This is a genomic window from Pseudomonas nunensis (assembly GCF_024296925.1).
Taxonomy (GTDB): domain Bacteria; phylum Pseudomonadota; class Gammaproteobacteria; order Pseudomonadales; family Pseudomonadaceae; genus Aquipseudomonas; species Aquipseudomonas nunensis.
The window spans coordinates 6321187-6378572 of the sequence record NZ_CP101125.1; the positions used below are offsets into that span (position 1 = coordinate 6321187).

At 59.8% G+C, this 57386-nt stretch carries 51 protein-coding genes (1 of these 51 running past the window's edge); 30 read left to right on the top strand and 21 right to left on the bottom strand.

Going from position 1 to position 57386, the window contains the following annotated elements:
* The 3 genes from NK667_RS27790 to NK667_RS27800 all read left to right on the top strand — a co-directional run.
* Positions 1 to 144 carry the 3' portion of an EAL domain-containing protein gene (locus tag NK667_RS27790; RefSeq protein WP_054617084.1) on the top strand. It extends 2730 nt beyond the left edge of the window, so 144 of the gene's 2874 nt are visible here — the last part of the coding sequence; its start codon lies beyond the left edge, outside the window; it ends in the stop codon at positions 142 to 144.
* A 273-nt stretch (positions 145 to 417) separates the two neighbouring features.
* The gene (hexR, locus tag NK667_RS27795; protein ID WP_008027445.1) at positions 418 to 1284 is read left to right on the top strand and encodes a transcriptional regulator HexR; all 867 of its coding nucleotides are present in this window, start codon (positions 418 to 420) and stop codon (positions 1282 to 1284) included.
* 230 nt (positions 1285 to 1514) lie between these two features.
* Positions 1515 to 1727 (top strand): PA3496 family putative envelope integrity protein, encoded by a 213-nt coding sequence (locus tag NK667_RS27800; protein WP_082356652.1) that lies wholly within the window; start codon positions 1515 to 1517, stop codon positions 1725 to 1727.
* Here the strand turns inward: NK667_RS27800 and NK667_RS27805 are convergent.
* Positions 1669 to 2631: a LysR family transcriptional regulator gene (locus tag NK667_RS27805; protein ID WP_054048279.1), complete on the bottom strand. Its 963-nt coding sequence runs from the start codon at positions 2629 to 2631 to the stop codon at positions 1669 to 1671. The two genes, NK667_RS27800 and NK667_RS27805, sit on opposite strands and share 59 nt — an antisense overlap.
* A 190-nt stretch (positions 2632 to 2821) precedes the next feature.
* On the opposite strand from NK667_RS27805, the gene NK667_RS27810 reads away from it, so the two are divergent.
* Positions 2822 to 4237 (top strand): acetyl-CoA carboxylase biotin carboxylase subunit, encoded by a 1416-nt coding sequence (locus tag NK667_RS27810; RefSeq protein WP_008030739.1) that lies wholly within the window; start codon positions 2822 to 2824, stop codon positions 4235 to 4237.
* Between the two features lie 11 nt (positions 4238 to 4248).
* Positions 4249 to 6057 (top strand): sodium-extruding oxaloacetate decarboxylase subunit alpha, encoded by a 1809-nt coding sequence (gene oadA / locus NK667_RS27815; RefSeq protein WP_054048281.1) that lies wholly within the window; start codon positions 4249 to 4251, stop codon positions 6055 to 6057.
* 202 nt (positions 6058 to 6259) lie between these two features.
* Here oadA and NK667_RS27820 read toward each other — a convergent pair whose 3' ends face one another.
* Together NK667_RS27820 and NK667_RS27825 are read right to left on the bottom strand one after the other, a co-directional pair.
* On the bottom strand, positions 6260 to 8482 hold the full coding sequence (locus NK667_RS27820; RefSeq protein ID WP_054048283.1) for an autotransporter outer membrane beta-barrel domain-containing protein: 2223 nt from the start codon (positions 8480 to 8482) through the stop codon (positions 6260 to 6262).
* Positions 8483 to 8680: 198 nt separating this feature from the next.
* Complete coding sequence (locus tag NK667_RS27825) at positions 8681 to 11638, bottom strand: autotransporter outer membrane beta-barrel domain-containing protein (RefSeq protein ID WP_054617083.1); 2958 nt, start codon at positions 11636 to 11638, stop codon at positions 8681 to 8683.
* A 232-nt stretch (positions 11639 to 11870) separates the two neighbouring features.
* Between NK667_RS27825 and NK667_RS27830 the strand changes: the two genes are divergently transcribed.
* Together NK667_RS27830 and NK667_RS27835 are read left to right on the top strand one after the other, a co-directional pair.
* Positions 11871 to 13196: a HipA domain-containing protein gene (locus NK667_RS27830; protein ID WP_054617082.1), complete on the top strand. Its 1326-nt coding sequence runs from the start codon at positions 11871 to 11873 to the stop codon at positions 13194 to 13196.
* Complete coding sequence (locus NK667_RS27835) at positions 13193 to 13471, top strand: helix-turn-helix domain-containing protein (RefSeq protein ID WP_054048289.1); 279 nt, start codon at positions 13193 to 13195, stop codon at positions 13469 to 13471. The genes NK667_RS27830 and NK667_RS27835 overlap by 4 nt, the downstream gene beginning before the upstream one ends.
* An 86-nt stretch (positions 13472 to 13557) precedes the next feature.
* On the opposite strand, the gene NK667_RS27840 is transcribed toward NK667_RS27835, so the two are convergent.
* Complete coding sequence (locus NK667_RS27840) at positions 13558 to 14394, bottom strand: amino acid ABC transporter permease (RefSeq protein ID WP_054048291.1); 837 nt, start codon at positions 14392 to 14394, stop codon at positions 13558 to 13560.
* The gene (locus NK667_RS27845) at positions 14391 to 15212 is read right to left on the bottom strand and encodes an ABC transporter substrate-binding protein (protein ID WP_054048293.1); all 822 of its coding nucleotides are present in this window, start codon (positions 15210 to 15212) and stop codon (positions 14391 to 14393) included. Before NK667_RS27845 ends, NK667_RS27840 begins: the two co-directional genes overlap by 4 nt.
* A gap of 112 nt (positions 15213 to 15324) precedes the next feature.
* Between NK667_RS27845 and NK667_RS27850 the strand changes: the two genes are divergently transcribed.
* The gene (locus tag NK667_RS27850) at positions 15325 to 16224 is read left to right on the top strand and encodes a homocysteine S-methyltransferase family protein (RefSeq protein ID WP_054617081.1); all 900 of its coding nucleotides are present in this window, start codon (positions 15325 to 15327) and stop codon (positions 16222 to 16224) included.
* A 120-nt stretch (positions 16225 to 16344) separates the two neighbouring features.
* Here the strand turns inward: NK667_RS27850 and NK667_RS27855 are convergent, their stop codons facing one another.
* The 3 genes from NK667_RS27855 to NK667_RS27865 are packed head-to-tail and all read right to left on the bottom strand — an operon-like array spanning position 16345 to position 18114.
* Positions 16345 to 17016 (bottom strand): GNAT family N-acetyltransferase, encoded by a 672-nt coding sequence (locus tag NK667_RS27855; RefSeq protein ID WP_054617080.1) that lies wholly within the window; start codon positions 17014 to 17016, stop codon positions 16345 to 16347.
* Positions 17017 to 17034: 18 nt separating this feature from the next.
* The gene (locus NK667_RS27860) at positions 17035 to 17481 is read right to left on the bottom strand and encodes a GNAT family N-acetyltransferase (protein ID WP_054617079.1); all 447 of its coding nucleotides are present in this window, start codon (positions 17479 to 17481) and stop codon (positions 17035 to 17037) included.
* Positions 17482 to 17490: 9 nt separating this feature from the next.
* Positions 17491 to 18114 (bottom strand): FMN-binding negative transcriptional regulator, encoded by a 624-nt coding sequence (locus tag NK667_RS27865; RefSeq protein ID WP_054617078.1) that lies wholly within the window; start codon positions 18112 to 18114, stop codon positions 17491 to 17493.
* Positions 18115 to 18204: 90 nt separating this feature from the next.
* Between NK667_RS27865 and pdxR the strand changes: the two genes are divergently transcribed.
* Positions 18205 to 19761 carry a MocR-like pyridoxine biosynthesis transcription factor PdxR gene (gene pdxR, locus NK667_RS27870; RefSeq protein ID WP_054617077.1) on the top strand — a complete coding sequence of 519 codons (1557 nt, stop codon included), beginning with the start codon at positions 18205 to 18207 and terminating at the stop codon, positions 19759 to 19761.
* A gap of 133 nt (positions 19762 to 19894) precedes the next feature.
* On the opposite strand, the gene NK667_RS27875 is transcribed toward pdxR, so the two are convergent.
* The 3 genes from NK667_RS27875 to NK667_RS27885 all read right to left on the bottom strand — a co-directional run bounded on the left by NK667_RS27875 (position 19895) and on the right by NK667_RS27885 (position 23316).
* Positions 19895 to 20995 carry a polyamine ABC transporter substrate-binding protein gene (locus NK667_RS27875; RefSeq protein WP_054617076.1) on the bottom strand — a complete coding sequence of 367 codons (1101 nt, stop codon included), beginning with the start codon at positions 20993 to 20995 and terminating at the stop codon, positions 19895 to 19897.
* Positions 20996 to 21007: 12 nt separating this feature from the next.
* Positions 21008 to 22039, bottom strand: coding sequence for a histone deacetylase family protein (locus NK667_RS27880; protein ID WP_054617075.1), 1032 nt, complete (start codon positions 22037 to 22039; stop codon positions 21008 to 21010).
* Between the two features lie 281 nt (positions 22040 to 22320).
* Positions 22321 to 23316: an AraC family transcriptional regulator gene (locus tag NK667_RS27885; protein ID WP_054617074.1), complete on the bottom strand. Its 996-nt coding sequence runs from the start codon at positions 23314 to 23316 to the stop codon at positions 22321 to 22323.
* Between the two features lie 147 nt (positions 23317 to 23463).
* Between NK667_RS27885 and NK667_RS27890 the strand changes: the two genes are divergently transcribed.
* Positions 23464 to 24009, top strand: a complete 546-nt coding sequence (locus tag NK667_RS27890; protein WP_054617073.1) for a hypothetical protein — start codon at positions 23464 to 23466, stop codon at positions 24007 to 24009.
* Between the two features lie 55 nt (positions 24010 to 24064).
* Here NK667_RS27890 and NK667_RS27895 read toward each other — a convergent pair whose 3' ends face one another.
* The 3 genes from NK667_RS27895 to aspA form a co-directional block, all read right to left on the bottom strand.
* Complete coding sequence (locus NK667_RS27895; RefSeq protein WP_054617072.1) at positions 24065 to 25069, bottom strand: asparaginase; 1005 nt, start codon at positions 25067 to 25069, stop codon at positions 24065 to 24067.
* Between the two features lie 144 nt (positions 25070 to 25213).
* Complete coding sequence (locus NK667_RS27900; protein ID WP_054048313.1) at positions 25214 to 26665, bottom strand: alanine/glycine:cation symporter family protein; 1452 nt, start codon at positions 26663 to 26665, stop codon at positions 25214 to 25216.
* Between the two features lie 520 nt (positions 26666 to 27185).
* On the bottom strand, positions 27186 to 28610 hold the full coding sequence (aspA, locus tag NK667_RS27905; RefSeq protein WP_008150027.1) for an aspartate ammonia-lyase: 1425 nt from the start codon (positions 28608 to 28610) through the stop codon (positions 27186 to 27188).
* A gap of 180 nt (positions 28611 to 28790) precedes the next feature.
* Between aspA and NK667_RS27910 the strand changes: the two genes are divergently transcribed.
* The 5 genes from NK667_RS27910 (at position 28791) to NK667_RS27930 (ending at position 32605) form a co-directional block, all read left to right on the top strand.
* On the top strand, positions 28791 to 29699 hold the full coding sequence (locus tag NK667_RS27910; protein ID WP_054048314.1) for a LysR substrate-binding domain-containing protein: 909 nt from the start codon (positions 28791 to 28793) through the stop codon (positions 29697 to 29699).
* Positions 29700 to 30030: 331 nt separating this feature from the next.
* On the top strand, positions 30031 to 30522 hold the full coding sequence (gene purE / locus NK667_RS27915) for a 5-(carboxyamino)imidazole ribonucleotide mutase (protein ID WP_019694319.1): 492 nt from the start codon (positions 30031 to 30033) through the stop codon (positions 30520 to 30522).
* Positions 30523 to 30533: 11 nt separating this feature from the next.
* Complete coding sequence (locus NK667_RS27920) at positions 30534 to 31616, top strand: 5-(carboxyamino)imidazole ribonucleotide synthase (protein ID WP_054048317.1); 1083 nt, start codon at positions 30534 to 30536, stop codon at positions 31614 to 31616.
* 118 nt (positions 31617 to 31734) lie between these two features.
* Complete coding sequence (locus NK667_RS27925; protein ID WP_054048319.1) at positions 31735 to 31980, top strand: GlsB/YeaQ/YmgE family stress response membrane protein; 246 nt, start codon at positions 31735 to 31737, stop codon at positions 31978 to 31980.
* Between the two features lie 88 nt (positions 31981 to 32068).
* Complete coding sequence (locus tag NK667_RS27930) at positions 32069 to 32605, top strand: DUF3299 domain-containing protein (protein ID WP_054048741.1); 537 nt, start codon at positions 32069 to 32071, stop codon at positions 32603 to 32605.
* A gap of 135 nt (positions 32606 to 32740) precedes the next feature.
* On the opposite strand, the gene NK667_RS27935 is transcribed toward NK667_RS27930, so the two are convergent.
* Together NK667_RS27935 and NK667_RS27940 are read right to left on the bottom strand one after the other, a co-directional pair.
* On the bottom strand, positions 32741 to 33640 hold the full coding sequence (locus NK667_RS27935; protein ID WP_054617071.1) for a D-hexose-6-phosphate mutarotase: 900 nt from the start codon (positions 33638 to 33640) through the stop codon (positions 32741 to 32743).
* 57 nt (positions 33641 to 33697) lie between these two features.
* Positions 33698 to 34102: an acyl-CoA thioesterase gene (locus NK667_RS27940; RefSeq protein ID WP_054048323.1), complete on the bottom strand. Its 405-nt coding sequence runs from the start codon at positions 34100 to 34102 to the stop codon at positions 33698 to 33700.
* A gap of 363 nt (positions 34103 to 34465) precedes the next feature.
* Between NK667_RS27940 and NK667_RS27945 the strand changes: the two genes are divergently transcribed.
* The 8 genes from NK667_RS27945 (at position 34466) to NK667_RS27980 (ending at position 45281) form a co-directional block, all read left to right on the top strand.
* A complete protein-coding gene (locus tag NK667_RS27945; protein ID WP_054617070.1) occupies positions 34466 to 35764 on the top strand; it encodes an MFS transporter in 1299 nt (432 codons plus the stop codon).
* A 258-nt stretch (positions 35765 to 36022) separates the two neighbouring features.
* Positions 36023 to 37024 (top strand): phosphate ABC transporter substrate-binding protein PstS, encoded by a 1002-nt coding sequence (locus tag NK667_RS27950; protein ID WP_054048327.1) that lies wholly within the window; start codon positions 36023 to 36025, stop codon positions 37022 to 37024.
* 482 nt (positions 37025 to 37506) lie between these two features.
* A complete protein-coding gene (locus NK667_RS27955; RefSeq protein WP_177331488.1) occupies positions 37507 to 39540 on the top strand; it encodes an ABC transporter permease subunit in 2034 nt (677 codons plus the stop codon).
* A 15-nt stretch (positions 39541 to 39555) separates the two neighbouring features.
* Positions 39556 to 41226, top strand: a complete 1671-nt coding sequence (pstA, locus tag NK667_RS27960; protein ID WP_054048331.1) for a phosphate ABC transporter permease PstA — start codon at positions 39556 to 39558, stop codon at positions 41224 to 41226.
* 171 nt (positions 41227 to 41397) lie between these two features.
* A complete protein-coding gene (pstB, locus tag NK667_RS27965; protein WP_007934504.1) occupies positions 41398 to 42231 on the top strand; it encodes a phosphate ABC transporter ATP-binding protein PstB in 834 nt (277 codons plus the stop codon).
* A gap of 71 nt (positions 42232 to 42302) precedes the next feature.
* A complete protein-coding gene (gene phoU, locus NK667_RS27970; RefSeq protein WP_008150055.1) occupies positions 42303 to 43064 on the top strand; it encodes a phosphate signaling complex protein PhoU in 762 nt (253 codons plus the stop codon).
* A gap of 167 nt (positions 43065 to 43231) precedes the next feature.
* A complete protein-coding gene (locus tag NK667_RS27975) occupies positions 43232 to 44176 on the top strand; it encodes a response regulator (protein ID WP_054617068.1) in 945 nt (314 codons plus the stop codon).
* Between the two features lie 208 nt (positions 44177 to 44384).
* Positions 44385 to 45281: a peptidoglycan DD-metalloendopeptidase family protein gene (locus tag NK667_RS27980; protein WP_054048334.1), complete on the top strand. Its 897-nt coding sequence runs from the start codon at positions 44385 to 44387 to the stop codon at positions 45279 to 45281.
* A gap of 164 nt (positions 45282 to 45445) precedes the next feature.
* Here NK667_RS27980 and NK667_RS27985 read toward each other — a convergent pair whose 3' ends face one another.
* The 3 genes from NK667_RS27985 to phoB all read right to left on the bottom strand — a co-directional run bounded on the left by NK667_RS27985 (position 45446) and on the right by phoB (position 49023).
* The gene (locus NK667_RS27985; RefSeq protein ID WP_054048336.1) at positions 45446 to 46786 is read right to left on the bottom strand and encodes a hemolysin family protein; all 1341 of its coding nucleotides are present in this window, start codon (positions 46784 to 46786) and stop codon (positions 45446 to 45448) included.
* A gap of 123 nt (positions 46787 to 46909) precedes the next feature.
* Complete coding sequence (gene phoR / locus NK667_RS27990; RefSeq protein ID WP_236708664.1) at positions 46910 to 48196, bottom strand: phosphate regulon sensor histidine kinase PhoR; 1287 nt, start codon at positions 48194 to 48196, stop codon at positions 46910 to 46912.
* 137 nt (positions 48197 to 48333) lie between these two features.
* Positions 48334 to 49023 carry a phosphate regulon transcriptional regulator PhoB gene (gene phoB, locus NK667_RS27995; RefSeq protein ID WP_008150066.1) on the bottom strand — a complete coding sequence of 230 codons (690 nt, stop codon included), beginning with the start codon at positions 49021 to 49023 and terminating at the stop codon, positions 48334 to 48336.
* 152 nt (positions 49024 to 49175) lie between these two features.
* Here phoB and NK667_RS28000 point away from each other — a divergent pair, with 152 nt between their 5' ends.
* Positions 49176 to 49568 (top strand): COG4315 family predicted lipoprotein, encoded by a 393-nt coding sequence (locus NK667_RS28000; protein WP_054048340.1) that lies wholly within the window; start codon positions 49176 to 49178, stop codon positions 49566 to 49568.
* A gap of 122 nt (positions 49569 to 49690) precedes the next feature.
* Here NK667_RS28000 and ubiA read toward each other — a convergent pair whose 3' ends face one another.
* Positions 49691 to 50581 carry a 4-hydroxybenzoate octaprenyltransferase gene (ubiA, locus tag NK667_RS28005; protein WP_054048342.1) on the bottom strand — a complete coding sequence of 297 codons (891 nt, stop codon included), beginning with the start codon at positions 50579 to 50581 and terminating at the stop codon, positions 49691 to 49693.
* On the bottom strand, positions 50581 to 51132 hold the full coding sequence (locus NK667_RS28010; protein ID WP_054617066.1) for a chorismate--pyruvate lyase family protein: 552 nt from the start codon (positions 51130 to 51132) through the stop codon (positions 50581 to 50583). Before NK667_RS28010 ends, ubiA begins: the two co-directional genes overlap by 1 nt.
* 200 nt (positions 51133 to 51332) lie before the next feature.
* On the opposite strand from NK667_RS28010, the gene NK667_RS28015 reads away from it, so the two are divergent.
* The 6 genes from NK667_RS28015 (at position 51333) to tssC (ending at position 57383) form a co-directional block, all read left to right on the top strand.
* Complete coding sequence (locus tag NK667_RS28015) at positions 51333 to 51500, top strand: rubredoxin (protein WP_007954349.1); 168 nt, start codon at positions 51333 to 51335, stop codon at positions 51498 to 51500.
* 20 nt (positions 51501 to 51520) lie between these two features.
* Complete coding sequence (locus tag NK667_RS28020; protein WP_054617065.1) at positions 51521 to 52669, top strand: NAD(P)/FAD-dependent oxidoreductase; 1149 nt, start codon at positions 51521 to 51523, stop codon at positions 52667 to 52669.
* Between the two features lie 192 nt (positions 52670 to 52861).
* The gene (locus NK667_RS28025) at positions 52862 to 53137 is read left to right on the top strand and encodes an HU family DNA-binding protein (protein ID WP_003213368.1); all 276 of its coding nucleotides are present in this window, start codon (positions 52862 to 52864) and stop codon (positions 53135 to 53137) included.
* Between the two features lie 649 nt (positions 53138 to 53786).
* The gene (gene tssA / locus NK667_RS28030) at positions 53787 to 55343 is read left to right on the top strand and encodes a type VI secretion system protein TssA (RefSeq protein ID WP_054048355.1); all 1557 of its coding nucleotides are present in this window, start codon (positions 53787 to 53789) and stop codon (positions 55341 to 55343) included.
* A 32-nt stretch (positions 55344 to 55375) separates the two neighbouring features.
* Positions 55376 to 55879 (top strand): type VI secretion system contractile sheath small subunit, encoded by a 504-nt coding sequence (tssB, locus tag NK667_RS28035; protein WP_054048357.1) that lies wholly within the window; start codon positions 55376 to 55378, stop codon positions 55877 to 55879.
* Between the two features lie 28 nt (positions 55880 to 55907).
* On the top strand, positions 55908 to 57383 hold the full coding sequence (tssC, locus tag NK667_RS28040) for a type VI secretion system contractile sheath large subunit (protein WP_054048359.1): 1476 nt from the start codon (positions 55908 to 55910) through the stop codon (positions 57381 to 57383).
* Positions 57384 to 57386 lie beyond the last annotated feature (3 nt).

Sequence of the window (57386 nt, forward strand, 5' to 3'; positions counted from 1 at the left end):
GTGGCCGAAGGTGTGGAGCGGGAAGAGCAGCTGGCGTTTTTGAAAGGCGAGCGCTGTGATGAAGTGCAGGGATATTTGATCAGTCGTCCGATAGAAGCGGTGGATCTGGCCGAACTGCTGCGAAAGGACGCCAACCCTCTGTAGCAGCTGCCGAAGGCTGCGTTCGGATGCGCAGCAGTCGTGAATAGGCGTTATGCGGTTTAACAGCAAAATTGGGTATTCAGGTTTCACGACTGCTGCGCAGCCGAACGCAGGCTGCGCCAGCTGCTACAAAGGCCAAAGGTGCTACATGGAGCGCATAACGCGTGGAATGGGGATATCGAGTTACGCATTGAGCAGGCAAAAAGCCGATTCATGTAGTATAACTACAAGCGTGCTACATCCCCGGCAACTGCCAATAACAAAGAGTCGAACCCTTTGAATCTGCTGCAACACATCGCCCAGTCACGCCACCTGTTACGCAAGTCGGAGCTCAAGGTCGCTGACCATGTGCTGCTTGATCCTGCGGCGGTGATGCACAGTTCCATGGCCGACCTGGCCCACAGCGTGGGGATCAGCGAGCCGACCATCGTGCGGTTTTGCCGCGCCATCGGTTGCTCGGGTTTCCAGGATTTGAAGCTGAAGCTGGCGCAAAGCCTGGCGGCCGGTGCGAGTTTCGGGCAGTTCGCGATTCATGAAGACGATTCGGTCGCTGACTACAGCCTGAAAATCTTCGACACCACGTTGCACACGTTGATGGAGGTTCGCGAGAAGCTCGATCCGGTGGAATTGCAGCGGGCGGTGTCGCTGATGTCCCAGGCGCAGCGGGTCGAGTTCTACGGCTTCGGCGCGTCGGGCGCGGTGGCGGCGGATGCGCAGCACAAGTTCTTCCGCTTGCTGCTGACAGCGGCGGCGTATTCCGACCCGCACATGCAGGCGATGTCGGCGGTGACGCTGAAGCCGACCGATGTGGCGATCTGCATTTCCCAGTCCGGGCGTTCCAAGGATTTGTTGATCACCGCGAACCTCGTCCGTGAAAGCGGCGCTTCGCTGATCACCTTGTGCCCGAGCCAGACGCCGTTGGCCGAGTTGTCGACCGTCAATCTGGCGATCGATGTGCACGAAGACACTGAAATCTATACACCGCTGACCTCGCGAATCGCCCACCTGGTGGTGATCGACGTGTTGGCGATGGGCGTGGCCATGGCCCGCGGGCCGAGCCTGGTCAACCACCTCAAGAGCGTCAAGCGCAGCCTGCGCAGCTTGCGGCTGTCGCCTAAATCGGTGAAAGCGCTGGACGACTGACGTCGTCGTAAGGTCGTTCCGACCTTAATCGCGAGCAAGCTCGCTCCCACATTTGGCCGAGTTGTCCTGACGGACGCGGTTCCCCTGTAGGAGCGAGGCTTGCCCGCGAAGGCGTCGTCAAACTCACCACATCATTTGGTGAGTTTCATCTCACTGTCATCCCCCCGCCGCCAAACCGTCATCCCCGGCGTTCATCGTGTAACTCCCGTACTCGCCTTGGGAGACCCGAAATGGCCCAGCCCTACGAAGAACGCAACAGCGCCCTCAGAACCCGTCGCCAGCAAGAAGACCAGCGCCGCATGGAATTCCGCCGCGCTATCGAAGATCGCTGCGAACGCCGCCAGCTTCTGGCTGAGATCGGTGATTTCCCCGAGGATCTGGAACTCAACTACTGGCAGGCAGCACCGGCAACTTCCCGTCGAAACGCTCAACCAGCGCGCTGATCTGCACCCGTTCGCTGCGGATAAACGCAAGGAATGCGTGCGCTACCGGTGACAGGCGTTTTGCCTTGGCCTGCACCAGGCACCAGCTGCGATACAACGGCAGCTCTTCGACCGGCAGCTCAATGAGTGCGCCGGTCGCCAACTCAAGGTTCAGGGCGTGGCGCGTCAACAAGGCCAGGCCCAGACCCGCCAACACACACTCACGCTGGGCTTCCGCCGACGCGACCTCCTGGGTCTGGGTGAAGTGCACACGCTTCTCTTTGAAATACTCTTCGCAGGCCATCCGCGTCCCCGACCCCGGTTCGCGCATCAACAGCGTGTAAGGCTCCAGATCCTGCAAACGCAGCGGCCCCATGTGGCACAGCGGATGATCCGGCGGCGCCACGGCGACGATCGGGTTGTTGAGGAACGGCAGGAATTCCAGGCCCATGTCCTGTGGCACCATCGACATGATCACCAGATCATCGCGGTTGTCCGACAGGCGCCGGATGACCTGGCCACGGTTGACCACGGTCAGGTGCAGGTTCACTTCCGGGTGCTGGCGCTTGAACGCGGCAAACAGGTGCGGCACGAAATACTTGGCGCTGGATTCCACCGCCAGTTTCAGTTGGCCCTGCAACGATCCCTGCATGTCCGACAGCTGCATATCGAGGTTTTCCAGGCGTCCGAAAATGTCCCGGCTGGCGCGCTGAAGCGCTTCCGCTGCCTCCGTCATGTAGAGCTTTTTGCCGACGTAATCGAACAAAGGCTGACCAATCAGCTCCTCAAGTTGACGAATCTGTAGGCTCACGGCAGGTTGTGTGAGGGACATTTCGTCAGCCGCGCGGCTGTAGGACCGCAAATCACAGACTTCATTGAAAATCTGCAATTGACGCAATGTCATACGCATCAATGACTTACGCATTTTTGGCGGGCTCCGGCCACAGGCTGATACGCCAACTATAAGTCTTTACTTATGCCTGACCCAATTATTAATCATTTTTGTTAATCCCTTGTGGGGGCTAGTGTGGGGCTGCGACTAAATCGAAACATTTAGTCACGCGTCGACCTGGTCTAACAGGTCGTGGGTACCACCGGCTCAAGGGAACCTCCAAGTGATAACAAAGATCCTGATCGCCAACCGTGGTGAGATTGCCGTACGAATCGTGCGTGCCTGCGCCGAGATGGGCATTCGCTCGGTCGCGATCTATTCCGACGCCGACCGCCATGCCTTGCATGTGAAGCGTGCGGACGAGGCCCACAGCATTGGTGCCGAGCCACTGGCCGGTTACTTGAATGCGCGCAAACTGGTGAATCTGGCAGTGGAAACCGGTTGTGATGCGTTGCATCCCGGCTACGGATTCCTCTCGGAAAACGCTGAGCTGGCCGACATCTGCGCCGAGCGTGGCATCAAGTTCATTGGCCCGTCGGCTGAAGTCATTCGCCGCATGGGCGACAAGACTGAAGCACGTCGCAGCATGATCAAGGCTGGCGTGCCGGTCACGCCGGGCACCGAAGGCAACGTCGCGGATATCGCCGAAGCCTTGGTTGAAGGTGACCGTATCGGTTACCCAGTCATGCTCAAGGCAACTTCCGGTGGTGGTGGTCGTGGTATCCGTCGCTGCGACAGCCGCGAAGAACTCGAACAAGCGTTCCCACGGGTGATTTCCGAAGCGACCAAGGCCTTTGGTTCGGCGGAAGTGTTCCTGGAAAAATGCATCGTCAACCCGAAACACATCGAAGCGCAGATCCTCGGCGACAGCTTTGGCAACGTGGTTCACCTGTTTGAACGAGATTGCTCGATCCAGCGCCGCAACCAGAAGCTGATCGAAATCGCACCAAGCCCGCAACTGACCCCGGAACAGCGCGCCTACATCGGCGATCTGTCAGTGCGCGCAGCCAAGGCCGTGGGTTACGAGAACGCCGGCACTGTGGAGTTCCTGCTCGCCGAGGGCGAGGTGTACTTCATGGAGATGAACACCCGGGTGCAGGTGGAACACACCATCACCGAAGAAATCACCGGCATCGACATCGTGCGTGAGCAGATCCGCATCGCGTCCGGCCTGCCGCTTTCGGTGAAACAGGAAGACATCCAGCACCGCGGTTTCGCGCTGCAATTCCGGATCAACGCCGAAGACCCGAAAAACAACTTCCTGCCGAGCTTCGGCAAGATCACCCGTTACTACGCGCCCGGTGGCCCTGGCGTGCGTACCGACACAGCGATCTACACCGGCTACACCATTCCGCCGTTCTACGACTCAATGTGCCTGAAGCTGGTGGTGTGGGCGTTGACTTGGGAAGAGGCGATGGACCGTGGCTTGCGCGCCCTCGACGACATGCGTCTGCAAGGGGTCAAGACCACCGCCGCGTACTACCAGGAAATCCTGCGTAACCCGGAATTCCGTAGCGGCCAGTTCAATACCAGCTTCGTTGAAAGCCACCCTGAACTGACCAACTACTCGATCAAGCGCAAACCCGAAGAGCTGGCCCTGGCCATCGCCGCCGCCATCGCCGCCCACGCAGGCCTGTGAGGAATAAAACAATGTCCAAGAAAATCCACGTAACCGACACAATCCTGCGCGACGCCCACCAATCGCTGCTCGCCACCCGCATGCGCACCGAAGACATGCTGCCGATCTGCGACAAGCTCGACAAAGTCGGCTACTGGTCGCTGGAATGCTGGGGCGGCGCGACCTTTGACGCCTGCGTACGTTTCCTGAAAGAAGACCCGTGGGAGCGTCTGCGCCAACTGCGTGCAGCGCTGCCTAACACGCGTCTGCAAATGCTGCTGCGTGGCCAGAACCTGCTGGGCTATCGGCATTACAGCGACGACGTGGTCAAAGCCTTCGTCGCTAAAGCTGCGGTCAACGGCATCGACGTGTTCCGCATCTTCGACGCCATGAACGACGTGCGTAACCTGCGCGTGGCCATCGAAGCCGTGAAAGCTGCTGGCAAACATGCCCAGGGCACCATCGCCTACACCACGAGCCCGGTGCACACCATCGACGCGTTCGTGGCCCAGGCCAAACAAATGGAAGCCATGGGTTGCGACTCGGTGGCGATCAAGGACATGGCTGGCCTGCTGACCCCGTACGCAACCGGCGAACTGGTTCGGGCGTTGAAAAGCGAGCAGTCGCTGCCCGTGTTCATTCACTCGCACGACACTGCGGGTCTGGCAACGATGTGCCAACTGAAGGCGATCGAAAACGGCGCCGATCACATCGACACCGCAATCTCCAGCTTCGCCTCGGGCACCAGCCATCCGGGCACTGAGTCGATGGTCGCTGCCCTTAAAGGCACCGAGTTCGACACCGGCCTGAACCTGGAATTGCTGCAAGAGATCGGCTTGTACTTCTACGCCGTGCGCAAGAAGTACCACCAGTTCGAAAGCGAATTCACCGCCGTCGACACCCGTGTGCAAGTCAACCAGGTGCCGGGCGGGATGATCTCCAACCTGGCCAACCAGTTGAAAGAGCAGGGCGCCCTGAACCGCATGGCGGAAGTGCTGGCCGAAATCCCGCGGGTGCGTGAAGACCTCGGCTTCCCGCCGCTGGTGACTCCAACCTCGCAAATCGTCGGTACCCAGGCGTTCTTCAACGTGCTGGCCGGCGAGCGCTACAAGACCATCACCAACGAAGTGAAGCTCTATCTGCAGGGTGGCTACGGCAAGGCGCCGGGCACCGTGAACGAAAAACTGCGTCGTCAGGCCATCGGCAGCGAAGACGTGATCGACGTTCGCCCGGCCGACTTGCTCAAGCCGGAAATGACCAAGCTGCGTGCCGAAATCGGCGCCGTAGCCAAGTCCGAAGAAGACGTGCTGACCTACGCCATGTTCCCGGACATCGGCCGCAAGTTCCTCGAAGAACGCAACGCTGGCACCCTGACCCCTGAAGTGCTGTTGCCGATTCCTGAAGCCGGTGGCGTGACCTCGGCCAGTGGCGAAGGCGTGCCGACCGAGTTCGTCATCGACGTCCACGGCGAAACCTACCGCGTCGACATCACCGGTGTCGGTGTGAAAGCTGAAGGCAAGCGTCACTTCTACCTGTCCATCGACGGCATGCCGGAAGAAGTGGTGTTCGAACCGCTCAACGAATTCGTCAGCGGCGGCAGCAGCAAACGCAAACAAGCCACGGCGCCGGGCCACGTCAGCACCACCATGCCGGGCAACATCGTTGATGTGCTGGTCAAGGAAGGCGACACCGTGAAAGCCGGCCAAGCCGTGCTGATCACCGAGGCGATGAAGATGGAAACCGAAGTCCAGGCTGCCATCGCCGGCAAAGTCACCGCCATTCACGTAGCCAAGGGCGACCGGGTGAATCCTGGCGAAATCCTGATCGAGATCGAAGGCTGATTTAACAGCCTCGATACACCGCTTTAAACCTCGGGGGGGCATGTGCTCCCCTTTTTTTTGCCCGTCGTTTTGGGGTCACCACATACCTTTGTAGGAGCGAGGCTTGCCCGCGAAGGCTGTGTGTCAGTCGACATCCTTGTTAACTGACACGGCCTCTTCGCGGGCAAGCCTCGCTCCTACAGGTATTTGCGGTGTTCTTTGGTTAGAACGCCATCCGCCACTGGCCCATTACGCCGTGATTGCGGCTGTCACTGCCGATCTCGCCGTTGAGGCCAACGCCCACGGTATGGTTGGCCGAAACCCCAAGGTCCAGGCCGGCATCTACCAGCAGGCTGTTGCGATCCAGTTCCACGCCGTAAACGTTGTAGTTGCTGCCACCCGTGACCAGTCGTTGGCGGGTCTGGGTGTAGACGTCGCCATAAGTGTGCTTCCAGCCAGCACTGAATCGCGGGGTCAGTCGCATCCCGTTATCCAGGGTGTCGACCTTCGCCAGACGCAAGCCCACCGTGCTGTTCATGTTGCTCTGGGCCTGGTCGTGGACCTTTAGCGCCGCAGCTCCACCTTTTTCGGTGTAGCCGTCGCGCTGATAGCGTTGGTAGCCGAGGCTGGCGAACGGTTCGATGCTGACGTTGGCGCGGCCCAGGTTGTAGCCCACTTCGGCGAAGACTTGTTGGGTGCTGGCGTCGTAGTTTCCTTTAGGACGATCACTGAAACCGGTGAACGCTACCCGGCGTGCTGTGTTGCCGTCGTGGCTGCTGTAAGTCGCGCCGAGACGAAGTGACATCGGACCGTTCTGACGCAATGCATAAGCGCCCAAGTGCCAGCTGTCGAGATTGCCGTCGAATTCGCGGCTATCCATCTGAGTCTGGGATTTGCCCCCCATGACCCCCAGGCGCCATTCCTCATCGATGCTCCAGTCGGCGCCCAGCAGCAGACCCTTGGTCGAATGTTGCAGGGGGTCCACGTCGCGATCCAGTTTCCCGCCGTGGCCAAGAGCTTGCAGCCAGACTCTGCCATTGTCCTCGCTACCGGCCGCAACACGTGGCGCATTTTTTCGATCGCGCAGGTTGCCGCTGCCGTGAGTGTTGTCCAGTTGGCGCATGGCCGAGAGCAAGCTGCCACTAACCGGATCGACACTGCTCAAGGTTGCTTTGGCCAGGTTGGCATTACTGGATCCGGCGAGTTGCTCGAGGGCCAGCGAGGCGGTTTGCTTGTTGGAGGCGAGCAGGGCGTCGACGGCGGCGTTTGTCGTGGTGGGTGGTTTTTGAGCGGAGGCGGAAGCGTTTGTGGTGGTCGACGGCTTGGGAGCTGCGCCGGAGATTTCAGCAACGGTGGATGGTTGCGCCGCTGACGCATCGGCGCTAGAGGTTGGCGCCACTTGGGCAACGGCGGTGTTCGTGCTTTCAGAAGCTTCCTGAGCTTGCGGTGCGGTTTGTGGCTCGTCGATGTTTTTGGCGAACTCCCGTCCGTTGTCGGAAGTGGCCAGACTTTCGATGGGTACTTCGTTACGGGCGTAGGTCAGTCCGACGCTCTTTTTGTTGTACCTGACGGCCGGTGTCATGAACGCCAAGTCATTTAGTACTTTGCCGAATTTGCCTTCGACTTCGTTGGCTTCGATGAGGGTGTAGCGACTGCTTTGCGGATACTCGCCCGGCACCGCAACGATTTTCAGCGTGGAGCCACCGAGGCTGGCAGTGCCGGCGACCTTTATCGTTTCGCCACGGCCATCGGGATTGACCTCGTAAGCCAGGACGCCAGTCTCTGTAAGGTTCAAGTCACCTTTGATTCTTGGAGCACCGTGCATTTTATTGACGCTGAGCAGGCCGTGAACCTTCAGGCTGCCGACGGTCCCGGAACCCGCGAACGTACCGCCATCTGCGACATCCACGGCCCCCACTATCTCGCCTTTGTTGAAAAGCTGGCCGACGGCTATGGCGCGACCCAGAATCTTCCCATTGTTGGTCAGGATGCCATCGTTCAGCACTACCACGCCTTCTTTGAAATCGCCCTTACTGGTTAATGTCCACGCACCCTGGGAATTGAATAGGCCTTCGAAGTTTTGTGTGTCTCCCAATACGCCACCAGCGCTGGCATCAAGGTGAATGACGTTGTCGCCTTCACCGCCGTCAGCCAGGCCTTTGAAGCTGCCACCATTCTTTAAAATGAACAGGTCGTCAGCGTCGGTACCCTTTATCACCATGTCGGGTGTGTTGATCTCCAGGGGAACGGTGCTGCCAGCCGCGGTGAACTGCTGAAGAATCTCAAGCGGAGTGCTTTTTAGCTCAGCATTCGTGAGCACCTCGGCGCGGGCAGGTGATTCGGTATGAGTAGACAGATCTTGAGCGTTGGTAAATTCAGCGCAACCCAGCGCCAGCGCAATCGCCAGCGTGAGGTGTTTGGGTCGGAACGTGTGTTGATCGGACATCGGGCTTGGCCTCTTTTGCAGGGAGGCCAACTCTAAAAGCCGAAGCAATTTCAGGATGCCGGGCATTTCCGCGTGTTTTGAAAGGCGTAGATGCATTCTTTGTAGCCGAATCTACTGTGGGCCAGAAACACATCCGATTTCACCGATCATCAACAGTTTTTCCCTACAACAATCCCGGACGCTTCCGTTGGCGAAATGTCAGAAACTCATCTGCCACTGCCCGATCAACCCGTGATTACGGCTATTGCTGCCAATCTCACCGCTGTAGGCAACCCCCATGGAATGCCGCGCCGAAATCCCCAGGTCCAGCCCGGCCTCAAGCACCATGCTGTCGCGATCCAGCGAACTGCCATCGACACTGAACGCCGTGCCGCCGACCACAAAGGCCTGGCGAGTCGAGCTGCTGACATCGCCATACGTGTGCTTCCAGCCAGCGCTCATGCGCGGGGTCAGGCTCATGCCGTTGTCCAGGGTGCTGAGGTGCGCCAGGCGAACGCCGAAGGTGCTGCTGAAGTTATCCTGGGTTTGTTCCTCGACCTGCAACGCAGCGGCGCCACCCTTTTCCTGGTAGCTGTCGCGGTGATAACGCTGGTAGCCGAGGTTGGCGAAGGGTTCGGCGCTGAGGCGACCGCTGCCCATCGCGTAACCCAGTTCAGCGAAGGCTTGCTGGCTGTCGGCGTCGTAATCGCCTTTTGGCCGATCACTGAAACCGTTGAACGCGACGGTGCGTTTGCTTTCACCCTGATGGCCGCTGTAGGCCGCGCCGAGACGCAGCGCGAACGGGCCGCTTTGGCGCAGGGCGTAGACCCCGGCGTGCCAGCTCTCGACATTGCCATCGACGCCAGTGGCATCCAGATCGGTTTTCGAATAACCACCGAGCACCCCCAGGCGCCATTGCGGATTAAGCGCCCAGTCGGCACCCAGCACGCTGCCCTTGGTGCGTTGTTCCAGACCGCTGTTGCCGTGTTCTCCGTCGAGTTTGCCGTAGCCGCCGATGGCCTGCAGCCACAGACGACCTTGGGCGTTCGGATCGTTGAGGTTGCGTGCTTCCGCCGGTACGCCGGTGGACGCGAGGACCGGCGTATCCCGTTGATCGAGGCCTACCAGCAAGCCTGAACCGCCACCCATGTGCTGCATGGCCGAGAGCATGCTGCCACCGATCTGGCTGCTGGCGCTGAGGGTGGCGCTGGTCAGGTTGGCGTTGCTCGCGCCGGCCAGTTGTTCGATGGCTGCACCGGCCGTGGTATTGGTGGTGTTGAGCAACGCGTTGTAGAGCGCGTTGTTTTTGCCGATCAAGGCCAGGCTGTTGGCGGCGTTGCTGCCGTTGCCGGTGGCGGCGAATTCATTGAAGGCGATGTCGTTGCGGGTGTAAGTCAGATCGACCTGGGTCGGGGTGTATGCGAGGGTCGGCGTGAGGAATGCGTAATCGCTGGTGACCTTGCCGAACGTGCCGTTGACGCTCGCGGCTTGCAGCACGGTGTAATGGCTTTGCCACGGATAAGTGCCGCTGCCAGGGTTCACCGCCAGGGTCGCGCCATTCAGGTTGGCGGTGCCGCCGACCATCACTTGCGCGCTGCTGCCATCGGCATTCACGCCATAGGCCAGGGTGCCGCCGCTGCCGAAGGTCAAATCGTGCACTACAGTCGCGGTGCCCAGTTGCGTGTTGGTTTGCAGCGTACCGTTGACCAACAGATTGCCCACCGAACCACCGCCGGCATACACGCCGCCCTGATCGACGGTCAGCGAGCCGGCAATGCCGCCCTGGTTGAGCAGCGTCGCACCATTGCGCACCGCGCCGCCGTCACTGAAATCACCGCTGCCGGTCAGCGTCCAGGCGCCTTGCTTGACCTCCAGCCATTCGAAATTGCGGCTGGCGCCGAAACTGCCGCCCGCCACATCGTCCATCACCACCCGGTCATAACCGCTGCCGCCATCGACTACGCCGACGAAGCGGCTGCCGTTGCGCAAGGTCAGGTTGTCGTTGCCGCCACCGAGGTCGAGCGCCAAGCCATTGCTGCCGCTGATGGTGCCGCCGTTGATCACGCTGTCGGCGAAGTCTCCGACGAATTTCACGCCGAACCCATCAAGGCCCTGAATGGTGCCGAAGTTTTGCAGCGCAGTCGCCGCCACGCCCGAACCGCCGCTGCCGTCGTCGACCAGGATTGCACTGTTGGCGCCGCTGATCAGCGCACCTTTGGCGTTCAAGATTGTGCCGCCGCCCAACGCGATGCCTTCGCTGCCGTTGGCGAAACCACCCTTGTCCACACCGCCCGCACCGACGCCCTGGATGGTGCCGTAGTTTTCGATGTGGGCGATGTTGTCGATGTCCACGCCATCGCCGTCGCCATTGGGTTGCAGACCCGAGTAGGCGCCGGTGATCGTGCCGTGATTGATGACGGTGCCGTCACCATCGGAGCCGAAGCCTGAACCGTTGCGGCCGGTGATCTGCCCGTAGTTGACCAGCGTGGCGCCGAGGTCGGTGGTGATGCCGTGACGGCCGCCCGAGATGGTGCCGTAGTTGGTCACCGTCACGTCGGTCGCGGTGTCAATGTCGATGCCATCGAATTTCTCGTCGACGCTGTGAGAATCGCCCGTCGAAATCTCGCCGTGGTTGGTGATCGTCGCATTCGCGCCGGTCTTCATGCCGTCGCTCGCATCCCCACGAATCAGCCCGCCCGCGCGGTTGATGATCGTGGTTTTGACGCCGTCGCTGCGCAAGGCATCCAGGTCCAGCCCCTGGCCGGTGGTGGAGCGAATGATGCCGCTGTTATCGATCAACAAACTGCCGCTGGCGAAGTTACTGTCGATGCGCAACGCGTCGTTGAACCCGAGAATCTGTCCGCCGCTGCGGTTATAGATGCTGTAGTTGCGCGCCTTGGTCAGATCGCCGCTGCTGTCGATCGCCCGGCCACCGGTGGAAACGATCTTGCCGGAGTTATCGATCACTACACCGGCGCCGCTGGTGCTGTCCTTCAGGCTCACGGTCTTGCCGCTGTTGGTGATGCTGCCCGGCGCCGAGATCGTCAACGTGTCGCTACCACCGAGGGTTTGCGCGGCGGTGGTGGCGGTATCGATCTGCACGTTTTTGGCGTGGGCGGCGGTGGCGCTGATCAGCAGCGCAATGGTCAGGGCGAGACGCTGGGGCGAGAAGGGCATGGGTGGACAGCCTTTTTGTTATAAGCGGGCCGTCTTGTATAGCGGAGGGTTTTTACAGAATGATGTCTGGGCGAGGAGCAAATTCTGCAATTTAATGCGCAAATTTCAATCAGATTACTTAATAAATGCATTTTAATGCGTAAATTAGATCGATGATTTGCTTAAAACTGCACTATATTGCATGAGCTACATTGTTTTTTTGCGATGGTACGCATCAAATTGCAGGTGAGATATGTACACATTGACGCTGCAGGTCTACACCTCTGGTAATTGGCTGGATGCAATGACTCTGGTTTTTACCGAGCCGGAAAAAGGTTTCGAAGGGCCCTGTCGATTTGGTTACAAAAAAGACTATGTGGCTACCAACCTTGAGTACATCGATTCGCAATTTTCCAAAGCTGTCAGCGCCAGGCTGCCGTTGGATTGGGATAACACGTCGCTGAAAAAAGCGCCGGCTTTTTTGCTCGACATCGCTCCAGCCGGTGCCGCAAAACGCTTTCTTATGGCGCGTGTTGGCCAAGATAAACCTGAAGGCATCAGCGCTGATCTATTTTTGCTGGGGCGGAGCACGCCTGCACCTATCGGCCACATGCGTATCAAGGAGTCGGCTGAAGCTGCAGACGACAGGCCCGCCGTAGGTTTTCGCCGAGAAGAAGTAGTCGCGCGCGACAATACCTTTTTGGAGTACGCCTATGAGCAGGGCGCAGCGATTGGTGGTGCCACGGGGGCAGGTGGTGAAGCTCCCAAGCTTTTAATGTCGCAAGGGCGGGACGGGCTTCTTTATCCGGATGCTGTACTAAGTGACGATCAAGTGGTGCAGCATTGGTTTGTGAAATTTGCTCGTAACAGAGCCGCCCAGACTGATCAGATCATTCTCAAAAGCGAATTTCACTACTACAAGGCATTGCACGTTCTGGGCATCGAGACGATAGCCGAAGATGGGCTTGCATTGGAGGAAGCAACCAAACCCAGTCTTTGGATGAAGCGCTTTGATCGAGAGGTAACAGATCAAGGTGTTGAGAGATTAGCGGTTGAATCCATCTATTCGTTGGCCGGTGTGACAGTCCCGGGCAGCTATATGAATCATCTTGAAGTGATCCAGTTGCTCGCTCGGTTATGGAAACAAGCCGGGCAGGTCGATCAGGTGCCTGCTCTGGTGTCTGATTATCTGCGTCGTGATTTGCTCAATAAAATTTTGGGCAACTCCGATAACCATGGCCGCAACACTTCGATTATTCGCGGCACGGACTCTTTTCGCCTTGCTCCGATCTACGATTTGGCTCCTATGGTGATGGATGACGAGGGTGTCACGCGCACCACCAAATGGCCCAAAGATTTGGAGGTGGCGGGCGAGGTTAAATGGCGCGAAGTGTGCGATGCATTGGCGGATATCGAAGATCCTGAAGCGCTATTTGAAGGTCTGCGGACGGATGCTAATCGTTTATTGGCTTTGCCGGACATTCTCACTGCCAGCGGTCTTCCTGAGGCGACTATGAATCACCCAGGGGTTGCGTTGAGGAATCTAGAGCAGCGGTTGAAGACATGGGGGCTGAAATGACCATCAGTATTGATGCTCGCGCTCTGTTGATCGAAAGCATTCAAGAAGGGCTTGCCCAAGGCACTCTGGAAATAGGCGAAGCAGTCCGTCGATTACGGGTAGAGGTCACTGGCCTGCACCAAACCCAATTCGCGAAGATGTGCAAAATTTCTGTGCGGACACTGGTTCATATCGAGCATGGAGAAGGGAATCAGACGCTGAAATCGCTCAACTCTGTGTTCAAACCGTTTGGCTTGAAGATGGGTGTGGTGCGGATTCGACGGGATTTCAGCTGACGTTGCGATCTTTTGATACTGGGGCCGCTTCGCGGCCCAACGGGAGCAAGCTCCCTCGCCACAGATTTCGCGTTTGCTCAGAAGGTTCAGCTACGACTCAAATACGCCTTGCCGTAATGCCGCTCCATCCGCGCCTGAATCAGCTCCAGCCCAATCGACATCACCCAATAAATAATCGCAGCCGTCGTCAGCATCTCGATGTAGCGATAGCTCGATCGTCCATACGACTGTGCCAGAAACATCACTTCCCAAACCCCCATCACCGAGATCAGTGACGAGTCCTTGAGCATGGAGATGAATTGGTTGGTGGTCGGCGGGATGATGGTGCGCATGGCTTGGGGCAGGGTGACGCGCCAGAAGATTACGGTTTCACGCATGCCCAGCGCCAAGGAGGCTTCGCGTTGGCCGTGGGGGACGCCGAGGATGCCGGCGCGGAAGATTTCGCTCAGGTAAGCGCCGTAGTTCAGTGACAGGGCGATGATCCCGGCGGCGATGGCGCCCGGTACAACGCCCAGTTGTGGCAGGCCGAGGTAGATCAACAGGATCTGGATCAGCAGCGGCGTGCCACGAAAGAATGACGCGTAGAAACTCGCAATGCCGAACGCCACGGCGCTTTTCGACAGTCGTCCCAGTGCGGTGATGAAGCCCAGCAGCGATGAGGCGACGATCGAGCAGGCGCAGAGAAACAACGTCAGCGCCGCGCCTTGCAGAAAGCCATTCGGCGCCAGGTGCAGGCCGACGAGGTTGGGCAGTTTGTCGAGGATGATCGAGAACTTCAGGTCGAAGCTCAGGAAGAAACTGGCGAACAAGCCGAACATCGCCGCCCAGGTCAGGTACAGCCGCGTGCGGAATCCAAAGATCCGTTGCAGTCGTGACTCAGCCACCGGTTGCGGTGGCTGGGGAGGTGTCGGGAAAGAAGTCATTGGCTGATGTCGGCGCCGATCCATTTTTGCGAGAGCTTGGTCAACGTGCCGTCCTGTTTAAGCTGGGCGAAAACTTCACGTACTTTGCTGTCCCACTGCGCGTCACCCTTTTCGATGGCCACCGAGTTCGGCTCCGAATACAGCGGGTCGCCAGCGAGTTTGAAGCGTTTGTCCTCGTTCAGGCGCGGTTGCGCGGTCACCAGGTTGGTGAGGATCGCGTCCAGTCGAACACCAGCGCCGAGCCCCAGGTCCTGGAACGCCACGTTATCGGTGTCATACGGAGCGATCTGCACGTCCTCGAACGGGTACTGCAATTGCGTGTCTTCGGCGCCTTCGATCACCAGGTTTTTGTTCAGGTAACTTTCGTAGCTGGACGCGCTGGTGAGGCCGACTTTTTTGCCGCTCAGGTCCTTGGCGTTGTGGATGCGGTCATCCTTGGCATTGACCACGATTACGGCGGGCGAGGCGTAATACTCAACCGGGAAGTCGAAGACTTCAGCGCGGGCCTTGCTCGGGGTCATGGAGCAGATGCAGATGTCGTAACGACCGCTCCAGCGGCCAGCGGCAATCACGTCCCATGACGGGGTTTCGAGACGCAGTTTGACGCCGAGTTTCTCGGCCACGGCTTTGGCCACATCGACGTCGAAACCGTCGAGTTGGTTCTGGTCGTTGAGGAACGAGAACGGTGGATAACTTTCCATCAGCACGCCCACCAGTTCTTTCTTTTGCTCGACGCGATCCAGCGTCGCGCCGCCAAAGGCTTGGGTGGAGGCAGCCAAAATCGTCAGGCCCAGGGCCAGTAGCGGTTGGAATTTCACAGGCGATCCCTGATAAAAAAGAGGTTGTTATTAACCAGATGTTACGTATTAAATAGTTATAAGAACGACTCTGATAGTGAGTTATTTTCATAAGCTTATGAGTGAAAAGCATATGGGCGCAGTAAGCACAGTAATTCTGGACGGCGGCATGGGCCGTGAGCTGCAGCGCAGAGGGGCGCCGTTCAGACAGCCCGAGTGGTCGGCGCTGGCCTTGAGCGAAGCGCCGCAAGCGGTCGAGGCGGTGCACGCGGCTTATATCGAAAGCGGTGCGAACGTCATCACCAGCAACAGTTATGCGGTGGTGCCGTTTCATATTGGCGAGGCGCGTTTTGCCGCCGAGGGCCAGGCCCTGGCCGCACTGGCCGGTGAGCTAGCGCGGCGCGCAGTGGACGCGGCTGGCAAACCGGTACGCGTGGCCGGCTCGTTGCCGCCGCTGTTTGGCTCCTACCGACCGGACCTGTTCGACGCTGCGCGGGTGACAGAATTGCTGACACCACTGGTGAAAGGCCTCTCGCCCCACGTTGACCTGTGGCTGGCGGAAACCCAGAGCTCAATCGTCGAGGCACGGGCGATCCACGCCGGCCTGCCGAAGGATGGAAAACCGTTCTGGCTGTCGTTTACCTTGAAGGATGAAGACACAGACGACGTGCCGCGTTTGCGTTCTGGCGAGCCGGTGGCTGAAGCGGCGGCAGTGGCGGCAGAGTTGGGCGTCGAGACCTTGCTGTTCAACTGCAGCCAGCCGGAAGTGATCGGCGCGGCCATCGATGCGGCGCGGGAAACGTTCGAGCGCCTGGGTGTGAACATTCACATCGGCGCGTACGCGAATGCCTTCCCGCCGCAACCGAAAGAGGCCACGGCCAACGACGGGCTGGACCCGTTGCGCGAAGATCTGGACCCGCCGGGTTACCTGCACTGGGCGGCGGATTGGCAGCAGCGTGGGGCCAGCCATTTGGGCGGGTGCTGCGGGATCGGGCCGGAGCATATTGCGGTTTTAGCCCAGAAATTGGCGTGAAGCCATTCGCGAGCAAGCCCGCTCCCACAGGGTTTCGGGTTAGCCACAATATCTGTGATTAACCCAATCCAATGTGGGAGCGGGCTTGCTCGCGAAGGCGTCCATCCAGGCGCCGCTAATTTACCCGCGGCACTCAACCAGGGTTTTCACCTGCCCCGAATCCGTCTGGTTTTCATCAGAAAGCCACTGCTCAAACCCCGCCCCAATCGCCGGCCATTCGGAATCCAGAATCGAATACCACGCCGTATCGCGGTTCTGCCCCTTCACGACCATGTGCTGGCGGAACACCCCTTCGAAACTGAAACCCAAACGCTCGGCCGCATATTTGGAGCGGGCATTACCGTTGTTGCACTTCCACTCCAGACGCCGGTAGCCCATGGCAAACGACTCTTTGGCCAGCAGATAAACCGCTTCGGTGCTTTTCGGCGAACGCTGCATCGGTGCGCCGAAAGTCACGTGGCCAATTTCGATACGACCCTGGGCCGGGACGATCGACATCAGGCTGAGGATGCCCTGCACATCACCGCTGGCACGATCGATCACCGCGAAGAAATATGGATCACTGTTGGCCGCATGGTTGTTCAGCCAATCGTTGAACACGCTGCGTTCCGGGAACGGGCCGTAAGGCAAGTAATCCCAGAGTTTCGGATCGGCGCCCGGACCTTGCAGGGCTTTGAACAAACCGTCGGCGTGACGCGCCGGGTCGAGTTTTTCCAGGCGAATAAAGCGCCCTTCGATCAGTTGAACGGTGGGGGCCGGTGCGCCTTTCCAGTCCGCGAGTGAAGTCGACATTGTTGTTCTCCTTGAACCTTAAAGGGCTTTGCGAAACTGGATGAAACCGGGGCGTTCGGCGATGCGCTCATAGAGCTGGATCGCGGTGGCGTTGGTTTCGTGGGTCAGCCAGTGAACCTTGCAACAACCGTCCGCTTTGGCGGTGGCGTAGACGAATTCGATCAACTGCCGACCGACGCCAGTGCCACGGGTCTGCGGCTCTACCAGCAAGTCTTGCAGGTAACAGGAGTTTTCGATGCTCCAGTTCGAGCGATGGTAGATGAAGTTGACCATGCCCACCGCTTTGCCATCGGCCCAGGCCAGGGCCGAGTGGGTTGGCTCATTCGGGTCGAGCATGCGCTGCCAGGTACTTTGGCTCACGGCTTCGGGCAATTCGGTGTTGTAGAAGCGCAGGTAGGCTTGCCACAACGGCAACCAAGCGGCGTGGTCGTCGGCGCTGACCTGGCGGATCTCGATCTGACTCATGTTCATTCCTTAAAGCATCAAGTGGGCGAGGGCCTGGTCCTGCGCATCGGGGCTGGCAGCCAGCCCTTCGCGCACACCGGCGATGTCTGCGGCGCTGCGGTTCTGGCTCAACTTGCGTTTGCCTTGCAGGCGCTCGATCGGCAAAGCGAAACCGACGATGGCCCTGAGCATGCCGTCGATGTAGTCAGCCGGGGCGTCAGCGACTTTCCATGGCTGAGTACGATCCGCTTCATGGCGATCGGTGAGGGCGCTGACCAGATTGCGCAGGCGATCAGCGTCGGTGAACACTTCAGCCACGCCATAAGCATGAACGGCGACGTAGTTCCAGGTAGGCACGACTTTGCCGTGCTCGGCTTTGGCCGGGTAAAAGCCAGGGCTCACGTACGCGTCGGCACCGGCAAAAATCACCAGCGCCTCGGCGCCGTTTTGCAGTTCCTTCCATTGCGGATTGGCCTTGGCCAAGTGTCCGTAAAGGGTGCCATTGGGGCCTTGTTCGGCATCCAGTAGCAACGGAATGTGGCTGGCTTGCAGGCCTTGCTCGCCATGGGTGACCAACACGCCGAGGCGGGTAGCGAGTATCTGCTGATGCAAGTCCTGCAAATCGTCGATGGCAAAGCTGCTTGGCGTGTACATGGAAATTTCCCTTGGCGAATGGCTTCATCCTAGGCAGGCTATTGGTCTGTTGTAAGAGCCATTCAAGACCAATTTCATAGGTCCATTGTGATGAAGGATGCGCCGCTTTCCTTGTCCTTCAACCCGGCCGGCATCGAACTCGATCCGCGCCAGGGGTTGAGTCGTCAGCTCTATCAGGCGTTGCGGGTGCGTGTGCTCGACGGCCGACTGGCCAGTGGCACGCGATTGCCGGCCAGTCGCGACCTGGCGGCGGCGCTGTCGATTTCCCGAAACAGCGTGGTCCGCGCCTACGATCAGCTCTACGCTGAAGGCTTTATCGAAGGGCGGGTGGGCGACGGTACTTACGTCGCGCAATTGCCGAAAACCGCGATACCGGCAAAAAAACTATCCACAAAAGTATCCACAGGGTTGTCAACAGGGTTACCCACAGCCTTATCCACAAATTGGCTGGATTTACCTGTGATTCCATCCAGTAAAGTTATCCACAGCGGTGCGTTGGAGCGGGTTGAAAAGAACCATTTGGCCCTGCCGCCAAGTGGTCCGCCGAAGGCTTTTCGGGTGGGTGTGCCGGCTTTCGATCTGTTTCCGTTCGAGGTGTGGGCCAAGCTGAACGCGGCTTTCTGGCGCAAACCGGATTTGCAGCAGTTGTGTTATGGCGACCCGGCGGGCGATGAAAGATTGCGCGGAATGATTGCCGCGTACTTGCGCAGTTCTCGCGGCATGCAGTGCACGGCTGAGCAAATTGTGATCACCAGTGGCGCGCAGCAGGCAATTAGCCTTTGTGCACAGCTGCTGGTGGAGCCGGGCGATGGCGTGGCGATCGAGAATCCGGGGTATCGCGCGGCGGGTCATGCCTTTGCCGTGGCCGGGGGCAAATTGCACGGCGTATCGGTGGACAGCGAGGGCATCAATTGCGCCGAGTTGGAAGGGCTGAAGGATTGCCGACTAGCCTACGTCACCCCGTCTCATCAGTACCCGACCGGAGTAATCATGAGCCTGGCCCGGCGCCTGGAATTATTGGCGTGGGCCGAGCGCACCCAAGGCTGGATCGTCGAAGATGACTATGACGGCGAATACCGTTACAGCGGCGCGCCATTGGCACCGTTGGCGGCACTGGATCGGCAGGGTCGGGTGTTGTATGTCGGGACGTTTGGCAAAGTGGCGTTCCCCGCATTGCGCCTGGGTTATCTGGTGTTGCCGCCGGGTCTGGTGGATGCGTTTTCCCGTCGGCGTGCGGTGGATGTGCGCCATTCGGAAGTCAGCACTCAGGCCGTGATGGCGGAGTTCATCGCCGCCGGGCATTTTCAGCGACATATTCGGCGCATGCGGCGTGCGGCACTGAGTCGGCGCAACACGCTGCTGGCCGGTTGGCCGAAAGACATTCCCGGCGTAGGCAACCTGCCGAGTGTGGCGGCGGGGCTGCATTTGACGGTGTCGGTCGAGAGCGTGGCCCGCGAGTCTGAACTGGTGGCGCAAGCGGAAGCAGTGGGTGTCGAGATCAATGCGTTGAGCGGTTATTGGCTGCCGGACTCGACCCGGCCAGCGGATCAGCGTGCGGGGTTGGTGCTGGGGTTTGCTGCGGTGCCGGAGGCTGAGATCGAGTCGGCGTTGCTAAGGTTGCGTTCTGCCTGGTGTCGCAACAATTAATGTGGGAGCGGGCTTGCTCGCGAAAGCGGTGTGTCAGCCAACGATGACGTCGACTGACACTCCCTCTTCGCGAGCAAGCCCGCTCCCACAGGTCCTGTGTCTCCCACAGGTTCTGTGAGTTAGCTGACGAGCATCAAGTTCCGGATTTGATTTTGGTCCACGCCCGGGTCCGCGCCCGCTCGGCATCTCGCGGCAGCGGTTGCAGGGTGTAGAGCGTGCTCATCGCTGACTCGGTTGGGTACAGGTTCGGGTTGTTGCGGATTGCCGGGTCGACCAGTTCCGTGGCGTCCTTGTTCGGGTTCGGGTAGCCGACGAAGTCGCTGACCGGCGCAATCACCTGAGGTTGCAGCAGGTAGTTGATAAAGGTGTAGGCGTCTTCCGTGTTCTTCGCGCCTTTGGGAATCGCGAGCATGTCGAACCAGATTGGCGCTCCTTCTTTCGGCAGGCGCATATCCACGACCACGCCGTTCTTCGCTTCTTTGGCGCGGTTGGCCGCTTGGGAGAAGCTGCCGGAATAACCGACCGCGACGCAGATGTCACCGTTGGCGATATCGGCCATGTACTTGGACGAGTGGAAGTACGTGACGTATGGCCGAATCTTCATCAGCAGCGCTTCAGCCTTGTCGTAGTCCGCAGGCTTTTTGCTGTTCGGGTCCAGGCCGAGGTGTTGCAGGGCCAGCGGCAAGATCTCCGACGGCGAGTCGAGCAGCGCGACGCCGCACTGCTTGAGCTTGCTGATGTTCTCTTCCTTGAAAATCAGGTCCCAGCTGTCCACCGGCGCGTCGGCACCCAGCGCAGCCTTGACCTTGTCCGGGTTGAAGCCGATCAGGATGGTGCCGTACATGTACGGCACGGCGAATTTGTTGCCGGGATCGTTGGCTTCGATCAACTTCATCAGCTTGGGATCGAGGTGATTCCAGTTCGGCAGCTTGCTGCGGTCCAGTGGTTGGAACACGCCGGCTTCGATCTGCTTGGCGAGGAACACGTTGGACGGCACCACCACGTCGTAGCCGGAGTTGCCGGTCAACAGCTTGGCTTCCAGCGCTTCGTTGGTGTCGAAAATGTCGTAGACCAGTTTGGTCTGGGTGTTCTGGGCCTTGAAGTCTTCGAGAGCTTTGGGGGTGATGTAGTCGAACCAGTTGTAGACGCGCAACGTTCGGTCTTCGGCGTGAACGGCACCGCTAAGTACCGTCGCGCATAGCGCTGGAGCGATAAAACGCTTGAGTCTGTTCATTCTTCTAATTCCTCATTGGGCGCTTTCAAAACCTTCGAGAACGTTCACGGCGTTGATGCCGATTTCTTCTACCGCGTAACCGCCTTCCATCACGAACAGCGTCGGCTTGCCGAGCTTCGCGATGCGCTCGCCCATGGCCAGGTAATCCGGGCTGTCGAGCTTGAATTGCGAGATGGGGTCGTCCTTGAAGGTGTCGACGCCCAGGGACACGACGACGATGTCGGCGCCGTACTTCTCGATCTCTTTACACGCCTGATCCAGCGCTGCGCTCCAGGTGTCCCAGCCCGAGCCGGCGGGCAAAGGGTAGTTGAAGTTGAAGCCTTCACCGGCGCCTTCACCCAGCTCATCTTCGTAGCCGAGGAAGAACGGAAATTCAGCTTCCGGGTGGCCGTGGATCGAAGTGAACAGCACGTCGCTGCGCTCGTAGAAAATCGATTGGGTGCCGTTGCCGTGGTGGTAATCGACGTCGAGGATTGCGACCTTTTTGTGGCCCTGATCGAGGAACGCCTGGGCGGCGATGGCGGCGTTGTTGAGGTAGCAATAACCGCCCATCAAGTCACTGGCGGCGTGGTGTCCCGGCGGACGGCACAGCGCGAAGGCACTGCGGGCGCCGCGCTGGATGGCGGCTTGGGCAGTCAACGCCACTTGCGCCGCGCTGTACGCCGCTTGCCAGGTGCCGGCAGTGATCGGCGCGCCGCCGTCGAAACTGTAATAGCCGAGCTGGCCGTGCAGGCTGGTGGGTTTGATCCGGCGCAGAGTCCGCGCTGGCCAGGTGTAGGGGAGCAAGTCGCCGTCGGTATTGAACTCGGTCCAGCGTGCCCAGGCACCTTTGAAGAAGTCGAGATAGTCGTGGTCGTGAATGCGCTGGATCGGCCCCAGGCCAAAATCCTGAGGCACTTCCACCGGCCCGAGGTCGCGGTCTTTTACGCGCTGTAGAACGTGGTCGGCACGGGAAGGCATTTCGAAGCAGGGCATCAATTGCCCGTCCATCAATTCACAACGGCCGTGGTGCAGGTGGTGATCGTCCGAGTAGATCGTCAGCATTTCTTATTCTCCGCAGGCTGATTCGGTTGAACACAGTCTTGCGGGGCGAGGCGTTTGGGAGAACGGCAGGAAAGGCCAAAAGGGGATCGATATGGCCAAAACATTTGACCGAAATTCGCCCCTTATTGGCGCGAGAGTGCCCCGGACTTGGGCATGGAATACAAACCCCCGTGGGAGCGGGCTTGCTCGCGAAGGCGGTGTGTCAGTCAAATCAATGTCAACTGACACACCGCCTTCGCGAGCAAGTCGAATCGTCGCACCGCCGCTCCCACATTGGGATATCAGTGGGGCCGGAACTGGCTTGGGGCCACGCCGCTCCAGCGTACGAAGGCATGCCGGAAACTTGCGGTTTCGCTGAACCCCAGCGCTTCGGCGATTTGATAGATCGGCAGTTGATCCTCGCAAAGCATCTGCTTGGCCTGCTCGAACCGCAGTTCATCCAGCAGCTCTTGATAGCTGCAGCCCAAATCCTTGAGGTGCCGGCGCAAAGTGCGCGGCGAACACTTCATCTGCTCGGCCAGCCCCTCAAGTCCCGGCGCGGCATGCAACTGCGCGCTGAGCAACTGGCGAATCCGCCCGAGCCAGGCCTGGCGGCCGGTGAACTCGGTGTTCTGCTTGCGGCAGCGTTCGACCATCGCCTGATGGGTGATCACATCCGCCAGTGGCAACGGTTGGTCGAGCCACTGTCGGTCGAAGGCAAACGCGTTGTCCCGCGACTCGAAGCTCAGCGGGCAAGCGAAATGTTCGGCGTAGGTTGCCTGATAGTCCGGTGCCGCATGTTCGAACCGTGCGGCCAGCAGCGGCAACGGGTGGCCGAGCAGGTCGTCGCAGATGACTTTCAGCGAGACCAGGCAGAATTCCGCATTGAACACCGCCAGCGCCGGGTTCTCCCGGTAATCGGCGGCGACGAACCAGATGCGTTCGCCATCGTCTTCCAGGCTCAGTTCGAAAAGTGTTCCCAGCAGCGCCGGATAACGTATCGCCAGGCGCAAAGCGTCACCGAAGGTGGCACTGGTGAGCAGCGCATAACCGAGCATGCCATAGGACGAAACATGCATCCGACGGCCCAGCTCCAGGCCGATATCGCGCTTGAGCGCGACCGCATTGGCGCAGACCTGCATCTCCTGATTGGTGGTGATGCGCGTGTCGGCCCGGCTCAGATCCGCCGCGCTGATGCCGCTGCCGGCCAACAATGCCTCGCTGGAAAGACCTTCAGCCTTGAAGGTGTTGAGCACCAGGGAGACGGCGTTGAGAGTGGTGAGGTGGGAGTGGAGCATGCTCGCGTCCGTTCATGAAGTCTGCTTGAAGGCAGCAAGTTGTATGCCGCTGCTGCTGGTGCTGGCTTGCCGACAATAGCCGATTGGTGCAACCTGCCTGCCATTCACCCTCCGGGTGGTGTCGCAAACAACCATAAAGGATTAGGTATGACATTCACTCCCTCGCGCCACATTATCCTGGCCTCCAGCTTGTTGCTCAGCTCGCTGTGCTTTGCCGAGGGCGAGCCGGCCAACGACAGCAGTATCAAGGACTCGGCTAAGGCAGCGGTCTCTTCGGCGATTTCGGCCGGCAAAAACCTGTTGGGCGGGGTCAGCGAAGGGGTGCTTGACGGGCGCCAGTCGGCCCAAGGTGTTGACGGTGCTTCGATCATTTCCTCGCGCGAGCAAATGAAGGATCGCATCGATGTTCAGGTCTTGAAGACCGAGGCCGTCGGCGACACCTTCAATGTCACGCTGGGCTTCAAGAACAGCAGCGACAGCCAGCTGCGCCTGATCAACCTCAAGCAGGCCGGCGCTTTGCTGGCGATCGATCAGGACGGGTATGCCAACGGGCTGACAGCCAGCCTGGAAAACCCGGATGACGTTACCGTGCCGCCGAAAGCCGCGGTACGGCAGAAATTCGTTTTTGAAGGGCCGATCGAGACCTCCACCACGGTACGGGTGTGGGGCCAGGATTATCAGGTCAAGAAGTAATCTTCGCGGCCAGCCGGCTCCTGCGACATCTCAGGAGCCGGCGGCACACGATGGATCAGCTCAATTCACCACACAGATCAAGCTCGACCAGGCGCCGCACTTCGGCGTTTTCCAGGCCTGCGCCCAGCAGCGCATGCAACTTGCCGAACGCCGCTTCACGGGTCATGCCGCCACCCGAAAGCACGCCAACACCGCGCAAGCGACTGCCAGCCTCGTACACATCCAGCTCGACGCCACCTTCATGGCATTGCGTCACAGCGACAACCACAACTCCCTTGTCCCGCGCGCGCTCAAGGCTGGCGAGAAACTCAGGATTGTCGCTCGGCCCGGTGCCGCTGCCGTAGCACTCCAGCACCAAACCCTGAATGCCGCTATCTAGCAGGCCGTTCAGGACTTCGGCGCTAATGCCGGGGAACAGCGGCAGTACCGCAACATTCGCCAACTGCTTGGGCTGGTTATAGGTCAACGGCGCTGGCAGCGAAGTCGCCTTCACACCGCCGCCCTGACGCTCAAGTCGCTTGAATGGATGACGACCGAAGCTGCGCACTTTCGCGCAACGGGTCGGGTCCAGCAGTTCGCCGTGGAAGTACAGATGCACGCCCGGCGCCAGGCCATGGCCGAGGGCGACCAGCGCGCCGCTGAGGTTTTCCCAGGCATCGCTGTCGGTCACGCCGGCCGGCAGCATCGAGCCGGTGAAGCAGACGCGGGCATGCAAGCCGAGCAACTGGAAGCTCATGGCCGCCGCGCTGTACGCCAGGGTGTCGGTGCCGTGCAGGATCAGCACGCTGTCGCAGCCCTGGACATCCACGGCATCGACCACCGCTTCACGCAGTTGCTGCCAATAGGTCGGGGTCATGTTGGCGCTGTCGATCAGCGGGCTCATCTCGCGAAAGCGCCACTGCGGCACCACGAGTTCAGGTTGGCTGTGCAGGTAGTCGCGCATCCGCGCTTCAAAACCGGACGCCGGGGCCAGGCCATGGGCACTGGCTTGCATGCCGATGGTGCCGCCGGTGTAGAGCACCATGACGTGCTGGGCGGCAGGATAGGTCGAGGAATTCATGGAGACTCTCCGAAGAACGATGACATTCCTAATGTGGGAGCGGGCTTGCTCGCGAAAGCGGGGTATCAGTCAACGATGATGTTGAATGTTACGCCCTCTTCGCGAGCAAGCCCGCTCCCACAGGGTATGCCGAACTTTAACCGATCAGCGTTGCGCTGCGGGTACGCCTTTGAGCTCAGCCTCGGCCTTGGTGGCGGCGGCTGGCGGGTTGGCAGGCCAGGCTTGCAGGTCCAGGTCCAGATCCGGGAACTTGCTCGAATCGAACACCGGAGTCTTGATGCCGGCAGAGCGCTGGTCATCGTAGTCACGCAGGATGCGCATGCCGACCTTGAACAGCAGGAACAGCGCGATCAGGTTCACGAACGCCAGCATGGTCATGGTGATGTCGGCAAAAGCGAACACCGTGCCGAGGTTTTCGATGGCACCCCAGAAGATCAGCACCAGTACCAGCGCGCGGTAACCGATCAGCGCTGCGCGGTTCTCACCGATCATGAAGCGCAGGTTGCTCTCGCCCAGGTAGTAGTTGTAGAGGATCGAGGTGAACACGAACAACGACAGGGCTACGGAGATGAAACTGCGACCCCAGTCACCGACCACGGCGGCCAGGGAGTTCTGGGTCAGGGCAATGCCGTCGCCTTCGAAGCCCGGGGTGTAGAAACCCGAGAGCAAAATCAGCAATGCGGTGCAGGTGCAGATCACGAAGGTGTCGAGGAACACGCTGAACGCCTGAACCACGCCTTGTGCCACCGGGTGCTCGACCGACGCGACCGCAGCCACGTTTGGCGCACTGCCCAGGCCGGCTTCGTTGGCGAACACGCCACGTTTCACGCCCATGACAATGGCGCTGCCGATCAGGCCGCCAAAGGCTTGGTCGAGACCGAAAGCACTTTTGACGATGGTCATCAGCATCGCTGGAACGTGGTCGAATTGCAGCACGATCACGTAGATGGTCACGCCGATGTACACCAGGGTTTTCACCGGTACCAGCAGGTCAGCGACCTTGGCGATACGCTTGATGCCACCGATGAACACCAGGCCCAGCAACACGGCCAGCGCCGCGCCAGTGTACGTTGGGTCAAGGTCGAAGGCGTTCTTCAGCGAGTGAGTTACGGCGTGGGATTGCAGGCCGTTGAAGGCGAAGCCGAAGGTGATCAGCAGCAGGAACGCCATGATCATCCCCAACCAGCGTTTCTGCAGGCCGTGCTGGATGTAATAGGACGGGCCGCCACGGTAGGTGCCGTCGGAGTCGCAGCGCTTGTAGAGCTGGCCGAGGGAACATTCGAAGAAGCTGCTGGACATGCCGACCAGCGCGGTCACCCACATCCAGAACACCGCACCTGGCCCGCCGAGGGTCACGGCGATGCCGACACCGGCGATGTTACCTGCACCGACGCGGCCGGCGAGGCTGAGCATCAGGGCCTGGAACGAGCTGAGTTGACCGGCGCTGCTTTTGAGGCTGTCGCGGAATACCGCGAACATGTGGAAGAAGTGGCGCAATTGAACGAAACGCGAGCGGATCGTGAAGTAGCTACCGAGCCCGACAATGAGCACGATCAGTACTTTCCCTGAGAGGAAGTCGTTAATGACTTCGAGCATGGATTATTCCTCGCTGTTTTTTGTTTAAGCAAATGCTGGAGGGGTAGAAACATCGCGTTACACCGGCTTGCGCGTGGCATGACAGGTGAGGCGAAGTTCGTCCCGGTCCATATCGCGGGTTGTTATTAGGTCGGGTTTCGCATGGGTTTGGGCCTCGTTACCGACGACCGCTCACGCGAAGAGGGGCGGCACTATACCTATCAGTGCGTTGCCCGTCTGCACGATTGTGGTGCAAGCGACGGTACGAAGCTTTGAAACACCCGACGTTACCGGCGTCGGGCTTATGTGAAAGCTGTTTCATGTGGGAGCGGGCTTGCTCGCGAATACGTATTTGGATTCACCATTTCTGGTGACTGACACACCGTCTTCGCGAGCAAGCCCGCTCCCACCTTTCTCAGCGTTCAAACATTCTGTAGTTGCCGCAAAAGAGTTAAAAAAAAGGGCTTGGAGAACGAATCCCCAAGCCCTCAAAAGGTGAGAGGTGTCTAGTCCCTCGACCTGGTGAGCGTGCAGCGTTCGATCAAGCCTTGAGCGGGACCAGACGCGGAGCAATCATGTTTTCCGGGCGCAGGATGTCGGCGAGCATTTCGTCGTCGAGCAAGCCTTCTTCGCGCACCAGTTCCAGCACGCCGCGGCCGCTTTCGAGGGCGATACGGGCGATGCGGGTGGCGTTTTCATAGCCGATGTACGGGTTCAGCGCGGTGACCAGGCCGATCGAGTGCTCGACCAGTTCGCGGCAGCGCTCTTCGTTGGCGGTGATGCCAACGATGCAATGCTCGCGCAGCATATCCATGGCGCGTTGCAGCAGGCGGATCGAGTCGAAGATCTTGAACGCGATCAGCGGCTCCATCACGTTCAGTTGCAGTTGGCCGCCTTCGGCTGCGATGGTCAGGGCCAGGTCGTTGCCGATGATCTGGAACGCTACCTGGTTCACCGCTTCCGGAATTACCGGGTTGACCTTGCCGGGCATGATCGAACTGCCTGGCTGACGCGCCGGCAGGTTGATTTCGTTGATGCCGGTGCGTGGGCCGCTGGACAGCAGGCGCAAGTCGTTGCAGATCTTCGACAGCTTGACCGCGGTGCGCTTGAGCATGCCGGAGAACAGCACGAAGGCGCCCATATCGGAGGTGGCTTCGATCAGGTCGGCAGCTGGAACCAGCGGTTGACCGCTGATCAGGGCCAGGCGCTCAACGGCCAGGTGCTGGTAACGCGGGTCGGCGTTGATGCCGGTACCAATCGCGGTGCCGCCCAGGTTTACTTCAGTCAACAGTTCCGGGGCCAGCGTCTTCAGACGGGCCAAGTCTTCGCCCAATGTGGTGGCGAAAGCACGGAATTCCTGGCCGAGGGTCATCGGCACGGCGTCTTGCAGTTGCGTGCGGCCCATTTTCAGGACGTGAGCAAATTCCTGACCTTTGGCAGCAAACGCCTGGATCAGGCTGTCGAGGCTGGCCAGCAGCGCGTCGTGACCCAACAGCAGACCCAGACGGATCGCGGTCGGGTAGGCGTCGTTGGTCGACTGCGCCATGTTCACGTCGTTGTTCGGGTGCAGGTATTGGTATTCGCCTTTCTGGTGACCCATGGCCTCCAGCGCGATGTTGGCGATGACTTCGTTGGCATTCATGTTGGTCGAAGTGCCAGCGCCGCCTTGAATCATGTCGACCACGAACTCTTCGTGGAAATCGCCGCGGATCAGTCGTGCACAGGCTTCGCTGATGGCAGCGTGCTTGGCTTCGCTCAGATGACCCAGCTCGCGGTTGGCGTCAGCAGCGGCTTGTTTAACCATGGCCAGGCCGACAACCAGCTTCGGGTAATGCGAAATCGGAACGCCGGAGAGACGGAAGTTGTTCACCGCTCGCAGGGTCTGGATGCCGTAATACGCTTGAGCGGGTACTTCGAGTACGCCAAGCAGGTCTTTTTCTGTGCGGAAAGATGCAGCGGAGGACATGATAGAAATCATCTCGATATGGACCCGGTCTGTGCCGGAACGCTGCAAATGCTAGGCTTGTGAAGAATTTTGGGCCAATGCTGTTAAGCGCTGGCCTATGCACATTCGGCATAATGCCCATGTGACGCCGCGTCTGCGGCGAGCGTGTGACCTAATTTGGTGCGTGTCCGGGAGGACGTGATGAATCTGGAAAGCAAATGGCTGGAGGACTTTAGTGCCCTGGCCGCCACCCGCAGCTTCTCCCAGGCTGCGGAACGCCGCTTCGTGACCCAGCCTGCATTTAGCCGGCGGATCCGCAGCCTTGAAGCCGCGCTGGGGCTGCAATTGGTCAACCGCTCGCGCACGCCGGTCGAGCTGACAGCGGCGGGGCAGTTGTTTCTGGTGACGGCGCGGACAGTGGTCGAGCAGTTGGGCGAAGTATTGCGCCATCTCCATCACCTGGAAGGCGGGCAGGGCGAAGTGATGCAGGTGGCGGCGGCTCACTCGCTGGCACTGGGCTTCTTCCCGCGCTGGATCGCGCAGTTGCGTAATGAAGGCCTGAACATTGCCACCCGGCTGGTGGCGACCAACGTCGGCGACGCCGTGCACGCGCTGCGTGAGGGCGGTTGCGACTTGATGCTGGCGTTCTATGACCCGGACGCAGCGATGCAGATGGACCCGGAAATCTTCCCGTCGCTGCATTTGGGCCAGACGGAAATGCTGCCGGTCTGCGCGGCGGATGCCGAGGGCAAGCCTCTGTTTGATCTGGAAGGCGAGGGAAGTGTGCCGTTGCTCGCTTACAGCGCCGGTGCGTTTCTGGGTCGTTCGGTGAACCTGCTGCTGCGCCAACGTGCCCTGCGCTTTACCACCATTTATGAGACCGCCATGGCCGACAGCCTGAAAAGCATGGCGCTGGAAGGGCTGGGGATTGCCTGGGTGCCGCAACTGAGCGTGCGCGCCGAACTGGCTCGCGGTGAACTGGTGGTGTGCGGCGGCCCGCAATGGCATGTGCCGCTGGAGATTCGTTTGTATCGCTGCGCGCTGGTGCGCAAGGCGAACGTGCGGTTGTTGTGGCGCAAGCTGGAAGGAGGTGCGGCGCAGGGTTCTTGAAGCCGACGAAGAACCAATGTGGGAGCGGGCTTGCTCGCGAATGCGGTGGGTCAGTCGGCATTGATGTTGCCTGACACGGCCCTTTCGCGAGCAAGCCCGCTCCCACAGGGAAATGCTGGAGTAGCTGACTGACTCGCAGGTCAATAAAACCGGTACTTTACGCCGTATGACAGATGGTCGTTTCGGGGGCTGTTTATCTGCTTCATTGAGGTATACTGCGCGGCCTTCGGCCGGTTCGTCCGGCCATTTTTCGTACAATCAAGCCACGCAAATTGCGTGGCTTGTTGTTTTTTGACGCGCCTGCGGGCGCCCAGAGAGAAGAGGCACGACGATGAGTGCACTGGTTGGCGTGATCATGGGCTCCAAGTCCGATTGGTCCACCCTTAGCCACACCGCCGATATGCTGGAAAAGCTCGGCATCCCTTACGAGGTGAAAGTGGTCTCTGCCCACCGCACCCCGGACCTGCTGTTCCAGTATGCCGAAGAGGCTGAGGCGCGTGGCATCGAGGTGATTATCGCCGGTGCCGGTGGCGCGGCTCACCTGCCTGGCATGTGTGCGGCCAAGACCCACCTGCCGGTGCTCGGCGTACCGGTGCAGTCGTCGATGCTCTCGGGCGTCGATTCGCTGCTCTCGATCGTGCAGATGCCTGCGGGCATCCCGGTTGCCACCCTGGCCATCGGCAAGGCTGGCGCGATCAACGCGGCGTTGTTGTCGGCGAGTATCCTGGGCGCCAAGCACCCGCAGTTCCACGCCGTGCTGAAAACTTTCCGTGCTGAGCAGACAGACAGCGTCCTGGACAATCCAGACCCACGCATCGCCTGAGGTTGTTGACGATGAAGATCGGTGTAATCGGTGGCGGCCAGTTGGGTCGCATGTTGGCGCTGGCGGGCACTCCGCTGGGCATGAACTTCGCTTTCCTTGACCCGGCGCCGGACGCCTGTGCCGCCGCGTTGGGCGAGCACCTGCGGGCCGATTACGGCGATCAGGATCACCTGCGCCAACTGGCCGAAGAAGTCGATCTGGTGACTTTCGAGTTCGAAAGCGTCCCGGCTGAAACCGTGGCTTTCCTGTCGCAGTTCGTCCCGGTCTACCCGAGCGCCGAAGCCCTGCGCATCGCCCGCGATCGCTGGTTCGAGAAGAGCATGTTCAAGGACCTGGGGATTCCCACCCCGGCGTTCGCCGACATCCAGTCGCAAGCCGATCTGGATGCTGCTGTCGCTTCGATCGGTCTGCCGGCCGTGTTGAAAACCCGCACCCTGGGTTACGACGGCAAGGGCCAGAAAGTCCTGCGCAAACCGGAAGACGTGGTCGGCACCTTCGCCGAACTGGGCAGCGTGGCCTGCCTGCTGGAAGGCTTTGTGCCGTTCACCGGTGAAGTCTCGCTGATCGCCGTACGTGCCCGCGATGGCGAAACACGCTTCTATCCACTGGTTCACAACACCCACGACAGCGGCATCCTCAAGCTGTCCGTGGCCAGCACCGATCACCCGCTGCAAGCCCTGGCTGAAGACTACTCCAGCCGAGTGCTCAAGCAGCTGGAATATGTCGGCGTGATGGCGTTCGAATTCTTTGAAGTCGACGGTGGCCTCAAGGCCAACGAAATCGCCCCGCGCGTGCACAACTCCGGGCACTGGACCACCGAAGGCGCCGAGTGCAGCCAATTCGAAAACCACCTGCGGGCCGTTGCCGGTCTGCCGTTGGGTTCGACGGCCAAGATCGGCGAGAGCGCGATGCTCAACTTCATCGGTGTGGTACCGCCGGTAGAGAAAGTCATCGCCATCGACGATTGCCATTTGCACCACTACGGCAAGGCGTTCAAGGTCGGCCGCAAGGTCGGTCACGCCAATCTGCGTTGTGCAGATCGCGAGACGCTGGCGGCGCAGATCCTCAAGGTCGAAGCGCTCATCGCCGAATAGTTTCATGTGGCAGCGGCGGAACCTTCAGTGTCCGCCGTTCTCTGATGGCAGGATGCCAAAGTCTGACTAGGCTTGGGCTAGGTGTCCTGCTTCACCCAATCAATCAGAGGGAAATGCCATGGGAATTATCGGAACCATCTTTATCGGCTTGATCGTCGGCCTGCTGGCACGGTTCCTGAAACCGGGCGATGACAGCATGGGTTGGATCATGACCATCCTGCTCGGTATCGGCGGTTCGCTGGCGGCCACTTATGGCGGCCAGGCGCTGGGCATTTACCAGGCTGGCCAAGGCGCGGGCTTCATCGGTGCACTGGTCGGTGCGATCGTGTTGCTGGTGGTCTACGGCCTGATCAAAAGAAACTGATTCAAGCGACAAAGTCCTCTCGGCTGCGCAGGCCGAGAGGGCTAGAATGCTCGCCATTCCATCGACTCTCCCTTTGCCGAGCATCTCCATGCGCCGTCTTCTGTTGACCCTCTTATTCCTGGGCTCGGGCCTTGCCCATGCCGGCGAACTGCCGGAAACCGACTGGCTGGAACTGATGCCCAAGTCGGACCAGAAAGCCCTCGAAGCCATGCCCGAAATCGACCACAACACCCCTGAAGGCGATGGCACCTTTACGTCAAAGGGTGGCATGAAGCAGGGCAAGGGTTTGCCGGCGGTGATGTACTCGACTAAAACCGTGCCGTCGATGAACGACAAGAACATCCGCATCGGTGGTTACCCGGTGCCGCTGGAGTCCGACGCCAAGGGCCGCAGCACGCTGTTCTTCCTCGTGCCCTACCCGGGCGCCTGCATTCACGTGCCGCCACCGCCGCCCAACCAGTTGGTGCTGGTGCGCTATCCGAAAGGCTTGAAGCTGGACGATATCTACACACCGCTGTGGGTGACCGGCACGCTGAAGATCGAGAAGGTCAACAACGACCTGGCCGACGCGGCGTATGCGCTGGATGCGGCGAAGGTTCGTGTGGTGAAAGAATCGGATTTGTAAGCGCCAGTCAGCCTGGCAAAGATCAAATGTGGGAGCGGGCTTGCTCGCGAAAGCGGTGTTTCAGTCAACGATGATGTTGAATGTTACGCCCTCTTCGCGAGCAAGCCCGCTCCCACATTGGTTTTGCGGTGTTGCTTACAGGGGTTTGCTACCGATGCTCACGCCCAGTGTATGACTGGCACCCGCCGCCAGGTTCACCACATCGTCCATCACGTTCGCCGTTTCGATGCATAGCATGCGCTGCCAGCCATCGTCGGCCATGTCGCTGAACGCCGCTGCGCGATCAATCCACGGATTCCAGATCACCGCCGTGCGCGAACCGCTGCTGGTCAGCTCGATGCGCCGTTCCCAGGCCGGGTCGACAATGCTCAGCTTCGCCGGAACATTCAGGTAGATGCGGTCGGTCTCGCCGGTAAAAGCCAGATCGCCGGTCTGCGTGGCCGTGGCCCAGTCCTTGGTCGTATCGATGTAACTCAAGCCATCCAGCCCTTCGACCTGCACGTTGCGCACATCGCTGACGGCGAAATAACTGTGCAACGCCTGGCTGATCGTCACGGTTTCTGTGCCGCGGTTGTGGCTGGTCAGGCTGATGTGCAGTTGTTCATCCAGACGAATGCTCAGCTTCAAGTCCACCTGATGCGGCCAGCCCGGAAAACCGCCTTCGGGGTAGGGCAGGATGAACTCCACCTTCAGGCTTTCACCCTCGGCTTCGATGCCACCCAGTTCCCAATCTGTCGCCCGGACAAAGCCGTGAGCGGCAGCGGGTTCACTGCTGACGCGCATCGCCTGCACGCTCTGCGGGTTGCGCGGGAAGTTACCAAACCACGGCCAGCACACCGGCACGCCGGCGCGGATGCTCTTGCCGGTCTTGAACACAGCTTCGTCGTTGAGCCAGATCAACGGCGGTTGCCCGGCCAATTGATAACTGAGGATGTGCGCGCCTTGCTGGGCCACCAGCAGTTCGGCCTGACCGTGGCGAATGCGCCAGCAGTTCAGTTCATCCAGTTTGACGGCTTCAACGTTGGGCGTGCTCATGGGGACAACTCTCAATTTGGAACAGGACTGCAATGGACCGCGAAAAGCGCGCCGTGTTTAACGCGCTCTTGGCGGGCACGAACGGGTGCGACCGCTGCCGTCGATGGCGACGAACACAAATACCGCTTCAGTCACTTTACGCCACTCACTGGACAGCGGATCGTCGCTCCAGACCTCGACCATCATCTGGATCGAGCTGCGGCCGATTTCCAGGGCCTGGGTATAGAAGGAGAGCTGAGCGCCCACCGCCACCGGAACCAGGAACGCCATGCGGTCGATCGCAACGGTCGCGACGCGGCCACCAGCGACTTTGCTGGCCATTGCGGTGCCGGCCAAATCCATCTGCGCCACCAGCCAGCCGCCGAAAATATCGCCAAAGCCGTTGGTTTCGCGTGGAAGTGCAGTGATTTGCAGGGCCAGGTCGCCTTGCGGGATTGGATCTTCTTGTTCGAGCTCTATCATGCCGGGGGTGCCTCTGACCCGTGACTCTACGTTGGTCTTTCAGGTGAATAGCCGTCTTCAAGAAAAACGATTCAGCCCGAACATACTACGTTCGTCACGTTTTTCGTAAGGCGCCTAAAGGGAAACTCTGCGAAATCGCCTGTGGAGCCCGGCAGGCGTTTTCGCACAGCAACCCTTACAAACTGTTGCAAGATTGCGAGTATATCGGTCGGTAGACTCCGAGACGACCGTCCGGTTCTCATTTCGACCGTCAAATACGCACCTCTATGTGCTTTTTCGAACAATTTGCTATCGTGCGGACCTGCCCAAGCCTCCGCCAGCGTTGTTGGGGTTGCAGATCCGACTATAAGAGAAGCCCTTGCCATGACCACAGCGCCCTCGAGCACTGCGCAGCCAACGCAATCCGCACGTCCGTTGACCCGCAATGATTACAAGACCTTGTCGCTGTCCGCCCTGGGCGGCGCGCTGGAGTTCTACGACTTCATCATCTTCGTGTTCTTCGCCACCGTGGTCGGCAAGCTGTTCTTCCCGGCCGACATGCCCGAGTGGCTGCGTCTGATGCAGACCTTCGGTATCTTCGCCGCCGGCTACCTGGCGCGTCCGTTGGGCGGCATCGTCATGGCGCACTTCGGCGACCTGCTGGGGCGCAAGAAGATGTTCACCCTGAGCATTTTCATGATGGCTGTGCCGACCCTGATCATGGGCCTGCTGCCAACCTATGCGCAGATCGGCATGTGGGCGCCGATCCTGTTGCTGCTGATGCGCGTGATTCAGGGCGCAGCGATTGGCGGTGAAGTGCCCGGCGCCTGGGTCTTCGTTTCCGAACACGTGCCACAGCGGCACATCGGCTACGCCTGCGGCACCCTGACCAGCGGTCTGACGGCCGGCATTCTCCTGGGTTCGCTGGTCGCCACGGCGATCAACAGCATCTATACCCCGGTGGAAGTGTCGGATTACGCCTGGCGGATCCCGTTCCTGCTCGGCGGCGTGTTTGGCCTGTTCTCGGTCTACCTGCGCCGCTGGCTCCACGAAACCCCGGTGTTCGCCGAACTGCAACTGCGCAAGGCCCTGGCCGAAGAAGTGCCGCTGCGCGCGGTGCTGCGCGACCATCGCGGGGCGATCGTGATTTCCATGCTGCTGACCTGGCTGCTGTCCGCCGGCATCATCGTGGTCATCCTGATGACCCCGACCGTGCTGCAGACCGTTTACCACTTCACCCCGACCACCGCGTTGCAGGCCAATAGCCTGGCAATCGTGTTCCTGAGCCTGGGTTGCGTGGCCTCCGGTGCGCTGGCTGATCGTTTCGGCGCCGGTCGGGTGTTCGTGTTCGGCAGTGCGTTGCTGCTGTTGAGTTCATGGACTTTCTATCACAGCCTGTTTGATCACCCGGATTGGCTGTTCCCGATGTACGCAGTCACCGGTCTGCTGGTCGGCACCATCGGCGCCGTGCCGTACGTGATGGTCAAAGCTTTCCCGGCAGTGGTGCGTTTCAGCGGCCTGTCGTTCTCCTACAACCTGGCCTACGCGATCTTCGGCGGCTTGACCCCGATGATCGTGACGTTGCTGCTCAAGGAAAGCCCGATGGGGCCTGCCTATTATGTGGCGATCATTTGCGGGGTCGGGATTCTGGTGGGGGCTTATCTTTGGAAGAAGGGGCGTTAAGGCGACTTCTTGTATCGTCTGTGCCGACGTCTTCGCGGGCAAGCCTCGCTCCTACAGAATTGAAGTCGTTCGCATGATGCGTGTACGACTCGGACCTGTAGGAGCGAGGCTTGCCCGCGAAGAACGATTACACGGAATTACTTCGAAACACTGAATGCTGGCCTTTCATCCAATTGTCATATTTCAGCCATAGAGTGTTCATACGGCCTGCTGATACTTGGCCCCGACTTAACACACCCTATCTGCTAGGAGTAAGGCATGAAACTGAAGCGTTTGATGGCGGCAATGACTTTTGTCGCTGCTGGCGTTGCGACTGCCAACGCGTTCGCCGCTGTTGACCCTGCTATCCCGAGCTACACCAAAACCACTGGTGTGTCGGGCAACCTGTCCAGCGTCGGCTCCGATACCCTGGCCAACCTCATGACCCTGTGGGCTGAGAACTACAAAAAAGAATACCCGAACGTAAACATCCAGATTCAGGCCGCTGGCTCCGCCACTGCGCCACCTGCGTTGACTGAAGGCACCTCTAACCTGGGCCCGATGAGCCGCAAAATGAAGGACACCGAACTGGCTGCCTTCGAGCAGAAGTACGGCTACAAGCCAACCGCAATCCCGGTTGCCGTGGACGCCCTGGCGGTGTTCGTGCACAAAGACAACCCGATCCAGCACCTGACCATGGAACAAGTCGACGCGATCTTCTCCTCGACTCGTCTGTGCGGCGCTAAAACCGACGTTAAAACCTGGGGCGACCTGGGTGTGACCGGCGACCTGGCCAACAAGCCGGTTCAACTGTTCGGTCGTAACTCGGTATCCGGCACTTATGGCTACTTCAAAGAAGAAGCCCTGTGCAAAGGCGACTACAAACCAAACGTCAACGAACAACCAGGCTCGGCTTCGGTCGTGCAGTCGATCAGCTCCTCGCTGAATGGTATCGGTTACTCGGGCATCGGCTACAAGACTGCTAGCGTGAAAACTGTAGCCCTGTCGAAGAAAGGCAGCACCGAGTTCATCGAAGACAGCGAAGAAAACGCACTGAACGGCAAATACCCGCTGTCGCGTTTCCTCTACGTGTACGTCAACAAAGCCCCGAACAAGCCTCTGGCACCGCTGGAAGCCGAGTTCGTGAAACTGGTTCTGTCCAAACAGGGCCAGGAAGTTGTAGTGAAAGACGGCTACATCCCACTGCCAGCCAAGGTTGCTGCAAAAGCACTGGCTGACCTGGGTCTGCAAGAAGGCGGCGCTGAAGTCGCAAAGAAGTAACACCCTAGGTCCGGGGCTCGCCCCGGACCTGTGTAGGAGCTGACGAGTGAAACGAGGCTGCGATCTTTTGATCTTGCAGTTAAAAGCCAGATCAAAAGATCGCAGCCTCGGTGCCCTCGACAGCTCCTACGCCCCCCAAAATTTTCGGTCCTCTGCCAGTACCCTCTGGCGGCGGATTTGTTGCGTCACTGCATTGTCATCTTTCTGTCATACAGGATCGCTAGGGTGTGCGCATGAATGATCTGGCCAATTCCACCATGACTACCAATCCCCCCAAGCGAATTGACTTCAATACGCCTGAGTTGCAACGCAAGCGCCGAATTCGTGCGCTCAAAGATCGCCTGACCCGCTGGTACGTCCTCGTCGGCGGCCTCGCCGTCCTCGGCGCGATCACGCTGATCTTTTTCTTCCTTGCCTACGTGGTTGCGCCGCTGTTCCAGGGTGCCAGCCTGACCGCCAAGGACGCCATCACCCCGGCCTGGATTCAAGACGCCGGCAAGCCGCTGATGATCTCTCTGGAAGAACAGAACCAGGTCGCCATGCGGGTTTCCGACAAGGGCCAGGCGCTGTTCTTCGACATCGACAGTGGTGCCGAACTCAAGCGTGTCGATCTGCCGATTCCGGCCGGCACCACCGTGACGTCCATCGGCGAAGACCAGCCAGGTCATCCGCTGGTCGCGGTCGGTCTGTCCAACGGTCAGGCGCTGGTGTTCCGTCACACGTATAAAGTCAGCTACCCGGACAACAAGAAAACCATCTCGCCGGCCATCGATTTCCCGTACGGCGATACCCCGATTGCGCTGAACGAGGCGGGCGGGGCGCTGGAGCACGTCAGCCTCAACGCCACCGACACCACGCTGATGCTGGTCGGCTCCACCGGTTCGCAACTCAATGTGCTCTCGCTGACCAGCGAAGAAAACATGATGACCGGCGAAGTCACCAACGAGCAGAAGCGCATCGACCTGCCGCAAATGACCGAGCCGGTGAAGAACATCTTCGTCGACCCGCGCCAGCAGTGGTTGTACGTAATCAACGGGCGTGCCCAGGCCGATGTGTTCAGCCTGCGCGACAAGAGCCTTAACGGTCGCTACAAACTGCTGGAAAACGGCGATGCCGAGATTACCGCCAGCACCCAACTGGTGGGCGGTATCTCGCTGATCATGGGTGATTCCAAGGGTGGTCTGGCCCAGTGGTTCATGGCCCGCGACCCGGATGGCGAACTGCGTCTGAAGCAGATCCGCAACTTCCAGATGGGCACCACGCCGATCGTTGAAATCACCGCTGAAGAGCGTCGCAAAGGCTTCATCGCCCTCGACGCCTCCGGCAAGCTCGGCGTGTTCCACAGCACCGCGCACCGCACGTTGCTGGTTGATCAAGTGGTCGAAGGCCAAGGGATTTTCGGTCTGTCGCCACGGGCCAACCGCGTGATCGTGGAAGCTGGCGGCAAGATTCAACCGCTGCTGCTCGACAACCCGCACCCGGAAGTGTCGTGGAGCGCGTTGTGGAGCAAGGTCTGGTACGAGAACTACGACGAGCCTAAATACGTCTGGCAATCGACCGCTGCCAACACCGACTTCGAACCCAAGCTGAGCCTGTCTCCGCTGACCTTCGGTACGCTGAAAGCCGCGTTCTACGCCATGCTGCTCGCCGCACCACTGGCCGTCGCCGCTGCCATCTACACCGCGTACTTCATGGCTCCGGGCATGCGCCGCAAGGTCAAACCGGTGATCGAGCTGATGGAAGCGATGCCGACGGTGATCCTCGGTTTCTTCGCCGGCCTGTTCCTCGCACCGTATGTCGAAGGGCATTTGCCGGGCATCTTCAGCTTGCTGATGCTGCTGCCGATTGGCGTGCTGGTGGCCGGTTTCATCTTCAGCCGCTTGCCTGAATCCATCCGCCTGAAAGTGCCGGACGGCTGGGAAGCCGCGATTCTGATCCCGGTGATTCTGTTTGTGGGCTGGCTCTCGCTGTACATGAGCCCGTACATGGAAACCTGGTTCTTCGGCGGCGACATGCGCATGTGGATCTCCCACGACCTGGGCATCACCTACGACCAGCGCAACGCCTTGGTGGTCGGTCTGGCCATGGGCTTCGCGGTGATCCCGAACATCTACTCCATCGCCGAAGACGCCGTGTTCAGCGTGCCTCGCGGCCTGACCCTCGGTTCCCTGGCCCTCGGTGCCACGCCGTGGCAGACCATGACCCGCGTGGTGATTCTGACCGCGAGCCCGGGCATCTTCTCGGCGCTGATGATCGGTATGGGCCGCGCGGTCGGTGAAACGATGATCGTGCTGATGGCCACCGGTAACACCCCGGTCATGGAAATGAACCTGTTCGAAGGCCTGCGCACCCTGGCTGCCAACGTCGCGGTGGAAATGCCGGAGTCGGAAGTCGGCGGCAGCCACTACCGCGTGCTGTTCCTCTCGGCGCTGGTGCTGCTGTTGTTCACCTTCGTCATGAACACCCTCGCGGAGCTGATTCGTCAGCGTCTGCGCAAGAAATACTCGTCGCTTTAAGAAAGGTAGAAGTCTGTGAAACAGAACTCCCTGAAAGGATGGTTCAAGAGCGGCGCCCCCGGCGTCTGGATCAGCGGTGGCGCGGTGTCCATCGCGGTCATCATGACCATTGGCTTGCTGGCAGTGATTGCCGTGCGCGGTCTGGGCCACTTCTGGCCGGCGGACTTGGTGCACGCCAGTTATGACGTGCCGGGCCAGGCCAATCATTTGGTCATCGGCGAAGTGGTGCAGAAAGAAGAAGTGCCTCGCGAGCGCCTGAAAAGCGCGGGCCTGCCGGTGCCTGATGTCGGCCCGGAGTTCATGACCCGCGAGCTGATCAAGGTCGGCAACCGTGACTTGAACGGCAACGACTTCACCTGGATCGTCGGCGAGTGGCTGACGAACCAGAAGACGCCGCCAGAACTGATGACCATCGAACGTCGTGAGTGGGGCAACTTCTACGGTTACCTGGTCAACGTCAAAGAAGACGGCAAGGTGATCGCCGAAGGCGAGGCGGCGTGGCCGGAGTTGCAGGCTCGTGTCGATCGCGTCAACAAGCTCGCGGCACAGCTCAAGACCCTGGAGAAATCCGACATCGGCGCGATCAACGCCGGTCTGGAACGCATCCGTTTGCACGGTCGCAAACTGGAACTGGCCGGCAAGCTCGATGCCACGGCGCAAGCCGACATGGACGCAGAAAAGGCTGAGCTGAACGCCCGCTATCAGGACATCGAAGCGCGCCTCGGCGACCTGCACGCCCAGTTCAACCGCGACAGCCTTACCGCTCGTGATGCCAACGGCAAAGAGCTCGAAATCGGCATCGGCAAAGTGGTTCACGCCTACCAGCCGAACGCCATGGGCACCTTTACCAAGATCGGCTTCTACTTTGGCAAGGTTTGGGAATTCCTGTCCGACGACCCGCGTGAAGCGAACACCGAAGGCGGGATTTTCCCGGCGATCTTCGGCACCGTGATGATGACTCTGATCATGGCGATGATCGTGACCCCGTTCGGCGTGCTGGCAGCGGTCTATCTGCGCGAGTACGCCAAGCAAAACGCCCTGACCCGGATCATCCGCATCGCCGTGAATAACCTGGCGGGCGTTCCGGCCATCGTTTACGGGGTGTTCGGCCTGGGCTTCTTCGTCTACGTACTCGGCGGCTCGCTGGACCGGATCTTCTTCCCCGAAGCCTTGCCGGCACCGACCTTCGGTACACCGGGCCTGCTCTGGGCCTCGCTGACACTGGCATTGCTGGCGGTGCCGGTGGTGATCGTGGCCACCGAAGAAGGCCTGGCGCGGATTCCTCGCACCGTGCGTGAGGGCTCGTTGGCCCTCGGCGCGACCAAGGCTGAAACCTTGTGGAAGATCGTGCTGCCGATGGCCAGCCCGGCGATGATGACCGGCATGATCCTCGCCGTGGCCCGCGCCGCCGGTGAAGTGGCGCCGCTGATGCTGGTGGGCGTGGTGAAACTGGCGCCGTCGCTGCCGGTGGACGGCAACTACCCGTACCTGCACCTTGACCAGAAGATCATGCACTTGGGCTTCCATATTTATGACGTCGGCTTCCAGAGCCCGAACGTCGAAGCGGCCCGACCGCTGGTGTACGCCACGGCGCTGTTGCTGGTGCTGGTGATCGCCACGTTGAACCTGTCGGCCGTGTACATACGCAACCACCTGCGCGAGAAGTACAAAGCGCTGGATAGTTAAAGGTCGGCGCGGACCTTGTGGGAGCGGGCTTGCTCGCGAAGCTTTTGGCGGCCGTGAGGGCCCCTTCGCGAGCAAGCCCGCTCCCACAGTAGTCCGCGTCCAACCGAACATTTATTGGGCATGCCGCGAAGCGGTGGCCCGAACCGAATTTGTTAGCACAGGGAGCCTCCCATGCAGCACGAAGCACATACCCACGGCATCAACATGTCTGCCCTGGGCCGCGACAAACAGAGCCTGAGTCTCGAGCAGGAAACCGTGGCCATTGAAGTACCTGGCCTGAGCCTGTTCTACGGCGAGAAACAAGCGCTGTACGACGTCAGCATGAACATTCCGAAACAGCGCGTGACGGCCTTCATCGGCCCGTCCGGCTGCGGCAAGTCCACGCTGTTGCGCACCTTCAACCGCATGAACGACCTAGTGGACGGTTGCCGCGTCGAAGGCGCGATCAACCTCTACGGCAACAACATCTACCGCAAGGGCGAAGACGTGGCCGAGCTGCGTCGCCGGGTGGGCATGGTGTTCCAGAAGCCGAACCCGTTCCCGAAAACCATCTATGAAAACGTGGTCTACGGTCTGCGCATCCAGGGCATCAACAAGAAGCGCATCCTCGACGAAGCCGTCGAGTGGGCACTGAAAGGCGCGGCGCTGTGGGACGAAGTCAAAGACCGTCTGCACGAGTCGGCACTTGGCCTGTCCGGTGGTCAGCAGCAACGTCTGGTGATTGCCCGCACCATCGCCGTGGAGCCGGAAGTGCTGCTGCTCGACGAACCGTGCTCGGCACTCGACCCAATCTCGACGCTGAAAGTCGAAGAACTGATCTACGAACTGAAATCCAAGTTCACCATCGTGATCGTGACCCACAACATGCAACAGGCCGCGCGGGTTTCCGACTACACGGCGTTCATGTACATGGGCAAACTGGTGGAATTCGGCGACACCGACACCTTGTTCACCAATCCGGCGAAGAAGCAGACCGAAGACTACATCACCGGTCGTTACGGCTAGGAAGCTGTTGTTGCTCACTGAACTGACGCTGCGGTCCACCGCACCTTACCGGACGCTCCAAGGACGCCAACATGATTAGCAAAGAAGGCCTTACCCATCACATCTCCGCGCAGTTCAACGCCGAGCTCGAGGAAGTGCGCAGCCACCTCCTGGCCATGGGCGGGCTGGTGGAAAAGCAGGTCAACGACGCGGTGACCGCGCTGATCGAGGCCGACTCCGGCCTGGCTCAGCAGGTGCGCGAGATCGACGACCAGATCAACCAGATGGAACGCAACATCGACGAAGAATGCCTGCGCATCCTGGCCCGTCGTCAGCCGGCGGCGTCCGACTTGCGTCTGATCATCAGCATCTCCAAGTCGGTGATCGACCTGGAGCGCATCGGTGACGAAGCGACCAAGATCGCCCGCCGCGCCATCCAGTTGTGCGAAGAAGGCGAAGCGCCACGTGGTTATGTCGAGGTGCGCCACATCGGCGACCAGGTACGCAACATGGTGCGCGACGCGCTGGACGCGTTTGCCCGTTTTGACGCTGACCTGGCATTGTCGGTGGCGCAGTACGACAAGATCATCGACCGCGAATACAAGACCGCCCTGCGTGAGCTGGCGACCTACATGATGGAAGATCCACGCTCTATCTCGCGGGTCTTGAGCATCATTTGGGTGCTGCGTTCCCTGGAGCGGATCGGCGACCACGCGCGCAACATCTCCGAGTTGGTGATTTACCTGGTGCGCGGCACCGATGTGCGACACCTTGGCCTCAAGCGCATGAAAGAAGAAGTTGAAGGCACAAGTGGCGAAACCGCTAATGTTCCGGGCAAAGCTGACGATAAGTAAGATTGCCTGAGAAAAGCGCCCGGCCCTTTGGCTGGGCGTTTTTGTTTGCGGCGAATGAATTCGAAAGCAGCACCCGCGAACGAAAAGTCCCGGCGTGACTGAAGGTTTTTGGCAATGTGCCATCAGCAAAGCGGTATGCTTGCCGGGATTTTTTAAAGGGGTTGTGGATGAGTAAGGTCAGTGTGTTGGTCGTGGACGATGCGTCGTTCATTCGTGACCTGGTGAAGAAGTGCCTGCGCAACTACTTCCCGGGCATTCGGATCGAAGATGCGGTCAACGGCAAGAAGGCTCAGGCGATTCTGGCGCGTGAAGCGTTCGACCTGGTGCTGTGTGACTGGGAGATGCCGGAAATGTCCGGCCTGGAACTGCTGACCTGGTGCCGCGAGCAGGACAACCTCAAGACCATGCCGTTTGTGATGGTGACCAGCCGTGGCGACAAAGAGAACGTGGTCCAGGCGATTCAGGCCGGCGTTTCCGGTTATGTCAGCAAGCCGTTCACCAACGAGCAACTGCTGACCAAGGTCAAACAGGCGCTGAACAAGGTCGGCAAGCTCGACACCTTGATGAACAGCGCGCCGACCAAGATGAACTCGGCGTTCGGCAATGATTCGCTGAGTGCTTTGACCGGTGGCAAGGCTGAAGTGGTCGGTGCTGCCCCCGTCAACCCGTTCGCCAAACCTGTCGCCGCTGCGCCAGCCCCGGCGGCCGCGCCGTCCCGTGGCCTGCTCAACAGCCCGCCGGTCAAGGCACCGGCTGCATCGGCCGCACCTGCCGGCGGACGTGGTCAGGGCCAATTGCGTCTTTCGAGCGGCACTCAAGCCTGCGTGATCAAGGCCCTGAGCCTCAAGGAAGCGCTGCTGGTGGTCAAACGCACCGACATCCTGCCGCAAGTGCTCGAAAGCGCAGTGCTCGACCTGGAGCAGGGCGACAACGCCGAAACCGCGCGCCTGAACGGCTACCTGCACGCCATCGTCGCCCACGAACCCAAGCCCGACAGCGACTGGCTGCAACTGACCTTCCGCTTCGTCGATCAGGACGCACAGAAGCTCGACTACATCTCCCGCCTGATTGCCCGCGGTACCGCGCAGAAGCATTTCATTCCCGGCGCGTAATCTTCGTCGCCTGACAGTCCGCCTTCGCGGGCAAGCCTCGCTCCTACATTGGAATGCATTCCAAACGTGGGAGCGGGCTTGCTCGCGAAGGGGCCATCAAATTCACCGCACATCTCCCGAACATCCCATTTTGAAACATCTGCCGACTACCCAGGTCCATTGCACCTGCTAGGCTCCTTTCCAGGCCTTATTCGACAGACTCTTGCCCATGCTCGCGCGCCTGCTGTTTTTCTGTGGTCTTTTCATGGCCTCCACCTCGGCTGTGGCCATGACCATTTACAAATCCACCGATGCCAATGGCGTGGTCTCCTATAGCGACCGCCCCACGAAAGGCTCCCAGGTGTTTGTCTTTCGGGACCGGATGGTCGAGCACCTGGAGCGCCAGGTGTACCTCGACATCAAGAAGCAGAAAGGCGTGGACGTGGTGTTTGTGCGCAATGACCTGTATGCGCCGGTGGAGGTCGAGCTGAGTTTTGCCGGGTTGAGCAACGTCAAGGGGGCGCCGAGCCAGCCGATCCGCCGGGTCTTGCCGGCGCGCAGCAACTCGCGCCTGGCGCTGCTGACGGCGATTACCGGTGGAAAGCCGCTGGTGTATACCCCGAGCTTCCAATATTCCATGGGCGACCCTTCAGGCGCCGCTCAGAGCTATCGATATCCCTTCCCTTGGCGTGGTGGTCCGTTTCGCTTGAGTCAGGGCGCGAATGGCCAATACAGCCACTTCGGGGCCAAGAACCGCTACGCGATGGACATCGCCATGCCCGAAGGCACGCCGATCATTGCAGCGCGCGCCGGGATGGTGGTGAAGACCGAGAATGGCCAGAGCGGCCGTGGCAATGATCCGTCCGGCAATTTCGTGCGGGTGTTGCACGACGACGGGACCATGGGCGTGTACCTGCACCTCAAGCAAGGCTCGGTGAGCGTGCGCGAAGGTCAGCGGGTGGCGGTGGGTAGCGCGTTGGCGTTATCGGGCAACACCGGCAACAGCAGCGGGCCGCACCTGCATTTCGTGGTGCAGCGCAATACCGGGTTGGGGTTGGTGTCGATTCCGTACCAGTTCAATCAACCGGTGGGGGCGTTGCCCAACTTTGCGTTGGGCAAGCAGTGAAGGCGATGAGATCAATTGTGGCGAGGGGGCTTGCCCCCGTTGGACGGCGGAGCCGTCCCAAAACCATGAATGCGGAATGTCAGGGACTATGCGGTTGAGGGGTTTGGGGGCCGCTTCGCAGCCCAACGGGGGCAAGCCCCCTCGCCACAAAGGCCCGCCGACAATCAATCCAGCATCAACACCTTGGCCAAAATAATCTTCGGCCCTTTCATCTTCTTGATGATGATGCGCAGACCTTCGACTTCCAGCACTTCTTCCTCTTCCGGCACCCGTTTCAGGGTTTCGTAGACCAGCCCGGCGAGGGTTTCGGCTTCGATGTGGTCCAGGTCGATGCCCAGCAGGCGTTCAACCTTGAACAGCGGCGTATCGCCCCGCACCAGCAACTTGCCCGGCTGATACGCGAGGATCCCGCGTTCGGCCTTGCGGTGTTCGTCCTGAATGTCGCCCACCAACACTTCCAGCACGTCTTCCATGGTCAGGTAGCCGATGATGTTGCCGTCGGCTTCCTCGACCACGGCGAAGTGCGAACCGCCCTTGCGGAACTGTTCCAGCAATTGCGACAGCGGCATGTGGCGCGAGATGCGTTCCAGCGGACGGGTCAGCTCGGCCAGGTTGAACGACTCGGGAATGTGGTCCAGAGCCGCCAATTCCAGCAGCAGGTCCTTGATGTGCAGCAGGCCGACGAACTCCTGGCGTTCGCTGTCGTACACCGGATAACGGCTGAACTTGTGACGACGGAACAGCGCGAGGATTTCCTTGAGCGGCGCGTTGAACTCCAGCGTCACCAGGTCTTCCCGGGAATTGGCCCAGTCCACCACTTCCAGCTCACCCATTTCCACCGCCGAAGCCAACACACGCATGCCTTGGTCGCTCGGGTCCTGGCCACGGCTGGAGTGCAGGATCAGTTTCAGTTCTTCACGGCTGTAATGGTGCTCGTGATGCGGGCCGGGTTCGCCCTGGCCAGCAATGCGCAGGATCGTGTTGGCGCTGGCGTTGAGCAGGTAGATCGCCGGGTACATCGCCCAGTAGAACAAGTACAGCGGCACGGCGGTCCAGAGCGACAGCAGCTCCGGTTTACGGATCGCCCACGACTTGGGCGCCAGTTCACCGACCACGATGTGCAGGTACGAAATAACAAAGAACGCGGCGAAGAACGACACGCCCTTGATCACTTCGGCCGACTGCACGCCGACGGCTTCAAGGATCGGTTCGAGGATGTGCGCAAACGCAGGCTCACCGACCCAGCCAAGACCCAGCGAGGCGAGGGTGATACCCAACTGGCAGGCCGACAGGTACGCATCGAGCTGACTGTGCACGGTGCGCAGGATGTGCCCGCGCCAGCCGTTTTTTTCAGCGATGGCCTCGACCCGGGTCGAGCGCAGTTTGACCATGGCAAATTCCGCCGCAACGAAAAATCCGTTGAGCAAAACCAGGATCAGAGCAAAAAGAATCATGCCGAAGTCGGCGAAGAGTGTCGCGAGGGTCAAGCCAGGGGATGGGTCCATGATGGAGTTTTGCGGATTCCGTGTATTCAAAAAAAGGGGAAATGCAGTGCCTGAAGGGCAGGCACAAGTCAGCCAATGTAGCGGCTGACTCGGTGATTGCCTAGTGGCGAGTGCTGGCCGGTATCAATCGGCCGCATTGATCAGTTGGGATTTGGTTACCTGGGCCGGTGCGAAATGGCAGGTAAAGGTACTGCCATGCCCCGGCACGCTGCTGATTTCCATGCGCGCGCGGTGACGCAGCAGCACGTGTTTGACGATCGCCAGCCCCAGCCCGGTGCCGCCAGTGTTGGAGTTGCGGCTGGAATCGACGCGGTAGAAACGTTCTGTCAGGCGCGGCAGGTGTTTGCTGTCGATGCCGATCCCGGAGTCCTGCACGCTCAAGTGCGCGCCTTGATCATCGCCCCACCAGCGAATGCGGATATTGCCTTCGGCCGGGGTGTATTTCACCGCGTTGAACACCAGGTTTGAAAACGCGCTGCGCAATTCGGCTTCGCTGCCCTTGAGCAGAATCGTCGCATCGGCTTCCAGGGTGATGCGCTGATTCTTCTGGGCGGACAACTGCTGGGCGTCGCTCTTGATCGATTTCAGCAAGCTATCGATGACCACCGGCTGGTTGTCCGACGGGTAATCCGTGGCTTCAAGCTTGGCCAGCAGCAGCAAGTCATTGAGCAACGTCTGCATGCGCCCGCCCTGTTGCTGCATTTGCTGCAAGGCGCGGGTCCAGCGCGGGTTCACTTCCTCGACGTTGTCGAGCAGGGTTTCCAGGTAGCCGCAGATCACGGTCAGCGGCGTGCGCAATTCGTGGGAAACGTTGGCGATGAAGTCTTTGCGCATTTGCTCCAGTTGATGAATGCGCGTCACGTCGCGCACCAGCATCAGGTGTTCGTTGTTGCCGTAGCGGGTGATGTACAGCTGAATGCGCAGGCGATCATTGGTCGGTGAAGGGATTTCCAGCGGCTCGGCGTAACTGTCCTGTTCGAAATACTCCTTGAAGCGCGGATGCCGCACCAGGTTGGTCACCGGTTGGCCGCTGTCTTGCGGAGTCTTGAGACCGAGCAGGGTTTCGGCGGCGCGGTTCCACCATTCCAGGTTGCCGTCGCTGTCGAGCATGATCACCGCGTCTTTGAGCGCGGCGGTGGATTCCTGGACCCGGTCGATCACCGCTTGCAGGCGCCCGCGCACGCGTTGATCGCGGCGTTGCAGGTGGTAGATGCTGTCGAACACTTCGCCCCACAGGCCATAGCCATCGGGCGGTGCTTCATCGGGTTTGTGCAGGCGCAGCCATTCGTGCAGGCGCAGCAGTTGCTTGAGGGTCCAGGCCAGGTAAAGACCCAGGCCAGCCGCGAGGCTCCAGCCGTAGTAGCCGGAAATCAGGCCGATCACCAGGCAGGCGGTGACCAGCAACAACATGTGGCGAATCAGCGTGCCATGCCAGTTTTGGTTCAAGGGGGGCGTCCTAGCGCAGCTCCAAGTTTCAAGCCGCAAGCTTCAAGTCAGCGCGGCTCTGCTTTCGCTTGCCGCTTGTAGCTTAAAGCTTGCCGCTGCTTTTATGCCTTTGTGGAAAACCGGTAGCCGGTGCCGCGCACGGTTTGTACCAGATTTTCGTAGGCATCGCCGAGGGCTTTGCGCAGGCGCCGGATGTGCACGTCGACGGTGCGTTCTTCGACATACACGTTGCCGCCCCAGACCTGATCCAGCAACTGGCCACGGGTGTAGGCGCGTTCCTGGTGGGTCATGAAGAATTGCAGCAGACGGTATTCGGTCGGGCCCATCTCGGCGGGTTTGCCGTCGATGGTCACGCGGTGGCTGATCGGGTCCAGCAACAGGCCGCCGACTTCGATCGGGGTCTCACCGTCGGTCGGGCCGGCGCGGCGCAGTACGGCTTTGAGGCGCGCGACCAGCTCACGGGGCGAAAACGGTTTGGTGATGTAGTCGTCGGCGCCGACTTCCAGGCCCTGGATCTTGTTGTCCTCTTCGCCCTTGGCGGTGAGCATGATGATCGGGATGTCCCCGGTCAGCTCGTCGCGTTTGAGGCGTCGGGCCAACTCGATGCCGGAGGTGCCGGGCAGCATCCAGTCCAGCAGGATCAGGTCCGGCTTGCGGTCGACGATGATGGCATGCGCCTGCTGGGAGTTCTCCGCCTCCAGGCAGTCATAGCCGGCCATTTCCAACGCAACGGCGATCATTTCGCGAATGGGCGCTTCGTCGTCGACGATCAGAATGCTCCTGCCAACCATGCCTTAATCCTCTTGTCATTTAACTGTCTTGCGCCGCATTAGATAACGGAATTATTGCAGTCGTGTGACAGTATTTTAGTCGCACGGCGATTGTCATGATCCTGAACTAAGCTCTAAGTCCGAATCCTGACAACCACAAAAGGAAGGTTTCCATGAAGCAATACTCGCAATCCTTCAAAGCCCTGATGCTGACTGCGGTCCTGGCTTTGCCGACAATGGCCTTCGCTGCCGAGCCCGTCATGATGAAAGACGGCGTGATGGCAGACCATAAGGGCATGACCCTGTACACGTTCGACAAGGACACTGGCGGCAAGTCGGTGTGCACCGGACAGTGCGCGGAAAACTGGCCGCCATTCAAGGCGGAGGCGGGTGCCAAGGCTGAAGGTAAATGGTCGGTCGTCAAACGCGACGACGGCACGATGCAGTGGGCCTACGACGGCAAGCCGCTTTACTACTTCATGAAAGACAAAAAACCGGGCGACAAGGAAGGCGACAAAATGAAAGACGTCTGGCACGTCATCACCAACTCCGGTCCGAAGATGTAGTAACTGGCGATGTCTGTGGCGAGGGAGCTTGCTCCCGCTCGAGGGCGCAGCACTCGCAGATTTTCGGGTCCGCTTCGCGGCCCAGCGGGAGCAAGCTCCCTCGCCACAGGGCTTTGTGTTTTTCAACGCAACGCGTAATCCAGCACAATCCCCACAAAAATCGCCAACCCCGCCCAGTGGTTGTGCAAAAACGCCTTGAAGCAACGCATCCGGTCCTTGCCACGGGTGTACCAGAACTCCCAGGCAAAACAGCCCGCCGCCGCCAGCAAACCCAAGTGGAACCAGCCGCCGAGCTGGAATTTTGATCCGGCCAACAGCAAACAGCCCAGCGCCAATCCCTGCAACGTCAGAATGATCACCCGGTCCGCATCGCCAAACAGAATGGCGGTGGATTTCACGCCGATCTTCAAATCGTCGTCACGGTCAGTCATGGCGTAATAGGTGTCGTAGCCGACGGTCCACAATAGATTGGCAATCCACAGCAACCACGCGGCAGCCGGCAGCTCACCAGTCTCGGCGGTGAACGCCATCGGCATCCCCCAGGAGAACGCCGCGCCCAACACCACTTGCGGGTAATAGGTGTAGCGCTTCATGAACGGGTAACTGAACGCGAGCGCCAGGCCACCCAGCGACAGCCAGACAGTCGGCGCATTGGTGCACAGCACCAGCAGAAAACTCACGCCCATCAGCAGCGCAAAAAACACCAACGCTTCTTTTGAGCTGATCTTGCCGCTCACCAGTGGCCGCTGTTCGGTGCGCTTCACATGGCCATCGACTTTGCGGTCAGCCCAGTCATTGATCACGCAACCGCCGGCGCGGGTCAGTACCACACCGAGGACGAAAATCACGACGTTGGCCAATGACGGCGAGCCCTTGCCGGCAATCCACAACGCCCAAAGTGTCGGCCACAGCAGCAGGTAAATACCGATCGGCTTGTCCATGCGGGTCAACTGAATGAAATCCCAGGCCCGGGGATTCAAGCGGTTCAGGGACTTGAGCAGGCTGGTGTACATCAGCAGTTCTCCGGATGGGCGCGGGTGGCGAGCCACAAGGTCGGCAGGAAAATCTCAGCCACCAACACGCTCAAGGCTCCGCGATTAAAACGTGAGCGACGGCCCCACAGCTCCGGTGCGCGTGACTCCAGCGGCAGCCATTCCTGAGGATAGTGGCAAACCTCGATGGCCTGGCGCTGGAACGCCTGATCGCAGAACAGCAGTTCACCCAGCGAGCGGCTGCCCAGTTCGTCCATGTGCAGGCCATCACCTTGCAACGCACTGCGCGCCGCAACGCTGCGGGCGAACACCCAGGCCTGGCCAGCGCCGCGCAGATACACCTCGCGCACCCAGCCTTCGCTGCCATCGGCCAGGTCAAGCGCGGCACATTCGTCGTCGCGCAACGCTTGCCAGCCTTCGAACAACGGCGTGACGCTGAAGCGATCATTCGACAGACGGATCAAGCGTCGGGTCAGCGAGCCTTCGTCGAACAGCCAGTCGAGGGTAGAGCTGTCGGGGAGGGGGGCGAGTCGGTTTTGGGTGAGCCAGAACGGGGCTTTTGAGTGCGGCACAGTGAGTCATTATTGGCAGCAAATGAGGCGGCGAGCTTACCATGTCAGCCGGCGATTTTGATTGAGCCGGCCTGTTGCTGCGTCGAACAGGCTTGCATCTGCCGGGTTCGATCAGTACAAAACGCCCTGAGCCGGACGGCAACGCTTTACCCATCGACCGTTCGCGCCGGAAAAAGCCTGAATCCTGAGGAAGTAACCGAATGAAAAAGTGGCAATGTGTGGTCTGCGGCCTGATCTATAACGAAGCCGACGGCTGGCCGGATGACGGCATTGCACCGGGCACTCTGTGGCAGGACGTACCGGAAGACTGGCTGTGCCCGGACTGCGGCGTGGGCAAGATGGATTTCGAAATGATCGAAATCAACTAAGACAAAAAGAGGAGTAAGGCATGAACGCACCTGTCGTGATCGTCGGTACCGGCCTGGCTGGCTACAACCTGGCCCGGGAGTTTCGCAAACTCGATGGCGAAACCCCATTGCTGCTGATCACCGCCGATGACGGGCGCTCTTACTCCAAGCCGATGCTCTCCACCGGTTTCGGCAAAAACAAGGATGCCGATGGCCTGAGCATGGCCGAACCCGGCGCCATGGCCGAGCAACTGAAGGCCGAAGTACGCACCCATACCCGCATCAGCGGCATCGACCCAGGCCACAAACGCCTGTGGATCGGCGAGGAGTCGGTGATCTATCGCGACCTGATCCTGGCCTGGGGTGCGGAAACCGTGCGGGTGCCAATCGAAGGCGACGGCGCTGACGCGGTGTTCCCGATCAATGATCTGGAAGACTACGCGCGCTTCCGTGCCGCTGCGGCGGGCAAGCGTCGGGTGTTACTGCTCGGTGCCGGCCTGATCGGCTGCGAATTTGCCAACGACCTGATCCTCGGCGGTTACGAGGTGCAACTGGTGGCGCCGTGCGAGCAAGTCATGCCGACCTTGCTGCATCCGGCGGCAGCCGCTGCGGTGCAGGCCGGGCTGGAAAGCCTCGGTGCGCGCTTCCACCTCGGGCCGGTACTCAATCGCCTGCAACGTGTGGCGAACGGGCTGGAAGCGCACCTGTCCGATAGCCAGGTCATCCCGTGCGATGTGGTGGTCTCGGCCATCGGTTTGCGTCCACGAATCGACCTGGCGGCCGCAGCGGGCGTGCAGGTCAATCGCGGCGTCGTGGTCGATCGTCACCTGAAGACTTCTCACGCCAATATCTACGCCCTGGGCGACTGCGCCGAGGTCGATGGGCTGAATCTGTTGTACGTGATGCCCCTCATGAGCTGTGCGAGAGCGCTGGCCCAAACCCTGGCGGGAAATCCTACAGCGGTGAACTACGGCCCGATGCCGATCACCGTGAAAACCCCGGTCTGCCCGCTGGTGGTTTCGCCGCCGCCACGGGGCACCGAAGGCGTCTGGACGGTCGAAGGGCAGGGCGCCGACATCAAGGTGCTGTGCCGTGATGGCTCGGGCAAATTGCTCGGTTATGCCCTGACAGGCACGGCGGTAATGGAAAAACTCGCGTTGAACAAAGAGCTTCCGGCCCTGCTGGCGTAAATACTGGTCGTTCTGTCGGAATCACCCCGCTTTTGCCCCTACAAACGTCGCGCCGAGACTGGCGCGGCTCTTCCGTGCGTGCCATCCTCACTCCCGTCTGCCGCAGAGTAGAGCACCTGCGGCGCCTTGGGCGCTGTTCCAACGAGAACAGCACGGACATAACAACAAAAAACCGTCAAAGGGGCTTCACTAATGCGTAAACCAGAACTCGCCGCTGCAATCGCTGAAAAAGCAGATCTCACCAAAGAGCAGGCCAACCGCGTTCTCAACGCCGTTCTCGAAGAAATCACCGGCGCTCTGCACCGCAAAGACAGCGTCACGCTGGTGGGTTTCGGCACCTTCCTGCAACGCCATCGCGGTGCCCGCACCGGTAAAAACCCGCAAACCGGTGAGCCTGTGAAAATCAAGGCCAGCAACACCGTCGCCTTCAAACCAGGCAAATCGTTGAAAGACAGCGTTAATCCGTAATTGCGGCGAACTCCCTGAATAACGGGGAGAACCGTATTGAAAAATGGGCCTGCCGATTAATCGGAGGTCCATTTTTTATGGGCGTTGCCTTCTGTTTATATGAAGAGCGTGTTGTGGACTGATTAATACACACTGGAAACAAAGTGCGCCGGAGTTGCCCTTGGTATCGCCAAGGAATTCAACGCTATATAAAAGTGCCATCACAGCGATGGCACTTTTTAAGTTGGCTGTTGTCTTTCATCGTTTTGTTCATAGATGCCTGCAACCTTTCAGACATTTCCTACATTTATCATTTTTTATTCTTGTCATGCTTTGCGCCCGGCTCATGGACCGAATCATCAATGGTTGCTGGGGATTTGAGGAACGGCTCTGGATCAATGGTTGCAGGGCGCCTGCTGGGCAGATGAAATATTAATCTGACATCAGGGGAGTCCCTTAGAGATATAGGGATATCTCCTACGTGAAACAGAGAACACTTCGTCTTGTTGTTTAATCGGATGCTTGCTAGTGGCCATCATAGTGATTACGATGCGCCCACTTGCAAGAGCACGAACTCAATTGGATGAGAATCATCGCAGCTCTTTGATACTGTCCACCGCCGTTGAAACTCCAATTGGCGTGTGACCGTAATCCTAATTAAAGGCCATGGATGTCCTACTCAAGCAAACTTTCCGCCCATTACCTTGATCTCGCAAAAGCCTCTGTTTCCAAAGAGAATTTCGCGGGCGAGGATGTTCGCTTTTCGAGCGAATACGAGGCCTTGGAAAGCGAGCTCGCCAAAGCCCAATCGATGCACGAAGCCGGTCAGATCGACTGGCTGAAAATCCGTGAAAACAGCGAAAACCTGCTGCGCACCCAATCCAAGGATTTGCGCGTCGGCGCCTGGCTGACCTGGGCTTTGTACCAGCGTGAATCCTTCCAGGGCCTACTGGCCGGCCTCGGTTTGCTGCACCACTTGTCGGAAAATCACTGGGCCGAAGTTCACCCGAACAAGGCGCGCACCCGTGCCGCGGCCATCAGTTGGTTGGTGCCGCGTCTCGAGCAGGTGCTGACCGAAAAAGTCGCGATCAAAGAGCAGTTGCCGATGTTCCGCCGGATGGTGGAACACCTCGAAGGCCTCGATGCCGCGTGCACCGAGCACCTGGGCGACGACGCGCCGTTGCTGCTGCCGATTTCCCGTCGCCTGAAAAACATGGTGCAGCGCGCTGCCGATAATCAGCCGGAACCCGGCGTGGTGGGGGCCGCGGTCGCTCAGGTCAAACAGGCCGCGACCCAGCTGTTCACCCCCGGCGCACCGATCGACAACGAAAAAGAAGCCCACAAGGCCCTGCGCGCCCAGCAGGAAAATGCCCGTCCGCTGTGCGCCTGGTGGCTCAAGCAGAAAGCCACCGACCTGCGCGCCCTGCGCCTCAATCGTACGCTGCTGTGGTTGCCCATCGACGCGGTGCCCGAGCGCAACGCCGAGCAGATCACCATGTTGCGCGGCTTGCCGGCGGACAAGCTCAAGGCCTATCAGGATCGATTCGACCAGGCCAAATACGCAGACCTCTTGGTGGAACTGGAGGCGAGCCTGGCGAAGGCGCCATTCTGGTTCGATGGCCAGCGAATGGTCTGGGAATGCCTTCAAGGGCTGAACGCCGAGATGGCAATGCGCGAAGTGGAAATCCACTTCGCGCTTTTGGTTCAGCGCCTGCCCGGCATCATCGAATTGCGTTTCCATGACGGCGCGCCTTTTGCCGATCCGGCCACCCGCGCCTGGGTCAGCGCCCACGTCATGCCGCACCTGCAAACCGCCAGTGCGCCGCGCAAGGTTGAAGTCGCTGACAACCAGCCTGCCTGGGAAGTGGCCCTGGAAGAAGTCCTGCCGATTTTGCGCAAGGACGGCCTCAAGGCCGCCGTGCAAATCCTCAAGCAGGGCCTGCAAGGCGCCCAAGGCGGGCGGGCACGATTTTTCTGGCAGTTCGCCCTGGCGCGGCTGTGCTTCATGGCCAAAAAGTACGAACTGGCCAGGACCCAACTCGAAACACTGGACCAAACATTACAGGACTCAGGCCTGAACGCCTGGGAGCCCGATCTTGCGCTGGAAGTGCTGCATTTGCTGCATAGCTGCTGCGAGTTGTTACCGCAGAACCATGCAGTGCGTGAACGCAAGGAAGAGATTTATCGCAGGCTGTGCCACCTCGATCTCGAAGTGGTACTCGAATAGGCCCCAGGGCCACAACCGCAAGGAGAAAAGCCATGGCCAAAGAAGGCTCGGTAGCCCCCAAGGAACGCATCAACGTCACCTTCAAACCCGCCACTGGCGGTGCTAATGAAGAGATCGAACTGCCGTTGAAACTACTGGCAATCGGTGACTACACCCACCGCAAGGACGAACGCAAAGTCGAAGATCGCAAGCCGATCAGCATCGACAAAATGACGTTCGACGAAGTGCTGGCCAAGCAAGAGCTGAGCCTGACGTTGAACGTGCCAAACCGTCTTCAGGAAGAAGGCAGCACTGAAGAGCTGGGCGTACAACTGCGTGTCAACTCGATGAAGGACTTCAACCCGGCCAGCCTGGTCGATCAAGTGCCTGAGCTGAAAAAACTGATGGAACTGCGCGACGCGCTGGTGGCCCTCAAAGGCCCGCTGGGTAACGCGCCTGCGTTCCGCAAAGCCATCGAAGGCGTTCTCGCCGACGACGAATCCCGCGGTCGCGTACTGGGTGAGCTGGGCTTGAACGCCGCAGCCCAGGACGCCTGAGTCTCTATCAGCCAAGGAAGCCAACACAATGAGCACTAGCGCAGCACAGCAAAAGAGCAAAGAGAATGGCGAATACAGCATTCTCGACAGCATCATCGCCGAAACCCGCCTGACGCCGGACGACGAAGCCTACGACATCGCCAAGCGCGGCGTGTCGGCGTTCATCGAAGAGCTGCTCAAGCCGCAGAACAACGGTGAGCCGGTCAAGAAGGCCATGGTCGACCGCATGATCGCCGAGATCGATGCCAAGCTCAGCCGCCAGATGGACGAAATCCTGCACCACCCGGACTTCCAGTCCCTGGAATCCTCGTGGCGCGGCCTGCAGTTGCTGGTTGATCGCACCAACTTCCGCGAAAACATCAAGATCGAAATCCTCAACGTCTCGAAAGAAGACCTGCTGGACGATTTCGAAGATTCGCCGGAAGTGATGCAGTCGGGCCTGTACAAGCACATCTACACCGCTGAATACGGTCAGTTCGGTGGTCAGCCAGTCGGCGCAATCATCGCTAACTACTACATGTCCCCGAGCTCGCCGGACGTGAAACTGATGCAGTACGTGTCCAGCGTTGCCTGCATGTCCCACGCGCCGTTCATCGCGGCTGCCGGCCCGAAATTCTTCGGCCTGGAAAGCTTCACCGGCCTGCCGGACCTGAAGGATCTGAAAGATCACTTCGAAGGCCCGCAATTCGCCAAATGGCAGAGCTTCCGTGAGTCGGAAGACTCCCGTTATGTTGGCTTGACCGTGCCGCGTTTCTTGCTGCGTAACCCGTACGACCCGGAAGAAAACCCGGTCAAATCGTTCGTGTACAAAGAAACCGTCGCCAACAGCCACGAGCACTACCTGTGGGGCAACACCGCCTACGCGTTCGGCACCAAGCTGACCGACAGCTTCGCCAAATTCCGCTGGTGCCCGAACATCATCGGCCCGCAGAGCGGTGGCGCGGTTGAAGACCTGCCGTTGCACCATTTCGAAAGCATGGGCGAAATCGAAACCAAGATTCCTACGGAAGTCCTGGTTAGCGACCGTCGTGAATACGAACTGGCCGAGGAAGGCTTCATCTCCCTGACCATGCGTAAAGGCTCCGACAACGCGGCGTTCTTCTCCGCCAGCTCGGTGCAGAAGCCGAAGTTCTTCGGCATCAGCGCAGAAGGCAAGGCTGCAGAGCTGAACTACAAGCTCGGCACCCAACTGCCGTACATGATGATCGTCAACCGCCTGGCTCACTACTTGAAAGTGCTGCAGCGCGAGCAACTCGGTTCGTGGAAAGAACGTACCGACCTCGAGCTGGAACTCAACAAGTGGATCCGCCAGTACGTGGCCGACCAGGAAAACCCGAGCGCCGAAGTGCGTGGCCGTCGTCCGCTGCGTGCAGCCCAAATCATCGTCAGCGATGTTGAAGGCGAGCCTGGCTGGTACCGCGTCAGCCTGAACGTGCGTCCGCACTTCAAGTACATGGGTGCCGATTTCACCCTGTCGCTGGTTGGCAAGCTGGACAAAGAGTAAGCG

Coding starts and splice junctions, on each gene's coding strand:
- NK667_RS27800 (WP_082356652.1), top strand. CDS start 1,515: ATGGCCCAGCCCTACGAAGAACGCAACAGCGCCCTCAGAACCCGTCGC.
- NK667_RS27805 (WP_054048279.1), bottom strand. CDS start 2,631: ATGCGTAAGTCATTGATGCGTATGACATTGCGTCAATTGCAGATTTTC.
- oadA (WP_054048281.1), top strand. CDS start 4,249: ATGTCCAAGAAAATCCACGTAACCGACACAATCCTGCGCGACGCCCAC.
- NK667_RS27820 (WP_054048283.1), bottom strand. CDS start 8,482: ATGTCCGATCAACACACGTTCCGACCCAAACACCTCACGCTGGCGATT.
- NK667_RS27825 (WP_054617083.1), bottom strand. CDS start 11,638: ATGCCCTTCTCGCCCCAGCGTCTCGCCCTGACCATTGCGCTGCTGATC.
- NK667_RS27830 (WP_054617082.1), top strand. CDS start 11,871: ATGTACACATTGACGCTGCAGGTCTACACCTCTGGTAATTGGCTGGAT.
- NK667_RS27835 (WP_054048289.1), top strand. CDS start 13,193: ATGACCATCAGTATTGATGCTCGCGCTCTGTTGATCGAAAGCATTCAA.
- NK667_RS27840 (WP_054048291.1), bottom strand. CDS start 14,394: ATGACTTCTTTCCCGACACCTCCCCAGCCACCGCAACCGGTGGCTGAG.
- NK667_RS27850 (WP_054617081.1), top strand. CDS start 15,325: ATGGGCGCAGTAAGCACAGTAATTCTGGACGGCGGCATGGGCCGTGAG.
- NK667_RS27855 (WP_054617080.1), bottom strand. CDS start 17,016: ATGTCGACTTCACTCGCGGACTGGAAAGGCGCACCGGCCCCCACCGTT.
- NK667_RS27860 (WP_054617079.1), bottom strand. CDS start 17,481: ATGAGTCAGATCGAGATCCGCCAGGTCAGCGCCGACGACCACGCCGCT.
- NK667_RS27865 (WP_054617078.1), bottom strand. CDS start 18,114: ATGTACACGCCAAGCAGCTTTGCCATCGACGATTTGCAGGACTTGCAT.
- pdxR (WP_054617077.1), top strand. CDS start 18,205: ATGAAGGATGCGCCGCTTTCCTTGTCCTTCAACCCGGCCGGCATCGAA.
- NK667_RS27875 (WP_054617076.1), bottom strand. CDS start 20,995: ATGAACAGACTCAAGCGTTTTATCGCTCCAGCGCTATGCGCGACGGTA.
- NK667_RS27880 (WP_054617075.1), bottom strand. CDS start 22,039: ATGCTGACGATCTACTCGGACGATCACCACCTGCACCACGGCCGTTGT.
- NK667_RS27885 (WP_054617074.1), bottom strand. CDS start 23,316: ATGCTCCACTCCCACCTCACCACTCTCAACGCCGTCTCCCTGGTGCTC.
- NK667_RS27890 (WP_054617073.1), top strand. CDS start 23,464: ATGACATTCACTCCCTCGCGCCACATTATCCTGGCCTCCAGCTTGTTG.
- NK667_RS27895 (WP_054617072.1), bottom strand. CDS start 25,069: ATGAATTCCTCGACCTATCCTGCCGCCCAGCACGTCATGGTGCTCTAC.
- NK667_RS27900 (WP_054048313.1), bottom strand. CDS start 26,665: ATGCTCGAAGTCATTAACGACTTCCTCTCAGGGAAAGTACTGATCGTG.
- aspA (WP_008150027.1), bottom strand. CDS start 28,610: ATGTCCTCCGCTGCATCTTTCCGCACAGAAAAAGACCTGCTTGGCGTA.
- NK667_RS27910 (WP_054048314.1), top strand. CDS start 28,791: ATGAATCTGGAAAGCAAATGGCTGGAGGACTTTAGTGCCCTGGCCGCC.
- purE (WP_019694319.1), top strand. CDS start 30,031: ATGAGTGCACTGGTTGGCGTGATCATGGGCTCCAAGTCCGATTGGTCC.
- NK667_RS27920 (WP_054048317.1), top strand. CDS start 30,534: ATGAAGATCGGTGTAATCGGTGGCGGCCAGTTGGGTCGCATGTTGGCG.
- NK667_RS27925 (WP_054048319.1), top strand. CDS start 31,735: ATGGGAATTATCGGAACCATCTTTATCGGCTTGATCGTCGGCCTGCTG.
- NK667_RS27930 (WP_054048741.1), top strand. CDS start 32,069: ATGCGCCGTCTTCTGTTGACCCTCTTATTCCTGGGCTCGGGCCTTGCC.
- NK667_RS27935 (WP_054617071.1), bottom strand. CDS start 33,640: ATGAGCACGCCCAACGTTGAAGCCGTCAAACTGGATGAACTGAACTGC.
- NK667_RS27940 (WP_054048323.1), bottom strand. CDS start 34,102: ATGATAGAGCTCGAACAAGAAGATCCAATCCCGCAAGGCGACCTGGCC.
- NK667_RS27945 (WP_054617070.1), top strand. CDS start 34,466: ATGACCACAGCGCCCTCGAGCACTGCGCAGCCAACGCAATCCGCACGT.
- NK667_RS27950 (WP_054048327.1), top strand. CDS start 36,023: ATGAAACTGAAGCGTTTGATGGCGGCAATGACTTTTGTCGCTGCTGGC.
- pstB (WP_007934504.1), top strand. CDS start 41,398: ATGCAGCACGAAGCACATACCCACGGCATCAACATGTCTGCCCTGGGC.
- phoU (WP_008150055.1), top strand. CDS start 42,303: ATGATTAGCAAAGAAGGCCTTACCCATCACATCTCCGCGCAGTTCAAC.
- NK667_RS27975 (WP_054617068.1), top strand. CDS start 43,232: ATGAGTAAGGTCAGTGTGTTGGTCGTGGACGATGCGTCGTTCATTCGT.
- NK667_RS27980 (WP_054048334.1), top strand. CDS start 44,385: ATGCTCGCGCGCCTGCTGTTTTTCTGTGGTCTTTTCATGGCCTCCACC.
- NK667_RS27985 (WP_054048336.1), bottom strand. CDS start 46,786: ATGGACCCATCCCCTGGCTTGACCCTCGCGACACTCTTCGCCGACTTC.
- phoR (WP_236708664.1), bottom strand. CDS start 48,196: ATGTTGTTGCTGGTCACCGCCTGCCTGGTGATCGGCCTGATTTCCGGC.
- phoB (WP_008150066.1), bottom strand. CDS start 49,023: ATGGTTGGCAGGAGCATTCTGATCGTCGACGACGAAGCGCCCATTCGC.
- NK667_RS28000 (WP_054048340.1), top strand. CDS start 49,176: ATGAAGCAATACTCGCAATCCTTCAAAGCCCTGATGCTGACTGCGGTC.
- ubiA (WP_054048342.1), bottom strand. CDS start 50,581: ATGTACACCAGCCTGCTCAAGTCCCTGAACCGCTTGAATCCCCGGGCC.
- NK667_RS28015 (WP_007954349.1), top strand. CDS start 51,333: ATGAAAAAGTGGCAATGTGTGGTCTGCGGCCTGATCTATAACGAAGCC.
- NK667_RS28020 (WP_054617065.1), top strand. CDS start 51,521: ATGAACGCACCTGTCGTGATCGTCGGTACCGGCCTGGCTGGCTACAAC.
- NK667_RS28025 (WP_003213368.1), top strand. CDS start 52,862: ATGCGTAAACCAGAACTCGCCGCTGCAATCGCTGAAAAAGCAGATCTC.
- tssA (WP_054048355.1), top strand. CDS start 53,787: ATGTCCTACTCAAGCAAACTTTCCGCCCATTACCTTGATCTCGCAAAA.
- tssB (WP_054048357.1), top strand. CDS start 55,376: ATGGCCAAAGAAGGCTCGGTAGCCCCCAAGGAACGCATCAACGTCACC.
- tssC (WP_054048359.1), top strand. CDS start 55,908: ATGAGCACTAGCGCAGCACAGCAAAAGAGCAAAGAGAATGGCGAATAC.